Source organism: Micromonospora sp. I033 (assembly GCF_053890995.1).
In genome coordinates this window covers 1-52,955 of sequence record NZ_JBSSLX010000014.1, presented here as the reverse complement: position 1 = coordinate 52,955, position 52,955 = coordinate 1, and the positions used below count along the sequence as shown (strand labels likewise).

The following is a 52,955-nucleotide window of genomic DNA, read 5'->3' as shown; positions in this document are numbered from 1 at the left end:
ACCCTTCGGGGTGGCCCTGACTGCGTTTGTGGCCCGCTTCCGTGAATCGCCCCGGCCGCCCGGCCCGGTCTCGTACCGTCGGTGCGGGACCCGCCCGTGCCTGCCCCGTCGGGCCGGCGGGAAACGTGACGTGGTGTACGCGTCGTCCCACGATCGGGACGGACCGGTCGGGGTACCTGCTGATGGTTCGGCCGGAACTGACCGCCAGGCGCTGGCGGAGGCAGGAGTGGTCATGAAGATCGGAATCATCGGGTCGGGGCACATCGGAGGCAGCCTCACCCGTCGGCTGCGCACGCTGGGCCACGACGTCACGGTGGCCAACTCGCGCGGGCCGCAGAGCCTGACCGACCTCGCCACGGAGACCGGCGCCACGGCCGGCACCCTGGAGGAGGCCGTCCAGGGCGCGGAGCTGGTCGTCATCGCCATCCCGGTCAAGGCGGTGCCGGACCTGCCGGCGCCGCTCTTCGACGGCAAGGTGGTCGTCGACGCGGACAACTACTACCCCCAGCGGGACGGCGACATCGCCGAGCTGCTGGACCGCAGCCTCAGCTCCAGCCGCTGGACGGCCGACCACCTGAAGGGCGCCCGGGTGGTGAAGGTCTTCAACAACATCCAGGCCGCGCACCTCATGGACAACGGCAAGCCTGCGGGCACGCCGGACCGGATCGCGCTTCCGGTGGCCGCGGACGACGCCGACGCCAAGCGTCTGGTCATGGAACTGGTGGACGCGCTGGGCTTCGACCCGGTGGACGCCGGCACGCTCGACGAGAGCTGGCGGCAGCAGCCGGACACCCCGGTGTACGGCACCGACCGCGACGCGGAGGGCGTACGGCGAGGGCTGGCCGAGGCGCGGCCCTGAGGGCGTACGACAGGAGAAAGCCCCGCCGGCGACGTGGCCGGCGGGGCTTTTCCGTGCGTGCGCGCGTCAGGCGGGCGGCTTGGCGCAGATGAAGCGCGGCTCCGGGTCGTAGCGCCAGCTGAACTTCTCCCGCTTCACCACCTTGCCGTCCTTCCTGATGACCCGGTAGGCGTCCTGGGCGAAGCCGACGCTGCCGGCGGCCTCGATGCAGTCCGGGCCGGGATCGAGGTAGACCGTCTTCGGCTGGGTGATGTTCCGGCGCGGGCCGTACTCGGTCTTGACGCTGTCGTAGATCTTGGTGCTCCACATCGACACGGTGATCGTGCTGGAGGTGTAGGAGGTGTCGATCAGAACGCCGTACGGGGTGTTGTTTCGGAACTTGAAGTCGAGCTGGGGCCAGTAGATGGTCGACTCGATGACCGCGGGGTAGCGGCTGAAGTAGAACGAGTGCGGCTTGTGCTCGACGTCCTGCAGCCCCGCGTAGTAGCTGGCGTTGAAGAGCGTCGTGGTGAACTGCGAGACGCCGCCGCCCACGCCCGGCACCAGCTTGCCGTTGACGATCGTCGGCGCGTCCTTGTACCCCTGGTCGTAGCCGCGCTCGCCGGTGTGGCCGTTGAGCGAGAAGGTCTCCCCCGGCTGCACGATGGTGCCGTCCACGTCCTTGGCGGCCTGGACGATGTTCTGGCTGCGCGGTGAGGAGAGACCGCCGGGGAACCGGGTGGTGAAGGTCGAGACCCGCTCCTTGATGCCCAGCTCGGCGAGCTTGGCCTCGGTCAGCTCGGGCTCAGCCGGCTTCAGCGCCACGGTCACCGTGCGACCGTCCGTCTTCGGCAGGACGGCGAGCAGGTCGCGGCCGAGCGCCGTGGCGTCGACCTGCCGTCCGGCCCGGGCCGGGAGCACCTTCGGCTTGCCGCCGCTGATGGTCAGCCCGGCGTCCTTCGGCGCGACCTCGAGCTTCGCCAGCCGGTCGCCCAGCGCGGTCCGCAGCCGCTTGACGTCGACACGGGGGGTCAGCTTGCCCGCGTCGTCGGCCGCGAAGCGCAGCCCGCGGGCGATGGCGGCGGGCGGGATGCTGACCGAGCCGCCGTCGGTGGTGAGCGTGACGGGCGCCGCGACGGCCGGCCGGGCCAGCTCGGCGAGGAAACGGTCGACCTCCTCGCGGGTGCTCGCCGGCCACTTCTCGACCAGCGGCACGGTCACCGGCGCGCCGGCCAGCCAGCCGGCCTTCACCGCGTGGGCCGCGCCGGCCGCGTCGACGGTCAGCGCCGGCTTCGGGTAGACCGGTTTCGGGGTGGTGCCGGTGAAGATGATGGCCGGCATGGTCATCTCGCGGCCCTGGTCGCCCATGGCCCTGCGCAGCGCGGCCTCTAGCCGGGCGGTGTCGACGGTCACCACCGGCTCGACCGTGCGGGAGCCGACGAGGCGGCTCACCGGGTGCGCCTCGGCGGCGGCGGCCGCGGCCACGGTGGCGTCCACGTCGACGGCGAGCCCGACGTCGGCCGGCTTCAGCTCGGCGGTCTTCTCTCCCACGGCCACGGTGAGCGGGGCGTTCAGCGCCGCCGCGCGGCGTGCCAGCTCGGCGTGGAGCGCCTCGGCCGCCTCGGCCCGGCTCCGGCCGCCCAGCTCGGTGCCGAGGACGGTGGTGCCCCGGGGCACGTCGCCGGCGTACGCGTAGGCGCCGAGACCGGTGCCCGCGGCCAGCACGGCGGCGACGATGCCGCCGGCGAGCAGCACCCGCCCGCGACGGGACCGCCCCGGCTTCCCGGCGCCGCCCCGTGTGGATGCGGCGGCCGGATCCGGCTCGACGTCGGGCCAGCTCACCGGCGTCACCTTGACGGTGGGCCGGTCGTCGGCGGAAGGCACCTTTTCGCCGTACAGCGTCACAGCAACCTCGATCGGAAGTACCACGTGGGGACCGCTTCCCCCACGGGAGACACCTACGGTAACCAACGCTCGGGCCGGCCGGGAGTCTCCGTTCCGGCGGGCGTCCGGACCGCGTCGTCCGCCGTCCCCGGGTGTCGCCGTCGTCACCCTCCGGCGGGCTCCCGCGCCGGTCCGGATCGTGGGACGGTGGCCGGGTGCGGACGGACGAGCGGACCCTGGCGTACGGCGGTGGCTGGCTGGACCGGGCGGCGGCGCTGCGCGCCGACCCGGCGTGGATCACCGCGCGGCTGACCGACCCGGAGACCGTGCTGCTGGCGCTGTGGCGGGACCGCTCCCTGGTCTCCGCCGACCGGGTGCCGGTGCGCCGTTCCGCGGCCGGGGCACCCGGGCTGCCCGCCGCCGCCGACGAGACGGTGTTCCTCGGGCTGGACGCCGGCCGGGCGGTGTTCGCCGTCGACCTCTCCGGCCGGGGCGAGGCCGAGGCGTGCGAGCTGGCCGGCGCGGCCGAGGCGGTGGGCGTGCGGGCCCTGGTGGGCGGGCTCGGGCCGGCCGAGGCGGCCGTCCAGGCGTACGCCAAGGGGTTGCTGCACTGGCACCGGGGTCAGCGGTTCTGCGGCGGCTGCGGGGCGGCGACGGTGGCCCGCGACGGCGGCCACACCCGTTCCTGCATGGGCGCCGGCTGCGGTCGGCTGCTCTTCCCCCGGATCGAGCCGGCGGTCATCGTGCTGGTCGAGTCGCCCGGCGAGCCGGATCGGTGCCTGCTGGCCCGGCACCGGGGCGCGGCGGAGGACTCCTGGTCGACCTTGGCGGGCTTCGTGGAGATCGGCGAGAGCCTGGAGGACGCGGTTCGCCGGGAACTGGTCGAGGAGGCCGGGGTGACCGTGGTCGACGTGACGTACCAGGGCTCGCAGGCCTGGCCGTTCCCGGCCGGGCTGATGGTCGGGTTCCGGGCGACGGCGGCCTCGACCGAGGTCCGGGTGGACGGCGACGAACTGGTGGCGGCGCGCTGGTTCACCCGGGCGGAGCTGCGGGAGCGGATGGCGGCGGGGCGGCCGCTGGGCCGGATCGACTCGATCGACCACCACCTGCTGCACAGCTGGCTGGCCGCCGGCGACTGATCGGCCGGTCAGCTCGGAGTGGCCGGTGCGGCCGCGGGCGTGGCAACCGGGGTGGCCGCGGCGCGCCCCCGGCGGCTGGTGACGGCCATCGCCACCAGCGCGGCCACGGCGGTGCCCAGCGCGCTCCACAGCAGGCCCGTGAAGGTGTGCGGCGCGATCGCCCCGGCCACCACCACCAGCCCGACGGTGGCCGCCCAGAGCGGCGCGGCCGGCCAGCGGGCACCGGCGGCGACCTGGGCGTTGAGCAGCACGAAGACCACCGCGTACAGGGCGCCGATCGCGGCGAAGGCGGGCGCGTGCGCACCGAGGTGTACGTAGTCCGCGCCACCGGCGAGCCGGAAGGCCAGTCCGCCGCCGAGCGCCGAGGCCAGCACCAGGACCAGCCCGCACGCCCCGGTCACGGTGAGCGCGACGGCCCGGCTGCGCCGGTCGCCCCGCGCCAGCCGGGGCAGGGCGAGCACGGTGACGACCTGCGGCGCCCACAACGCGCCCTTGGCGAGCACGGTGCCCACCGCGTACGCCCCGGACTCGGACGGCGGCAACAGCTGGCGGGCCAGCAGGAGGTCGGCGTAGGAGACCACGAGCATCGCCAGCGTCGCCCCGCAGCCGGTGACGACCTGGGCGGCGGTGAGCACCGGTGCCGGTGCCGCCGGGTCGGCGACGGACGACTCCGGGGCGGCGGACGCGGGCCGGGTCGGCGCGGCGGCCAGGCGCGCCAGCGCCAGCGGGGTGAGGGTGGCGAGGAGCGCGCCGGCGAGCAGCGACCCGGTGAGGCCGGCGCCGAGCAGCAGGCCGAGGATCACGCCGCCGTACCGTCCGGCGGCCAGCAGGGCCATGCCGAGGGCGAGGCGCAGGAACCGCTGGCCCCCCTGCAGCTCGCCGAGCCGGCGGGAGGAGAGCACCACGGCGACCGTGGTGACCGCCAGCAGGGGCGGGACCTCGGCGGGGATGCGCAGCACCGTGGCGAGCAGCGGGGTCGCGGCGACCAGGACGCCGCCGGAGAGCGCGGCGGTCGTGAGGGTCGCTCGGCGCGCCGGCGTGTGGCCGTGCCGGGCGTGGTGCACCGCCACCGCCAACTGCAGGCCGAGGCCCGGAACGCTGGCGATGGCGACCAGCCCGAGCGCGGTCGCGAGCACCCCGAGCTCTGCCGCGTCGAGCCGCCGGGCGGCCAGCACCGGCACCAGGTAGGCCAGGGCGTTGCCCGCCGTCCCGGCCACCATGACGGCGGCGCCGGCCGTGCCGAGCCGTCCCGCGCCCGCTCTCGTCGCCCGGGTGTGCGTCATGTCCGCCCCGCCCCGGCTCACGTGATCGCGGAGAGGTCGGTGTCGCGCCACGAGCGGGCCGGGCCGTCCGTTCCCCGCGGCGGGTCGGTCGGCGGTGCGTCGGCCGGCGGCGGGGCGACGGGACGTACCGGTCGGCGCCGGACGGTAGTGGTCAACCAGAGGCAGCCCAGGGCGAGCAGCGTCGCGAGCTGCGGGCCCGCGGCCAGGTGCCGCTGCGCGACGGTGAGGTGCAGCCAGCCGGCCAGCAGCAGCAGGGCCGCCGGCAGCCACGTCCAGGCAAGCCGGACGGCAAGCCGGGCCCGGCGGGAATCGTGGGGCCACGGGAGCCGGAGCGGACCCTGTACGGCCAGCACCAGGCCGACCGCGACCAGGACAGCGCCGAAGAGCCCGCCCCACAGGATCACCGCCGCCGCCCCTGCCACCAGCAGCGGCACCGAACCCCGCCCCCGCCGCCGCGCGGGCCGGACGACGGCCGACGGCGTGGCACGGCGGCGCTCCGGAAGCACGGCGAGGACGACCACCCCGACGAGCAGCACACCGCCCAGGAACAGCCCGGCGCGGTACGCCGTGTCGGGCACGAAGCGGAGCACCACCTCGCCGGACGTCCCCGCCGGCAGCAGCCAGCCCTGCTGCCAGCCGTCCACGATCAGCGGGGCCAGGACCTTGCCGTCGATCGTGGCCCGCCACCCGGCGTTGGTGTTCTCCCGTACCGCGAGGACCCGGTCGACGGGCCGGTCGGCGACCCGCACCCGGCGCTCGGTGGCCGACCAGTCCGCCACCTCGACGGACGAGGCCTGCGGGGCGACGCGGGACTGCGCCGGACCCGGTACGAGCGCGACGCGGGTCGCGCGGGCCAGCTCGCCGGGGGTGGCGAGCAGCCGGGACTGGCCGCTGGCCAGGACCAGCCCACCGGTGCCGGCCGCGCCGCACGGTACGGCGGGCACCTCCCGCGCCTCCAGCAGGTCCCGGACGGTGGCGGTCAGCGCGGTGCGGACCTGCGCGCCGGCGATCTCCAGCGTGGGGCCGGAGCCGCAGGCGAGCTTCACCGGGGCGTCCAGGTCGGGCGCCCGGGCGGGACTGGCGGGCAGGACGCTCACCTCGCCGACCGCGATGGGCAGCGGCTCCGGCGCCTTCTCGCCGTACGGGTCCTGGCTGTAGGCGGACGGCTTGTCGAGGAACTGGATGGTGATCTCGTCGGTGCGCATCGGCGGTTGCAGGGTGAGCTGACCGTTCCGGGCCAACAGCCCGCCGCGCACGCCGTCGTCACCCACCACCCGCACACTGCCGACCTTGGAGGCCGCGACCTCGGGGTCGAGGGAGAAGCGCAGCCCGCTGATGACCTGGGGGCGGGGCCATGACAGATGCAGGATCGGGTTCTCGTCACCCGGCGCGGGCGACCAGGCGGTCGCCGGGTCCCCGTCGACGGCCACTCCCGGGCGGGCCGCCGGGTCCGGTACGACCGTCGAGGAGGCCGTCACGGCCGGGGCCAGGCGCAGCGGCTGCGCGGCGGCCACCTGCCGGTCCAGGACCGCGTTCAGGGCGCCGCCGGGTTCCGGACGGGCCCAGACGCGGGCCGTGTACGTCCCGGACGTGGGCAGGTCGAACGTCCGGTCGATCGACCGACCGTCCTCCGAGCCGCGGGCGGCGTCCGCGGCGCACCGGGGCCGGCCGTCGACGAAGAAGCAGGCCGGCGTGGTCGGGGCGGCGGAGACGACGACGGTTGCCGGCCGGTCGGTCGCCGGTGGGGCGGCCATCGCGAGGGTACGTCCGGTGCGCAGGCCGGGGATCTCGATCTCGGAGATACCGACGGTGCCGGAGCCGGGCCGTTGCCCGATGGTGGCCTCGATCGCGATCCGCAGGTCCCGCGTGGCGTGCACCCCCGGCAGGTCGAACGTCATGGTGTCGCCGAACGACTCGACCGCCAGGCTCTCGTAGCCGGCCGTGACGACCACCTTCGTCGGCACCGTGTCGGCCCCGAGGTCGAACTTCACCCGCACCTGCCTGATCCGGGTGGACGCGGCGAGGGTCACCTCCAGCCACTGGTCCGCCCCCGCGGTGTCCGGCGCCGACTGCCACGAGGTGCCCGGATCGCCGTCCAGGGCGGCGAACGGCTGGTGCTCGGGGCGGGCGCCGCCGCGTACCCCGACCTGCGCCCGGGAGCTGGACGCCCGGACGGCGGTGATGCCGTCGTACCGGGCCACGGTGGCCTGGTCCGCACCCCAGTCGGGCAGGTAGTCGTGCGCCGGCGCGGGCACGTCGAAGGAGTCGGACGCGGTGAGCGTCGCCGAGGTGTCCCGCAGCCGGCCGAAGGAGACGTCCCGCCGGCGCAGCCCGTCGGTCAGCGTGACCGCTCCGGCGGCGTCCGTCGCGTCCCCGGCCAGCACCGTCGGCGCCGCGGTGAGCTGCCCGGCGGCGGCCATCTCCAGCAGCGACTCGGGGCCGCCGACGACAGTGGTCACGTCGTCCCGGTCGTAGGCGACGACGGGCTCGACCGGGCGGTCGACGCGGAACACCTCCAGGGCCCGCGTCGGTACGTCGAGGCCGTGGTCCCGGAACACTCCGTCCGTGGCCCCACCGCCGCGGACCGGGCCGAAGCCGGCGACCAGGGTGAGTCCCGGTGTCCGCTCCAGCGCCTGGCGGACCACCGCCGGCCGGGCCGTGGTCGAGCGGCCGTGGTCGAGGTCGGCGCGGAAGAGCACGTGGCTGACCCCGGAGCGGGCGAGCAGGTCGGCCAGGCCGGCCGAGCCGTCGCCGTTGGCCAGCGCCGCCTCGACCGCGTCGAGGAGCCGGATGGTGGTGGGCGGGGTGAACGGGATGGCGTTGCGGACCGCCCAGCGCCCGTCGAGCAGGGGCTGGGCGATCTCGTCCGTGGTGCTGCCCCAGTCGTACGAGGGGAACCGGGCGCCGGGCACCACGAGCACCCGGCCCCGTCCGGTGTGCGCGTCGAGCCAGTCGGCCGCCTCCGACCAGTAGCGGGGCACCTTCGTCACCCCACCCGGCGTGGCCAGCCCGCCGGCCACCGCCGGACCGGCGACGCCGACGACAGCGGTGGCGGCGACACCGGCGGCGAGCCAGGCGACCGCGGTGGCCCGCCGGCGCCGCCGCGCCGGAACGCTCCGGGCCACCCGGATGAGGAGGCCGAGCAGGTGGGCCACGCCCAGGGCGAGCGGGAGCCGCAGCACGACGTCGAACTTGTGCACGTTGCGCAGCGGCGCCCCGGCGCCGTCGAGGAAGTCCCGCTCCGGGCCGGCCAGGACGTTGGGCAGGTCGCTGACGTGCCCGAGCCCGACGAGCGCGACGCCGAGGAGGAGACCGGTGACGAGGAACCGCCGGTGCGGCATGCCCGGTCGGGACAGCCCGACGACGCCGAGCAGCGCGACCGCCAGGGTCGCGGCGACGAGCACCCGGTCGGTGGCCAGCTGCGCCCCGGCGGGCAGGGTCGGGCCGAACGGCCCGCCGAGGTAGGCCACCCAGTAGGAGGCGCCGCGCAGCACGGTCACCGCGTCGGTGACGCTGGTGGTGAACCGGGCGGACTCGATGTAGTCGAGGAACGGCGGGCTGTACCGGCCGAGCACCAGCAGCGGGACCAGCCACCAGGCGGTGGCCAGGGCGACCGCGCCGGACCAGGCGGCGAGCGCGGTGATCCGGCGGCGTACCGGCTGGAGGGTGGCGAGCCAGAGCAGCGCCAGCGGGACGACCGCGAAGACGGCGGTCGCGTTGACGCCGCCGGCGCAGGCGACCGCGACGGCCGAGCCGGCGACCGCGCGCCGGACGGGTCGGCCGTGGGCGAGGCCGACCAGCGGGATCAGCACCCACGGGGCGATCGCGCTGGGCCAGGACTCGACGGAGGACCAGCCGAGCTGGGTGAGGATGCGCGGGGACAGCGCGAAGGCGACCCCGGCGATCATCCGGGCGGCCGGGGTGCCGATGCCGAGCCGGCCGGCGAGCCGGACGGCCCCCAGGTAGGCGACACAGAACAGAAGCGCCCACCAGAGCCGCTGCACCACCCAGGCCGGCAGGCCGAGTTCCGACCCGAACAGGAAGAACGGCCCCATCGGCCAGAGATATCCGTACGCCTGGTTCTGCAGCTGGCCGAAGGTGCCGGTGGGATCCCACAGATGCAGCGAGCGGAGCAGCCAGCCCGCGGGGTTGACGTTGAGGTCGACCTTGGTGTCCGGGACGGTCAGCCCGGGTTCCTGCTGGAACGCGAGCGCGGAGAGGACGATGCAGACGGCGAGGTGGCGGAACCGGCGGGTGATACGTCGGGTGCGGTGATCCGCCGGTCCGCTGTCTCGTGTCGCCTCTGCGCGCATGTGGCTCCCTGTCTCCGGCACCCCGACCGACCCGGCGGACGTTGGGCGCGATCGCGAGAGGTTAGCCGGGCGCCGTGGGAACCGGGCCCGTGGGTACCGGGACCTGGGACGCGATGCCGCCGGTGATCGGGCGAACGGCGGTGCCCACGGCAGGTAAGCGTGTGGCAGGCTGCGCACCATGTCAATGCCGGAAGTTGAGGCGATGGCGCGTCCGGACGGGCCGCCGGCGGTCGGGGACGGGCCCGGGCCGGTGGTGCGGTGGCTGCGGGCCGACCGCGTACGGGCCGTCGCGATCCTCCTGATCGTGGTGGCCGTCGCCTGGCGCGCCGGCATCGCCACCCGTGGCTGGTTCTCCCAGGACGAGTTCGTCATCGCCGCCCAGGCCAGCGCCGCGGATCTCACCGTCGACCACCTCCTGCGCACCTTCAACAACCACCTCATGCCGGGTGGTCTGCTGGTCGCGTGGCTGATGGTCCGGGCTGCCGGCTTCGCCACCTGGCCGTGGGTGCTGCTGCTGGCGGCCGGTCAGGCGGCCCTCGGCGTGGCCTTCTACCGGCTGCTGCGCGACCTGCTCCGGCCCGGGTGGGGGCTGCTGATCCCGCTCTGCATGGTGCTGTTCAGCCCGTTGACCCTGGAGGCGACCTCGCTCTGGCTGGTCGGGCTGTTGATGCTGCCGGTGCTGCTGGCGATGGTGCTGGCCGTCGCGGCGCAGGTCCGGTACGCCCGCACCGGCCGGTTGCGCCACCTGGTGGCGGTCGTCCTGTGGATCGCGTTCGGGCTCGCCTTCGACTCCAAGGCGCTGCTGATCGTGCCCCTGCTGTTCGCCCTGACCGCCTGCTTCTTCGCCGCCGGCGGCCCGACCCGGACCGTGGTGACCACCACCCGCCGGTACTGGCCGGCCTGGCTGGTGCTCACCGCCCTGTCGGCCGTCTACGTCGTGTTCTATCTCAGCCGGCCGGCGGGCGCGCTGAACCGGCCGGGGTCCGCGGGCGAGGTGCTGACCTTCATCGGTGACCTGGTCGGGGTCACGCTGGCCCCGGGCCTGCTCGGCGGCCCGTGGCGGTGGTCGTACGCCGGTGACGGCCCGCCGCTGGCCGACCCCTACGACGTCCCCATGTGGCTGTCCTGGGCGGCGCTGCTCACCCTGGTGGTGGTCACGGTCCGGTGGCGGCCGTCGGCGCTGCGAGCCTGGACGCTGCTGCTCTCGTACGTCGCCATGGTCGCCCTGCTCTTCGCCGCGACCCGGCTCGGCGGCGTGCTCAGCCCGCTGGCCGGCCTGGTCCCCAGGTACGTCGCCGACGTGGTGGTGGTCGCCGCGCTCTGCGTCGGGGTCGCCCTGCTCGGGCGCTCGGACGCCGAAGAGGGCGACGTGGCCTCGTGGCCGTTGCCGACGGTGCTGCGCGAGCCGGGCGCCTTCGCCGTCGGCCTGGTCGCCATGATCATGGTCATCGCGACGGTCGGCGTCGGCACGCTGTGGAGCATCGCCCGGTTCGGCGACAACTGGCGTACCAAGCACGGGCGGGACTACCTCGCCACCGCCCAGACCGACCTTGCCACCGCGCCGCCCGACACCGTCTTCCTGGACGACATCGTTCCGGACCGGGTGGTGGCCGGCTACTTCTGGCCGGACAACCTCCAGTCGCACTTCTTCCGGCCCGCCGAGTTGAAGCCCAGGTTCGTGACGGAGGCCGAGAACCCCTCGACGTTCGACGACACCGGCCGGATCCGGCCGGCGACCGTGCAGGGCCGGCGCATCCTTCCCGGGCCGAACGACGACTGCGGCCACCAGATCGCCGGCGGCGCGACGACGCGCATCCCGCTGGAGGGGCCGGTGCCGGAGTGGCCGTGGGTCGTCTACTTCGGCTACCTCAGCTCAGGTGACGCGACGGTCACCTTCCGGCTCGGCGAGGCCAGCCACGAGTTCGCCGTGCGGCGGGGCCTCAACCAGGTCTACTTCCCGCTGGAGGGGGGCGGCCCGGCCGTGGAGGTGACCGTCGCCGACCCGTCGGTGGTGATCTGCACCAAGGCGATCACCGTCGGCGACCTCGTGCCGGCCCGCTGACCCGCGGTCGCCGCCTCCCGCCATGTCCGTTCCGACCGGCCCGACCCGCCGCGAGCGCTGGCTGCTGTACGCGGTCGCCGGCACCGTCGCCGCGGTGGTGCTCGCCCCGCTCGCGGCACCGGGTTACGCCCTGCTGTTCGACATGGTGTTCGTGCCACGGCAGCCGCTGACCTGGCAGCTCGTCGCGCCGGCGGACAGCCTGCCCCGGGCCGTGCCGATGGACGCCGTCGTCTCGCTGGTCACCCAGGTCGTTCCGGGGTGGCTGGTGCAGCGGCTGGCGCTGGGCGCGGCCGTGGTGTTCGCCGCCGTCGGCGCCGGCTACCTGGTGCCGACGGACCGGCGGGCCACCCGGGTGGTCGCCGCGGTGGGCTACGCCTGGACGCCGTACCTGGCGGAGCGGCTGCTGATCGGCCAGTGGGGGCTGCTGCTGGCGTACGCCGCACTGCCCTGGATCGTGCGGACCGCGCTGCGGGTGCGCGCCGGTCAGGCTGGCGCGCTGCCCCGACTCGTGCTCGCCGCGGCACCCGCCGCGATCACCCCGACCGGCGGCCTGCTGGCGTTCGCGGCGGTGGCGCTGCTGGTCCCGGGGCGTGGCCGGCGTCGGTCGGCGCTCCTCGCGGTGGGCGCGCTGCTGGCACTGAACGCGCCGTGGCTGGTGGCGGCCCTGGCGACCGGCGCCGGGGGCACGTCCGACCCGGCCGGCGTGCAGGCGTTCGCCGCCCGCGCCGAGAACTGGGCCGGACCGCTGGCGGCGCTCGCCGGCACCGGCGGCATCTGGAGCGCCCAGGCCACCCCGGGCAGCCGGGCAGGGGCCCTGGTCCCGCTGACGACGCTGGTCCTGCTGCTGGTGGCCGCGGTCGGTGCCGGCCCGCTGCGCCGGCGGCTGCCCGCGGGGGTGGGGCTCCGGTTGGGCGTGCTCGCCGCGGGTGGCCTCCTGCTGGCCGCCCTCGGCGTGCTGCCGGGCACGGCCGACGCGCTGCGCTGGGCGGTGCTGCACGTGCCGGGCGCCGGCCTGCTCCGCGACGGTCAGAAGTTCCTCGCCGGGTACGCCCTGCCGCTCGTGCTCTGCGCGGCCCTGGGGGTGGAGCGGCTGGTGTCCCGGTGGGACCGGGACCTGGCCCTGCTGATGCTGGCCGGGGCGGCGTTGCTGCCGGTCGCCGTGATGCCGGACCTGGCCTTCGGCGGCGCGGGACGGCTGCGGCCGGTCAGCTATCCCGCCGACTGGCGTCTCGTCGCGGCGGTCACCGCCGAGGAGCCGGGTGTGGTCCTGGCCCTGCCGCTCAGCGCCTACCGGGCCTATCCGTGGAATCCGGACCGGTTGGTGCTGGACCCGCTGCCCCGCTACCTTCCCGCCGAGGTGCTCACCGACGACACGCTCCGGGTCGGCGACATCACGGTGGCCGGGGAGAACCCGAGGATCCGCGAACTGCGGCGGCTGCTCCGGGACGGCCGGCCGGTGGCCGGGACCGGGGTGCGCTGGGTGGTGGTGCAGCGCGGCTCGACGGACGCGGTCGACCCGGCCTGGCTCGCCGGTCTCGAGAAGGTCTACGAAGGACCCGCGCTGACCCTCTACCGCGACCCGACGGCGCCGCCGGTATGGCGCCGGAGCCGGCTGGATCCGGGGCGTTGGGCGGCCGTGGGCGCCCTCGTCGGCGCCCTCCTGGTGGTCGCGTTTGCTGCCCTTTCGGTGCTACGCCGCCGGGCCTACTCCGTGGTAACGTCCCGCTCGCATATTTCGACAGGGGAGGATTGGCATGCGTAAAGCCCTCACGCTGCTGGTGTCGGGCCTGGTTGCAGCACTGCTCGGGGTCTTGGCACTCGGCGGGCTCGCCGCTGCCGCCACCGCCAGCGCCGCCGAGGCGCGGGACAGCGCCAAGAGCGCCCGCGAGGCGGCGCAGAAGGCCGGCAAGCCGGACCCCTTCACGCCCGTGATCTACGGAACCAGGTAACAGGCCTCTGCCGGCCGCTCTCCGGCCCTGGCCACGGCACCCGTCGTGACCAGGGCCGCAAACCGTTCACCAGCCGCCGGCCAGGTGAACGACGCGGCGTGCGCCCGGGCCGCCGCCCCCGTCCGCTGCCGCATCTCGTCGTCGCGCAGCAGGTCCCGCACCTTGGCGATGTAGTCGTCGACGTCCTCGGCGAGCAGCCCGGTGCGTCCGTCGACCACGGCCTCGGCGACACCGCCGGCGTTCCGGAACGCCACCGTCGGAGTGCCCGCGGCACCGGCCTCCACGATGGTGAGTCCCCAGCCCTCCTTCAGGGAGGGGGTCAGGGCCACCCAGGCCGCGGCGAGCAGGTCCGCCTTCTCCTCCTCCGTCACGAAGCCCCGGAACTCGACGCGGTCGGCGATGCCCAGCTCCTCGGCGAGCTGGCGCAGGTGTGCCTCCCACCAGCCCTGACCGGCGACGACCAGCCGCAGTCCGGGCAGCTCGCCGGCGAGGGCCGCGACGGTGCGCAGGGCCACTTCGACCCGCTTGTGCGGAACGAGCCGGCCGAGCGCCACGAGCAGCGGGTACGGTGCCCGACCGGCGTCCGTGGGGGGCAGCTGCGGGGTGCCGTTGTGCACCACCGTGACCCGCTCCGGGGCCACCCCGAGGGTGGCCAGCTCGGCGCGGGTGGCCTCGGAGACGGTGACGTACCGGCAGTGCCGGTAGACGCGGACGGCGAGCCGTGACTCCACCCACCAGCCGAACCGGGCCGCCCGTGGGCCCAGCACCACCGGCCACTGCTGGCGGTGGACGTGGTGGACGAGCATGAGCACCGGCCGGCGGCTCCAGAGCGGGGCGAGGAACGGCAGGCCGTTGCAGACGTCGACCAGCACCTGCGGGCGGCGTCCGCACCGCCGCGCCGAGAGCGGGCCCAGGCCGACGAGCCCGGCGAGGTAGGAGAGCGCCGCCCAGGCGTAGACCGTGTGGCGGCCGCCGCGGCGGACCAGCCGAACGCCCGCCTCGTTGGTCTCCTCGGCGGGAGCCGCCTGGTGTGCCGCGCAGAAGACCGTGACCTGGTGCCCGTGCCTGACCAGCTCGGCGGCGACCCGCTCGATGTAGACCTCGGAGCCACCGCCCTCGGGGTTGCGGGTGTCCCGCCAGTTCAGGAACAGCACATGCCTCGGAGTGCCGGCAGGGTGCACGCGATTCCTACTCTCAAGTAATTTAGCGACGCGCGTCACACTAGGGGCTCGGAGTCGGCGTGGGCAATGGCCGTTGGGCCATCGCTACTCAGCGTGCGGTGCCGACTGCCGGGACCGACCGGTCCTCCGCCGGTGCGGCCGGGCGGCGCGCCCGTCGCTGGCTGCCGAGCAGCTGGAGCGGCCGTTCGATGCCGTAGTAGCTGACGGTGGCGTAGGCGAGCCCGCCGGCCATGGTGAGCGCGAACGTGCTGACCAGGCCGCCGGTGAAGAGCGGGCGCTGGTCCACCACGTAGATGACCTCCAGCACCAGCGGGTGCCAGAGGAAGAGGCCGTACGACACGGCACCGAGCCACCGGGCCGGTGCGGCGCCCAGCGCGACCTGGATCCGGCTGGGCCGCCCGAACGCGACCGGCACCAGGATCAGCACCGCGACCGCCAGGTAGAGGGTGAGCTTCACGGCGAACGCCGCGGGGGACGGCTCGGTGAGGTCCCGGGGCCCGGCCACCGGGGTGGTGGCGATCGCGAGCAGCCCGACCGCCGCGGTCCAGCAGGCCACCGGGGCGGCCGCGAGGTCGTCGAGGATGCGGAAGGCGGCAGGGGCGGTGCCGGTGCGCAACGCCACGTGCGCGGCCGCCAGCGCCATGCCCGCGCCGAACCACCCGCCGTACGCGGGCAGCCACGTCGTGTGCAGCCCCATGTCGAGCCAGCCGAGGGCCATGGCCACCAGCCAGCCCGCCGTGACGAGCAGGCCGCCGCAGGCGGCGAGCACGGTCCGTACGGGCCGCCAGGTCCGGCCGGTGGCCGGCACCGCGATCAGCGGGAGGATGAGGTAGAACGCGACCTCCGTGGCCAGGCTCCAGGTCTGGCTGAGCCCGTTGCGCAGCAGCCCGGGGGCGTAGATCTGGGTGAAGGTCAGATGGTGCAGCCAGTCGGCGGCCGGGGCCGGCCGGTTCTGCGGCAGCACGATCAGGCAGGTCACCACCGTCAGCCAGTACGCCGGCAGGATGCGCAGCGCACGCCGCCACAGGTAGCGGCCGGTGGCCGGCCGGGGCCGACCGGTCGCGACGCTGAGCGCCCAGGGCCGGAACAGCAGGAAGCCCGAGAGCACGAAGAAGATCGCCACCCCGACGTCCAGGCGCGCCAGCCAGCCTCCCCACTCGGCGTTGCCGGTCGCGCCCGTGTGGAAACCGACGTGGTGCGCGACGACGGCGGTCGCGCCGAGGGCGCGGAGCGCGTCCAGGGCGGGCAGCCGGGCGCCAACCGTTGGCTCTGGTGCCGATGACACGGCGGCTGAGGACATCTGGACATCCAGGGGGTCGCGGTGGAGGTAACCGAGCGGTAACCTGCCGGCCATGGTAGGGATCGGACGGCCCGTACGACAGGCGTCGGGGCGGCAGGTTACAGGAGGATGAGTGAAGCTTCGTGTGGGCGCCGCGCTCTTCGGGCTCGGCGTCTTGTTGCTGGTCATCGCAGTCGGGCTGCCGTTGTACCTCGCGCCCTCGGTGACCAAGCTTCCCTATGACCTCGACCGGACGACGTCGAGGGCGGAGGCGGTCGACGCCCGCGCCCTCAAGGTCACGGTCGCGGGGGACACGGTCAGCATCGAGGTTCCGCAGGCGACGCTCGTGTCGACCGTCGAGGTGATCCCCCAGCCGGAGGACACCGCCGATCGGCTGCCCAAGGAGCTCGCCGGCAAGGCGGTCATCTGGGACGTCTACCAGACCGTCAAGAACTCCAACGGAGAGGTGTTCAGCCAGTACAGCACCGAGCTGGCTCTCGACCGGGCCAGCGGCGCCGCCGCCGACTGGGACGAGCAGTGGTTGAACGAGAGCGGCGCGGAGCAGACGCCGGTCGGCAACGTGGCCTACGAGGGTCAGGTCTACAAGTTCCCCTTCGACACCAAGAAGAAGGAGTACGCGGTCTTCGACCGTGACCTGAAGCGGGCCACGCCGGCCAAGTTCACCGGCACCGAGGACGTCAAGGGCATCGAGGCCTACCGGTTCGAGCAGCGGATCGAGAACGAGACGCTGAACACCCCGGAGAGCAACGTCAAGACGCTGATCGGCCGCTTCGCGCCCGGAGCCACGAGCGGGAAGGTGGTCTACAGCAACACCCGTACGCTCTGGGTGGACCCGGTCACCGGCGCCTACCTCAATGTGCGGGAGCAGCAGCACAAGGAGTTCCGGCCGGACAGCGGGCCGACCACCGTGCTGCTCGACGCGGACTTCAAGTACACCGAGGACACCGTCGCCAAGAGCGTGGAGACGGCCAAGGGCAACCGCTTGAAGATCGGCATGGTCCGGACGTACGTGCCCATCGGCGCTGGTGTGCTGGGCGTGCTCGCCCTGCTGGCGGGCATGCTGCTGGTGCTGCGCAGCAACGGCGGCGACGCGACCGCGCGGCACCGGCTCGCCGAGACGCCCGCCGGTGGCCCGTCGAGTGACGAGGCGCCCGCCGGTGGCCCGTTGAGCGACGAGATCCCGCCGGCGTCGACGAACTGGCGCGCCGACGAGGAGTCGACGGTGCCGGCCCAGCGGCCGGGCCTGGAGGACGAAGCCGAGAAGCGCTGACGCGGAGCACGTCGGGGCGGGTCGACCGGTGGTCGACCCGCCCCCGCTCTGTGTCGTCATGATGGGCGGCGTTATCGAATCGTGACGCGTCGATGGTTTGAACGCGCAAGGTGACGGCGGGCGCCGGAGCGCGCCCGATTCGCGGGCTTTCCTCCGCTGTCGATCGACTCGGTCGGCTGCGGACGGTGAGCGCGGAGGTGGCGCGCCGGTCGATGGGTTACCTGTGAGTAATGTTGCCCCTTGTGACGTACGCCTCGGCGGGTGCACCATCAGACGCGCGTTCGTTACCGGCTGGTAACAGTCGCCGCGGCCCGGCCCGGGCGCCCGTCGACCAGCCACCCCGAGGAGCGCCGGCCCACCGAGGAGGAATCTGTGCAGACTGAGAACCCCGGACGTACCAGGTGGCGGCGCTTCGCCGCGATGATGGTGCCCGCGACCGCAGCCGCCGGCGCCATCCTGTTCGGCATGTCGACCGGAGCGATCGCCTCCGACATCACCGTCTCCGGCCAGACCTTCAAGATCAGCGCTGACCGGCTCGAGGGCGACGGCTTCAAGCAGTACGGCGGCATCGTCAAGGAGAAGGACGGCACCGTCCACCCGGTCGCCCTCGCCGAGATCACCGAGGCCGACCTCTACAAGCTCTGCCAGTCGGTCCGCGCCGACCTGCCGGGGATGCCCGTGGTGCTCACCATCAACGCCGGTGAGGGCAAGGAGCCCGCCAAGGCCAAGGACCTGCTGATCGCGATGGACAGCCTGGACGGCAACGCGACCTTCGGCAACATCAAGATCGGCCGGGACGCGTCCGACCTGAACCCCACGGCGCGCACCGGGTCGTTCGGGCAGAACGCCGAGGAGGTCACCATCACCAACCTGGAACAGGTCTCCCGCTACACCACCGCCTCCACCTTCAACCTGGTGGGCCTGCGACTCAAGGTCAACGTCGGGGACGCGGCCAAGAACAAGGAATGTTTCTGAGCTGAACCGCGGGCCTGCGGCGCGCGATGGCCGCAGGCCGTTCCCGTCCCTCGTTTCCGCTCAGCCAGGAGGAGCACGTGACGAACGCTGATCCGCGACCCGTCCGCGCCGGTGGTGCCGGCCGGTTGTGGCGGGGCTTCCGCCGCTGGCGGCGGACCCGGCCGTTCTGGGGCGGGCTCTTCACCGTGCTGGCCGGGGTGGAGATGTTCGCCTCCACCCGGATGACCCTCAACGGCTTGAGCTTCCACAGCGGATCCACCGGGCTCTACTCGCTGCTGATCCCGGTCATCCTGCTCACCTGCGGGCTGCTGCTCTGGTTCAGCCCGGGACAACGGCTGTTCTACTCGATCGTCGCGGTGGTCACGACGGTCTACTCGCTGATGGGGCTCAACCTCGGCGGCTTCTTCCTCGGCCTGCTGCTCGGCATCATCGGCGCCGCCCTCGGTTTCGCCTGGACGCCGACCGAGCGGCCCGCCGGCGACCCCACCGCCGGTCCGGGCGGCGGCCAGCCGATCGCCGAGGTGTCACCGGACGGGCGGAGCGCCGTCGGCGCCGAGGCGCCGGGGGCCGGCCCGGACGGCACGCCGGAACCACCCGCGGCCTCGCGCGATCCCCACAACTTCGCGGTGGCGGCGCTGGTGGTGCTCGGCCTCTCCGCCACGGCGCTGGTGGCCACCGACCCACAGCCGGTACGCGCGGCCGCGGCGGCGCCCGCCGTCACGACCCCGGCCGGCTGCCCGAAGCCGCCGGTGGGAGCCGCCACTCCGTCGCCCTCGCCCAGCGCCGCCACCCCGACGCCGACGGCCAGCCCGAGTCCGTCGGCGGAGCCCAGCTCGGACGGCAACATCCTCACGGACATCCTGGACGGCATCGGCGACCTGTTCACCGGCGGTCGGCGGGCCGCGTCGACCGAGCCGTCGGCGAGCCCGAGCCCGAGCGTCCCCGCGACCGGGCCGTCCCGCACCCCGGCCGCGGCGACCCCGACCGCAACCGGGTCGGGCCGCGCGGCTCCCACTTGCGCCCCGGCGAAGCCGGGCGGGCCCCGCAAGGTGGAGGCGGGCCGGCTGATGCCGAAGATCGCCCCCGAGCCGGGGCAGCCGGAGGTGGCCCGGCAGCCGTCCAAGCTGACCGGCTCGAAGGTCACCATGACCGGGCTGCGGTTCGAGGGGATCGTGGACCTGCCGACCGCCGGCGGTTCCCTGAAGGCGCTGAAGTTCGGCATGAGCAAGGCGGTGACCGAGGACTTCCAGCTCGTGACGGACGGGCCGGCGGGCCGCAGCCAGCGATACGTGACCGACCAGCTCACGGTCGAGGGCGACGTCGCCTTCTACGCCACCCGGTTCGTCGGCAGGCTGCTCGGCATCAAGATCACCCTGACGCCGGACCTGCCGTTCCCGGACGGCATCCCGGTCACCTCGCCGATCCCGATCACCTTCACCGATCCGGTGATCGACCTGGCGTTCGTGGACAGCGACAGGCTCACCGCTCGGCCGGCGCTCAGGCTCGACCTGGCCTGACCCGTACGCGAAACGGCCGGGAGCCGGAGGATCCCCTCCGACTCCCGGCCGTCGTCGTTCGTTCAGAGCCGGGCCAGGGCCCGGCGCAGCGGGTCGAGCCCGAGCGAGCCCAGGTCGAGGGCCTGGCGGTGGAACTCCTTGAGGTCGAAGTCGGCGCCCTTGCGGGCCTTCGCCTCCTCCCGGGCCTGGAGCCAGATCCGCTCGCCCACCTTGTACGAGGGGGCCTGCCCCGGCCAGCCCAGGTAGCGGTTCAGCTCGAAGCGCAGGTTCTCGTCCGGCACCCGGCAGTGCGCCCGCATGAACTCCCAGCCCAGCTCCGGGGTCCAGCGCTCGCCCGGGTGGAAACCGAACGGGTTGTCGGCCGGGATCTCCAGCTCCAGGTGCATGCCGATGTCGACGATCACACGGGCGGCCCGGAACGCCTGCCCGTCGAGCATGCCGAGCTTGTCGCCCGGGTCCTCCAGGTAGCCCAGCTCGTCCATCAGCCGCTCGGAGTAGAGCGCCCAGCCCTCGCCGTGCCCGGAGACCCAGCAGAGCAGCCGCTGCCAGCGGTTGAGCAGGTCGGCGCGGACGGCGGTCTGGGCGACCTGGAGGTGGTGACCCGGCACGCCCTCGTGGTAGACGGTGGTCACCTCGCGCCAGGTGGAGAAGTCGGTGATGCCCTGCGGCACCGCCCACCACATCCGGCCCGGCCGGGAGAAGTCCTCGCTCGGGCCGGTGTAGTAGATGGCGCCGTCGCTGGTCGGCGCGAGGCAGCACTCGATCCGGCGGACCTGCTCCGGGATGTCGAAGTGGGTGCCGTGCAGCTCGCTGATCGCCTTGTCGGCGAGCGCCTGCATCCAGTCCCGGAACGCCTCCTTGCCCTGGATGGTCCGGGCCGGGTCGGCGTCGAGCGCACGCACGGCATCATCGATGCTGGCACCGGGACCCGCGATGCGTCCGGCGACGGTTCGCATCTCACCCTCCAGGCGGGCCAGCTCGGCGAAACCCCAGGCGTACGTCTCGTCGAGGTCGACCCGGGCGCCGAGGAAGTACTGCGAGGCCAGCTCGTAGCGCTCCCGGCCGGCGGCCTGCTTCTGCCGGCCCTGCGGGGCCAGCTCGGTGCGGAGGAACTGCCCGAACTCGGCGGTGGCCGCCGTCGCGGCGGCCGCGCCCTTGCGCAGCTCCGCACCGAGCGCGCCCTCGGCGCCGAGCCGCTCGGCCAGGCCGTGGAAGAAGTTGTCGCCGTTCGGGTCGACCCAGATGTCGCACTGCTTGGCGACCTCGACGAGCTGCACCTGCGAGCTGACCCGGCCGGCCGCCGCCGCCTCGCGCAGGGTGCGCTTGTAGCCCTCCAGCGCCCCGGCGAAGCGGTTGAGCCGGGCCGCCACGTTCGCCTTGGCGTCGTCGCCCTCGGTCGGCATGAGGTCGAAGACCATCCGCAGGTCGTGCAGCCCGCTGGCGATCACGTTGACCTCGCTGCTGGTCTCGCCGGCCTCGTAGCGGGCGAGCTCCAGGCCGAGGCGCTCCTGCATGGCCTCCTTGGCGGTCCGCTCCGACTCCGTGTCCGGCTCGGTCACGTCCAGGTCGGCCAGGGTGCGCCGGGTCAGCTCGGCGCGGGCCGTGTAGCCCTCCGGGGTGAGGTCGTCGAGCTGGTCGTCGTAGCCGGCGATGCCGACGTAGGTGGCGCCGGTCGGGCTCAGCGGAGCCCAGTCGGCCACGTAGCGGTTGGCGAGGTCATCGATTCGTCCCACGAGGCGACCCTACGTGACCGTGCCACCCCGTTGTCGACCATGTTTGCCGTGTCCGGTCTCCACCGCAGGGCGGTCGCTGTGGCGGTCGACACGGCGTCCGAATTTCGCGGGACTTCGTCGTACCCCTGCGGCAGAGTGTCAGGGGTGACAGCGGATATCACTCCTGACCGGGCGCCGTTGCGGAGCTGGCTGCCGGGGTTCCTCGCGCTCGGCGTGATCTGGGGTTCCAGCTTCCTCTTCATCAAGGTGGGGGTGGCCGAGCTGCACCCGCTGCACCTCACTCTCTACCGGGTGGCCACCGGCGCGGTGACGCTGCTGGTGGTGCTGGCCGTGCTGCGCGACCGGCTGCCCCGCGAGCCCCGGGTCTGGGCCCACCTGCTGGTGGTGGCCGCCTTCGGCGTCGCGCTGCCGTTCACCCTGTTCGGCTTCGGCGAGCAGCGGGTCGAGTCGATGCTCGCCGGCATCTGGAACGCCACCACGCCGCTGATCGTGCTGCCGCTGGCGGTGCTGGTGTTCCGCACCGAGCGGCTGACCGTGCGGCGCGCGGTCGGGCTGGGGCTGGGCTTCGCCGGCGTGCTGGTGGTGCTCGGCGTCTGGGAGGGCGTGGGCGGTTCGCACTTCACCGGCCAGCTCATGTGCCTCGGGGCGGCGGCCTGCTACGGGGTGGCCATCCCCTACCAGAAGAAGTTCATCGCGGGCAGTTCCTACTCCGGCCTGTCCCTGTCGGCGGCGCAGCTGCTGGTGGCGACCGCGCAGCTCGCGCTGCTCGCGCCGCTGGTGGCGGGCGCGCCGCCGGTGCCCACCGGGCTCTCCGCGAAGGTGGTGGCCTCCGTGCTGGCGCTCGGCGCGCTCGGCACCGGGCTGGCCTTCGTGATCAACATGCGCAACATCCGGGTCGCCGGGGCCAGCACGGCGTCCACCGTCACCTACCTGATCCCGGTGTTCGCGGTGCTGGTCGGCGCGGTGGTGCTCGGCGAGCGGATGAACTGGCACCAGCCGGTGGGCGCCCTGGTCGTGCTGCTCGGCGTGGCCGTCGCGCAGGGGATGCTCGGCAAGCGCCGGCCGCGTCCCGGGCCGGCCGCCGTTCCCGCGGCGCGCACCGTCGAGCCGGCCGCCCGGGGCTGACCCCTCAGCCGCGGCCGGCGGTCCACTTCACCAGGCGGTCGGCCTTCCAGGTGTTGACCACCCGGTTCGCCGGTACGCCGCAGAGCGCGGCGCGCTCGCAGCCGAAGCGCTGCCAGTCGAGCTGCCCGGGGGCGTGCGCGTCGGTGTTGACGGCGAACGTGCAGCCGGCCTCCAGGGCGCGGCGGATCAGCCGCTTCGGCGGGTCCTGCCGCTCCGGCCGGGAGTTGATCTCGACGGCCACGTCGTGCTCGGCGCAGGCCGCGAAGACCGCGTCGGCGTCGAAGTCGCTCTCCTTGCGCGTACGCGCCCGGTGCCCCCGGTCGCCCGGACCGGTCACCCCGGCCGGCCGCGAGGAGACCATCCGGCCGGTGCAGTGGCCCAGGATGTCCAGGTGCGGGTTGGCGATCGCGGCCAGCATCCGGCGGGTCATCTTCGCCCGGTCGTCGTTGAGACCGCTGTGCACCGAGCCGACCACCACGTCGAGCCGGGCCAGCAGCTCGTCCTCCTGATCCAGCGACCCGTCGGCCAGGATGTCCACCTCGATGCCGGTGAGGATGCGGAAGCCCTTCGGCAGCGCCTCGTTCACGGCGGCCACGTGGTCGAGCTGCTTGCGCAGCCGGTCCGCGGTGAGCCCCCGGGCCACCTTCAGCCGGGGCGAGTGGTCGGTGAGCACCACGTACTCGTGTCCCAGCTCGACCGCCGCCAGCGCCATCTCCTCGATCGGCGAGCCGCCGTCGGACCAGTCCGAGTGGGTGTGGCAGTCGCCGCGCAGCGCGTCCCGCAGCTTCGCCGCGGCCTCACCCAGGTCGGTGCCCTCGGTGGCGACCAGCCGGCGCAGGTAGACCGGCTCCTCGCCGGCCAGCGACTCGACCACGCAGCGGGCCGTGACGTCACCGACCCCGGACAGCTCGGTGAGCTTGCCGCCGCGGGCCCGCTCGGCCACCTCGCCGGCCGGCAGGGCGCCGAGCGCCTTGGCCGCCGACCGGAACGCCCGGACCCGGTAGGTGGCCTCGTTCGCCCGCTCCAGCAGGAACGCGATCCGCCGCAGGTCGGCGATGGGATCCCGGGCAGTCATGCCCTGCAACCTACGCGCCCGCGCCGCCCGCCGCGCGGCGCCGGGCGGGGTGTCGGGAGTGGACGCCGGTCAGCCGGCCGCGGCGGAACCGCTCGGCGCCTTCGGGCAGCCGTGCCGGCGCTGCCAGGCGGCCACCTCGGCGGCCGGCCCGCGGTTGCCCCGCCCGCGCCACGAGTCGAGGTACTTCGCCGGCCAGATCACGCCCCGCCGGATCCACCAGTCGTCGTGCCCGGTGCACTTCGGGGAGAGCCCGAAGTGCAGGTGGCAGACGTTGTTGGCGTTGCCGGTCCGGCCCACCTTGCCGAGCTGCTGACCGGCCCGCACGCGGACGCCGGCGTCGATGCCGGCGCTGATCACGCTCAGGTGCGACCCGTAGTAGCGGACCCCGTCGTCGCCGAGCAGCGAGACCGACAGCCCGCCGTTGTACGGCCCGAGCGGGCCCCGCCGGCTGAACCGGTCCACCCGGCTCACCTCGAGGATCACCCCGTCGGTGACCGCCACCACCGGCTCGCCGCAGTCGGCGAAGATGTCCGTCCCCGGGTAGCCGGAGTGGGTCGGGTGGTAGTCGACGTTGCCGGCGCGGACCGGGAAGACGTGCCGCGGCGCGGCGCGGCTCGCCGTCGGCGACGGTGTGGCCGGGGCGGCCGGTGCCGTCGGGCCCGCCGACGGCGTCGCGCCGGTGGGCTCGGCGGGCTGCGCTCCGGTGGCCGCCGCGCTGGGGCCCTGCCACGAGTTGCCCGGCCCCGCGGTGGGGCGGTCGCCCGGGCCGCAACCGGCGGCCAGCGCCGCCACGAGCAGCAGGACCGGGTACGCCGGGCGCGCACGGCGTCCGATCGATGGCGAGCGCATCCGGTCATCCTGACAGACCACTACCGTAGGGACGAACGCCGAGACAGGCCCGTCGCGAACGGTCGCTCTGCGTGACCTCGGTACGCCTACGGTCCGTGAAGGGAGCAGCGGTGACGAACGGGTGGCACGGCGTACCCGGTGAGCCCGGTGCGGGGCCGGTGCGCCCGCTGCCGCGTACCCCGTCGGGGCTCTTCCCGTCCGGGGCGCCGATGCGGCCGAGCTACCGCGAGCCGCATCCGGTCACCGGCGCCGGCGTCGCGGTCGGCGCGGTGACCGCCTTCGCCTGGCTGCTGCTGTTCGGCCTGCTCGGCCGGGACGTGCCCGGCTACGCCTGGTGGACGCTGTTCGCCGGCGGGCTGGCCTGGCTGGCCGCCGCGGTGCTGGTCCGCCACGGCGACCGGGGGGTGGCCACGGGGGTGGCGATCGTCACCGCGGGTGGCTGGAGCATCGCCGCGGCGATCGTCGCGGCGCGCTGGGCGCAGAGCGGCGACTGGCCGCTCTGGTGACCCTGCGTGCCGGTTTCACTGCGTAGCGAAGACCGTCTTGACGTACGCGCGGTGACGGTCCACGCTCGCGGTATGGCCTGGATCACCCCGCCGCGGCTCGACCCGGAACGGAGCCGCCGCCGCCTGCAACTCCTCGCCGAGTTGGCCGGTGCCCGCACGGTGCGGCAGCGCGTACGGCCGCAGCGGGCCCGCAGCGAGCGCCTGCGCGAGCTCATCGCCACCCGCCGGCGCATCGCCGGCTGACCGACTTTCTCCAGGAACGGCCGGCCCTTCGGGGCGTTGACCGGTCGCCTGCCGACCCGACCGGTTAACGTGCAACGCGTGACGAGTCGGCGTGCTGCCGAGGCCAAATTGGGGGGACCGTGTCGTACTTCGCTGCTGCCGTGGCGCGCGTCGAGGGCGCCTGGACCGCCGAAGAGGTGAACCTGCGCGGGGTCACCGACATCGAGGAGGTGGCCGACCGGCTGCGCGACGTCGAGCCGGACGCCGACCTCTCCCTGCTCTTCGTCGAGGCCGACGACACGTACCTGGTGATCCTGCGCCTCGACGAGGGGGAGGATCTGCGGGTCTTCGGCTCCGACTCGGCGTACGCGGAGGAGTCGCGGCTTGGCGCGCTGCTGGTCGGGGACCTGAAGACCTCGGTCACCGGCCTGGAGGACGCCGACGAGCCGCGGCCGGCCGCCGGTGGCGACGAGGAGACCGAGCAGCCGGCCGTGGACCCGGAGGCCGACCCGGTGGGCGACGCGGACATCCTCGCCGACCTGGGCATCCCGGCGCCGAAGCTGCTCGCCCTCTGCGGTCACGAGGGGATGATGCCGGCCGACGTCACCGCCGAGATCTGTCAGGTGCTCGGCTGCGCCGACGAGGTCGAGGAGCTGCGTGAGGTCTGAGCCGCCCGGACCGGCGTGGACCGGCGGGGCGGAGCCGGCCGACGCCACCGATCCGGCGCTGGAGACCGTACGCCCCGGGCAGCCCACCCCCGGCCGGCCGGCCCGGATCGGTCCGGGCGCGGACGAGGGGTTCGCCGACCTGGACGGCGTGGGCCGCCGGCAACGGCACGAGCTGTGGATGCGCCGGGCCCTGGAGGTCGCGGTGACCGGCCCGGACAGCGTGCCGGCCGACGGCGACGACGCGATCGAGGACGTCCCGGTCGGCGCGGTCGTCTACGGCCCGGACGGCGCCGAGCTGGCGATCGGCCGCAACGAGCGGGAGCTGACCGGCGACCCGACCGCGCACGCCGAGGTGCTGGCGCTGCGCCGGGCCGCCGAGCGGCTGGGCCGCTGGCGGCTGGAGGGCTGCACCCTGGTGGTGACCCTGGAGCCGTGCACCATGTGCGCGGGGGCGATCGCGCTGGCCCGGATCTCGACGGTGGTCTTCGGCGCGTGGGAGCCGAAGACCGGCGCCGTCGGCTCGCTCTGGGACGTGCTGCGCGACCGCCGCCTCACCCACCGCCCCGAGGTGTACAGCGGGGTGCGCGAGGCGGAGAGCGTCGCGCTGCTGCGCGCCTTCTTCCGCTGACCCCTGGCCCGCTCAGGCGGGTTGCGGGGCGGGACGCAGCAGGGTGGCGGCGACCGCGCGGGCGGCCTCGGTCCAGGCGGTGGGGCGCAGGGTGGCCGGGTCCAGCCGGACGATCGAGCGGGTGCCCTCGGCGTAGACCGTGGCGCCGTCCACCGAGCGGAACTCGAAGGCGTAGCGGGCGCTGCTGGTGCCGAAGTGCTCCAGCCAGAAGTGCACCGCGACCGGGCCGACCCCGGTGACCGGGGCCCGGTAGGTGATGGTGAACTCGCGGACCGCGTGGAACACGTCGGGGGCGCCGCGCAGGTCCCCGCGGAAGGCGACGCCGCGCTCGGCCCAGTACGGCGTGAGGGCGCGTTCCAGCAGCACCGCGTAGCGGGCGTTGTGCAGGATGCCCATGGCGTCCAGGTCGTCGAAGTGCACCGGGACGTGCTCGACGTGACCGAACTCGGCGGTGATCTGGCTCATGACGGGCCTTCCGGTAGCAGGGTCGGGTCCGGGCAGAGTGCCCGCAGCCGGTTCAGCAGGCCCTGGCGGGCGTGCCGGTAGGTGGCGTCCGGGTCGAGCAGCCGGGACCGCATGGCCGCGCTGATCCCCAGCGCGTCGACCTCGTACGCCAGCAGCGGCACGTCCAGGTCGGCGGGGAGTTCGCCGAGGTCGACGGCCTCCTGGACGAGGCGTTCGAGGAAGGTGGTCCACCGGCCGAACGCCTCGGCGAGCCGGTCCCGGACCGGGCCGGGGCGGGCGTTGTACTCGAACTCGGTGTTGGCGAAGAAGCAGCCACCGGGGAGCACCCGGGCGGCGTAGAACTCGATCCGGGCCTCGTGCAGCGCGCGCAGCCGGCGGACACCCCGGGGTGCGCGCAGGGCCGGGGCGGCGATTCGCTCCTCCCACTGCGCCACGGCGCGGTCGACGGTGGCGAGTTGGAGCGCCTCCTTCGAGCGCCAGTGCGCGAAGAGGCCGGACTTGCTGACCCCGAGCCGGTCGGCGAGCTGGGCGAGGGAGAGCCCGTCCAGGCCGACCTCGGTGGCCAGCGCCACGGCGGTGTCCAGCACCGCGGTGCGAGTGCGGTCGCCGCGGGCGACGCGGCCGTCGGAGGTCATGCGGGCAGCGTAACGGAAATAAGAACGACCGGTCGTATTCTTTTGTGTGACCCCGGTAACGCGACCGCCCCGCCACCAATCGGTGGCGGGGCGGTCGAGGGTCGGGTCGGGTCAGGCGATGACGGTGTCGAGGGCGATCTCGACCATCTGGCCGAAGGTCTGCTCGCGCTCCTGCGACGTGGTCTTCTCGCCGGTCTTGATGTGGTCGCTGACGGTCAGCACGGTCAGCGCGCGGGCCTTGAACCGGGCCGCGATGGTGTAGAGCGCCGCCGACTCCATCTCCACCGCGAGCACGCCGTAGTCGGCGAGGGTGTCGTAGAGGTCCGGCCGGTCGGTGTAGAAGGCGTCCGCGGCCAGGATCGGGCCGACCCGCATGGTGATGCCGCGGCGCTCGGCCACCTCGACCGAGGTGCGCAGCAGCCCGAAGTCGGCCACCGGGGCGTAGTCGATCAGCCCGTCGAACCGCATCCGGTTCATGTTCGAGTCGGTGGACGAGCCGATCGCCGCCACCACGTCGCGCAGCTGGAGGTCCTCGGACAGGGCGCCGCAGGAGCCGACCCGGATCAGCGTCTTCACGCCGTACTCGTTGATCAGCTCGTGGGCGTAGATGGAGGCGGACGGCATGCCCATGCCGGAACCCTGGACGGAGACCTCGACGCCGTTCCAGCGGCCGGTGAAGCCCAGCATGCCGCGAACCGTCGTGTAGCAGCGGGCGTCCTCGAGGTAGGTCTCCGCGATCCACTTGGCCCGCAGCGGGTCGCCCGGCATCAGGACCCGCTCGGCGATCTCTCCCGGCTCAGCGCCGATGTGCGTACTCATGGCAAAGATCCTGCCAGGCCGGACCGGGGGATACCGGTTCGGCGTCCAGACCCGGGGTCCTGTACCCTACTCGGCGGTGGCGTGTCCGAGTGGCCTAAGGAGCACGCCTCGAAAGCGTGTGAGGGTTTACGCCCTCCGCGGGTTCAAATCCCGCCGCCACCGCTCGTGAAATGCGAGAACGCCCGGTCGATCCCCAGGGATCGGTCGGGCGTTCCGCTTCTGGTCTCAGTTCCGGTCTCAGTTGGGTTCAAGGCGCCGTTTCATGGCCCTCTGCCGGTTTCTCCCACAGCAGCCCGCCGACGCGCTGGGCGATGTCCCGACGCACCTGAGTCGTGACGTGCTGGTACCTGACCGCCATTGCCGAGTTCGACCAGCCCATGATGCCCATCACCGCTCGCTCCGCCACGCCGAGGATCAGCAGCACCGTGGCGGCCGTGTGACGGGCGTCGTGCAACCGACCATCCCGTAGACCAGCGAGCTTGAGTAGGCGCTTCCACTCGTCGTAGTCAGTCGGGGGGTTGACCGGTCCACCGGTAGGTGTGGCGAACAGCCAGTCACCGTCCTCCCAGAGCTGGGCGGCGGTGACGCGCTCCTGGTCCTGCTCTTCGCGATGCTTTCGTGGCAGCGCGACCAGATCGTCGGGGAGCCCACGTTCCCATCGCCGATAGTCCTCCCGCCGGCGCCGACGAGGTGTCGGATCGATCAGGCCGTGACGGAGCAGCACCCGGTAGATGGTGCTCAGCGACGGGACGGGACCAGGGCAACCGCGGCGGCCAACTCATAGTGCAACCGCCGCTGACCCCAGCGGGGATGATTGCGGCGCTGTTCGCAGATCACCGCCTCCACCTCAGCAGCGGTCTGGGCGGGATGCACATGAGGTCGATGCGATCGATCGACCAGGCCGTCAAGCCGTGATCGCGATACCAACCCAACCAGCGATGCACGGCCTGACGCGAGACGCCGAACCGTTCGGCCACCTCGGTCACGGACAGGCCAGCTTCGACTTCCAGCACTGCGCGGTAACGCTGCTCAGTCACGCTCAACTCCACCAGCACTCGGCGGAGTGGCACCCATCAAGTGAAGCCACCGTGTAACGCATCATCCGGAGTCGGACACCGGCTGCCGGGCGGGCTGTTCAAAGTTTCTGTACGTCTTCAAGGCGGCCCTGAACGGGCCGCACGCGCCGCCGCCTGGGAGCGCGCCCGTCGCTCCGCTGGCGCTCCGACTCCGGCCACGCAACACGCCCGGCGGCTGGCGCGGAAGCGTGAAGCCCAAGGGGCCGCCGCAGAACGACAGGCCGTTGACTGGGTGGGGGGTGGGCCGGCAGCCAGCCGGGCCGCGCGGCCACGAGTCCGCGCGGCGTAGGGGAGGCACGCCGGCCGCGTGGCAAGCCCCAAGCATGGGGGCGGTGTCCGCGCGGGCGGCGTGCCGGTCGTCCAGGAGCCGGCTCACAGCCGCTCAAGGTCAGGTCAACTGCTCACCTGGGAGGGGAGGGGTGGCCGCCGGTGGCGAGATTCGACCCCGGGAGCCGGGTCCGCGGCGGGCGAGGTTAGGTCAACTGCGCCACGGTGGCGGCGTCCGTCGGGGGCGCGGTCCGCGACACGAGAGCCGACTCAGTCTGTTCCCGCAACGTCCGTCCGTGTGTCAAGCTCCGCTTGACACAGCGGTCTGAATGGCGGCCAGATTTTCCACGCAGTGCGGGCCGCTGCCCGACGCAAGATCCCATTCTCAACGCCCAGGCGGTGCTTTTCTCACCGCAGGGTCGCCGCCGACTCTTCGCGTTCTTCGCTGGTCAGATCTCCCCGTTTACTGGTGTCGGTGCCGACCTGCGTTTACACGCTGATGAGCAGCGTCAGGGCCGCCGTCCTTGTAAGGCTCGTCCCAGTCGATCTCTTCCGGGCCGTCCCAGGGCTTGCCTTTGGCGTGTGTCAGTACGAGCACTGAGTCAGTTGCCGTGGCCTGTCCCTTAGTGTCCTTCCAGATCCGGCTGACCTTCCTGTCAATATCGATGAAGTCGTCGATGGTCTCGACCAACCTCAGCGTCGTCTCACTGCTGACGTCTGCCCAAATCTTGCTTGCCAGCTGGATGGTCTCCTTGCCGGGATTGGCTACATCACCAATCACGATCGCAGCCACGCCGTTGGGCTTAAGGACTCGTTCTACGCCTTGGATGGTCCGCGTCATGAACTCGCGGTATGAGTCGTAGGTGTGGCGGTGATCGAGCGTCTTGTCGAGGTTGCGGCGTCCGGCGCCCCGTTCTCGGCCCACTTCCTCAATTCCCAAAAGCCACAGCCGAATCCAGTTCGCCGTACCGTAGTTGACGACCTGGAGATATGGCGGCGACGTCACCACAAGATCCACACTCTTGGCTCGGATGCTGTCACTCGACATGAGTTGGGCAGCGTCCTCATGGAAAACCTGGCCTTCAGGTCCGTCTACCGCGTCCAGGTAGATGCGGGCAAGCTTCTCGCGCAGACGTTCGAACACATCCTGTGGTGGCTTAACCAGCCCCTTCTCGCGAATGAATTTCTCCACATAGGAGGGCGACATGCTGAACGTGTTGGGCATGCTAATGCTCAGATACTGCGACGTACCGTCACGACGGAATGAGCCATGCATGATTCCTGCCAGGGAGCCCGCGATCACTGTCTCCGCAGCCGTCCACTCGGTGAAAGGCTTTCTATGCAGCTCCTCGCGAAGGAAAACCAGCTGCCGCAAGGTTGTGGGGTGGTAAAGCATCTCGATGTCTGCTGAAACCGCCACCGGCCGGCTCTTGGACTGCCGGTAGCGCTTCTCCATTTGCCCGAGGTACTCCAGCACCGTCTCGTAGTCTGGGGCCTTCGCCTTGGCATGCGTCAGAATGTAGGCGAGCGGGCTAAGGTCATTGCTGATCGACCGCCGGCCCTCAGCTCGGGCCTGCAGTGCCACGGTGCCGCGGCCGCTGAAAGGGTCGAGTACAACGTCCCCGGGCCGGGTATACCGCTGGATAAAGTAGTGCGCGAGCTTGGCCGGGAACATGCCGTGATACGAGCACATGGTGTGCATCGAGTGGCCCCACCGTTGGGGCGCGATGTGCCACAGGTGCCCCCGCGAGGTGGTACCACCATCGAGTGGCTTGGCCTCAGGTGCTTCGAAGAATGCATCTTCAGACCAGTCCAAGGATGCAGTGGTCATGTCAGGTACTCCGCTAGGGAACGGGCCGCCGCTTGCAGAACCAGTTCGGACGACTCACGGGCTACCCGGGACAGGTGTCGTCGTGCCACCACCGTGCTGCGCCGAGGCTGCGCCTTGGCTGGCGCACCGGACCCGTATTGCGGAGGCTCGGCAATCTCCGGCTCAGGAGCCTTCGGCTCCGGCATCTCCGGCAGCGTCAGGTTCATGTGCCGCCGCAGCCCCAGATCTTTCTTGACGAGCCGCAGGTCTTCGACTTCCCGGTAGTGCTCAGGATTTAGATCGCCGGTCGCGGACTCCACCACGGCCGTCGGTACCCGCTGAACGCTGCCGTGCCGGGCCGCCACAATCGTGCGGTCGATCCATTCGTCCGGAGTCTCGCCGTTTTCGCAAAAGCTCTGCGTCAACACGTGCTGCAGGCCGCCGGCCGTCAGCCGCAGCCAAGCGTACGGGTTGGAGGCCGGGAAGACCTGCGCGTCCATGAGCTCGACGATCCTGGCAAACAGGCCGCCGCGCTGTACGAGACGCCACAAGCCGGTGTAGTTACGGAGCGTTGCCGGCGACACTCCAAGGTACCGTGCAATGTCGGCCTTTTTCACCCGAGCGGACTGGTGCAGGTGCTCAACAAGTGACGCCAGTTGGCTGGGTAGCAGGTCCTGGTAGATGTCCGTCTGGTACCGGATCTCGAACCGACGTTCGTAGTCGGTGAGGTAGGCCGGCACGGTTTCGAACCGCTCCGGGTAGTCCTGCCGAATTGCCTGGATGGCCCGCAGCCGCATGGTGCCGTCAACCACCAGGTAATTGCCGGTAGGGAGGTGCGCCACCTTAAGCGGCTCGGCCAGGCCGATCTCCTCGATGGACGCCCTTAGCCGATCTTCAAACTGCTTAGAACTCCCCGATCGCCGCAGCTCGTCACTGAGCATCAGCTCATCCGGTGGCAGGGCAACAAGCTTCAACTCGCCACCGCCCGTCGCGGGGTCGGGCCGCCGAATTCAATCGGCAGCTCCGCGCCCAGCTGACCCAGCCGCGCTTCGATGGATCCGGCCGGCAGCCGGTGCAGCGTGGCGCAAGCCCAAGCCAACAACTTCAATCGAGCCAAGCGGTGCTCCGGCCCCAGATGAACCAAGTCCTTCCAGCCGAGCGCCTCGAACAGCACTTCGAGCTCCCTCGTCTTCAGCTTGAACCCAGCGATGGCGCTGACGGCGTCCGACCGCTCGTCGGGACCCATGTACCTCGCGATCACCGCGTGCAGTGCCAAGTTGACGTTGCCATCCTGCAGGGCGGCCACCTCACGATTGCTGGCGCCCTCAAGCTGGCTCTCTAGCCGCCGCACCGTCGCTGGGGTGACGCCGAAGCGCCTAGCCACGCTCGCCGTTTCCTCGCCATCTTGGCGGGCTCGGGCGATAAGCACCGCCCGGTCGATGGGGCGCATCCGCAGCCGAGCCACGTTCTCAACGAGGAACTGCTGGACCTTCTCGTACTCCCCGAACTCGGCATCCACCACTATCGCGGGGATCTTCTCGATGCCCAGGAGACGGCAAGCCAGCGTGCGGCCCTGGCCCTTGATGAGGAGATAGTCGCCGGAGTCGTCCGGCGCGACCCGGACGGTCACCGGGGTGAGCACGCCGAACTGCTCGATGGACTGGCGCAACTCGCGGTGACCTTCTCGGTCGCGTTTACGTCCCAGACCGTCCTCCGGGCGGATCTTGGCCACTGGGATCGCCTGGATGCGCGGCTGCTTCACCCCGCGTCGTGTGCGCGGCTCCCGGGCCTCCACCGAGGGCCGGAACTCAAGATCGCCGCGCCCCGAGGGGGCGTTTTCCACCACGTCCGTCACCTCTCCAACTTACACAACTGTGATTTCACCACTGGGGTACGACAGACCCTCCCAGGGCGGCGGCCCGGTGGGCAAGACGAGAGTCGGCCGATCTCTGGCCTGCGCCAATGGCTGTCGATGTACCGCTGCCGATTGAAGATTCGCTGGCTCCGACATCATCCATCATGAGTGGGGCTGAGCCTGAAGTGCGACCTGGGCGACGGCACCGCGATGCGGCTCACGGTGTCGAGACCATGACCAGTTCGCGGTTTTCGCACGCTCTGCCCTCTTTCAGGTGCTCCGTGTGCGTTCGCGACCCAGATTGCCGCCCGCCCGCTATCGCAGCTGCTTTTTGCGGAGCCGCCTGGCACTCTGTAGGCGGAGACACTGGAGGTCCTCTCACAACGTGGTCGCAAAGGCTGCGAAGAGTTGGCGGACTCAGATGGCCCGTACTTCGTCTCGGCGAAGCCGACCTCCCTCCCGCGCCCCCGGGCGCTTACGCAGGAGGTCGTCATGGCCAATGGGCTCAAGTCCGTCATCCCCCCCTCCCTCCACCGCAACACCAGTCTGCCGGTGCTCGGCGCGAACACGCTGACGCCGGAGGACGAGACGCTTATCCGCCGGGCTGCCTTGGCCGCGAAGCCCAAGGCCCAGGACCTCGAGGACGTGGAGCAGGCCGTCCGTGAGGAGTTCTGCCGCCGGGCCGGCTCGTACTCGGCCGCCGCCGGTGTGCCGTTCCACGGATACATGTGGCCCTACCTTGTGGGGGCCGCGCGGCACGTCGTCCGCACCGACCGCGACGTGCGTAAGAACAAGGGCCTCGGCTTCGACATCCCGGTCGAGGACCTGACCCCCTACGACGCCCCGGCGGCGCCCGAGCCCGAGATCGACCCCTTGACGGCACAGTCCGTCCGGCGGTTCGTCCAGGGCCTCGACCCCACGACCCGGTACATCATCTTCCGCCGGTACTGGCAGGACATCCCCGTCACGCAGATCGCCCGTGAGATCGGGATGCGGCCCCAGTCGGCCCAGCGGCGCCACGACAGAGCGCTGGCCGAGGGCCGCCTCACCGGCACTGCCACCGCCACCTCCGCCACGCACCCCGCGGCGGTAGCAGCGTGAGCGCCGACCGTTACCAACAGACCCCGTTCGACATCGACTTCCTGGAGCCCGTCATGACATCGAGCAGCCTCTCCGCCGACCCCGATCTCCTCGCGCAGCGCAACTTCGTCGAGAGCCTCAAGCGGGACGGTCACGACTTCGGCATTGCCCACACGGTGGCCTTCATCCGGGGTATCCGGGACCTGGGATACAAGCACACGGGTACCGCCCTGGACGAGCAGATCGACAACGCCGACCAGGCGGGAGCCCGCAACATCCACGTTCTGTGGGACACGGCAGGGAAGAAGCCAACCTGGATTGCAGTCGCCGATGACGGCCACGGCATGGAGTCGGACATGATCCGCCTGGCCATGGCATGGGGTGGCACGCACCGCGAGAACGACCGTAACGGCTTCGGCCGCTACGGCTACGGGTTGCCTAGCTCGGCCGTCAGCCAGGGGCGCCGCTTCACCGTCTTCTCCAAGACTGGAACGGCATCCGAGTATTCGAGCGTCACGCTCGACCTCGACGACATGAGCGAGGGCAAGTACAACGACGGCCACCGTATCGTCATCCCGGAGGGCAAGGTCACGCCGCTCCCCCCGGCGCTCGCGGCCCGGCTCAAGGATCTCAACTTCGAGCCGTCCAGCGGCACGGTCGTGCTCATCGAGAAGCTCGACCGGCTCACCTGGACGACAGCGCTCGGCCTGAAGCAGAATCTCGTGCCCCACTTCGCCGTCACGTACCGCGACTACCTGCGCAACCTCGACATCTTCGTCGACGGCACCCAGATCAAGCCCATCGACCCGCTGTTCCTCACGCCCGGTGCGCTCTATTACGACGAGGACTCCCAGCGCGCTGAGGCGCTGCCGGAGGCCCGCTTCACGGTCAAGAATTCCGAGGGCGTTGAGTGCCCCGTCGTCCTGCGCTATTCATACATGCCGCCCAGATTCGGTCAGGTGGACAAGACAAAGGAGCGCGGCAAGAACAACCAGCGCTTCCGGATCCGTGCGGACAACAACGGCATCATCGTGATGCGCAACCACCGTCAAATCGATGTGGTGGGGTCCAAGCGTGGCGTCCTGTACTTCAACAACGACGACCGCTACGTGGGCGTCGAACTGGACTTCCCGCCGTCCCTCGACGAAGAGTTCTCGATCACCACCAGCAAGCAGTCCGTGGTCATCTCGGACCGCATGTGGGACAAGCTCAAGGAGCACGGGCTCATCGAGGCCGTGCAGCAGATGCGTAATCGTTACGACAAAGAGAAGGCGAAGCTGCGCGGCAGCGGCCCCTCCAAGGCACCGACGCCGTCCGAGAAGACCATGGTGGAGGCGGAGAAGTTTTCTAAGACTTCGCCCTCCGACCGGGAGCGTCTGCAGCAGCGCGGCAACGAGAACCTTGAGCGCCAGGCCGAGAAGGTGGCCGAAGAGACCGGCCGCCCAAAGATCGAGGTCGTGAAGGAGCTTCAAGCTGAGACGACCGAGCGGCCGTACGTTGTCAAGGAGGAGTCCAGCCCGGGTGCCCCCTTCTACCGAGTCGAGCAGCTGGGTGGAGCGCGTGTGGTGTGGCTCAACACCACACACCGCTTCTACACCCGCGTTTACAAGGGCCAGGACGCCACGCCTCGACTGCGGGCCGCTATCGAGGTACTGCTGTTCGTCATCGGGTCGTGCGAGGTGGAGAGCGTCGAGGACCGTGCGCGGTTCTACGTCTCGGAGCGCTCCGAGTGGTCCACTCGGTTGGAGACCGCACTCGACATCCTCGACACCTATCTTTCCGAGGAGGGCGCCGGGGACTCGACCATCCGCGAGGAGGAGCAGCCGGACGAAAACGTCGATGCAACCGCCGCTGCCGCTTGAGACGTCCCTAGGAGCGCTGCGCCACTCGCCGCGGCGCTCCTAGGGACGGGTGGTCTCAACCTTCAGGAGGGTCCAGTCGCGGCAAGACAGATCGATCTTGCCGAAGGCAACTGGAATGTAGACCGTACGTCTGACAAGACCTAGGGCTGATGGACATGGCTCACGTTGCGCCCGGCGTAGAAGGCTGTGATCATTTTTGGATTCGCCAGCCCGAGGCATCGGTGACATAGCCTACGTGCGACGCCTCGGAGGGGAGGGGCAGCGTTGACGCTGCGGGACCTGGGCCTCGGCCCTGCGTACCGATCGGGCCGCGACATGTTGCTCGATGACTTCTACGTGCCGTGCCTCCAGGAGGCTCTGCTCTACGACCGGGCGGTGGGGTACTTCAGCAGCACGCTGTACCACGTGGTTGCCCTGGCCTTCTCCGACTTCGTTCGGCGAGGTGGCCGCATGCGGCTGATCTGTTCGCCTGCCCTCACGCCCGAGGACTTCGCCGCAATGAAAGAGGCCGACGAGATCGGCCGCCGCGCCCAGTCAACCGTCCGCGCCGACCTGCAGATGCTGCTGACGCGTCCAGAGGCGGTACCGGCCACCCGACTGCTGGCAACCCTGATCGCCAATGACATCGTAGACGTGCGCATCGCCTTCACTGACAACCCGAGCGGCATCTTCCATGACAAGCTGGGCATCTTCGAGGACGCGGAGGGCAAGCGCGTCAGCTTCGTCGGCAGCGCCAACGAGACGTGGCGGGCGTGGGGCCTCAACCATGAGTCCTTCGAGGTGTTCTGCAGCTGGAAGAACGAGCCGGAACTGCTCCGCACCCGCGATCACGCCGACAGCTTCCGGCGGCTGTGGCGGGGCCAAGAGCCGGGTGTACGCATCGCGCACCTGGACCAAGTCACCCGCGAGCAACTCGTCGCGATCGCCGATGACGACCTGGACCACGCCATCAACGCCGTCCGGTCGCGTCGGTTGGGCCGCCAGGCTCAGCCGACCGGGCGACCGCTCATGGACCACCAGCGATTGGTGCTCGAGGACTGGGAGGCGAAGGACCACCATGGCATCGTCAACTTCGCCACCGGTGCCGGTAAGACGCTAACCGCCATCGAGGGCGTCAAACGCTGGACCAGCCGTGGCGGCGCCGCGGTAATTTTGACGCCGGGCCGCGACCTGCACGCCCAGTGGATACGTGAAATCGAGCTTGAGCTTCCAGACGCGCAGATCCTGCCCGCAGGAGCAGGCAGCGACAAGGCCGCCTGGCAGCAGTTGCTGCCTGTCTTCAGCTCGCCAGGCAATTCGGCTCACCATCGCCGGATCGTGGTGGCGACTAATCAAACCTTCGCCAGTAACGATTTCCACCGTCGGCTCAAGAGCGGCGATCACTTGCTGATCGTTGCTGATGAAATGCACCGGGCAGGCAGCCAACGCGTGCTGAATGCGCTAGAGCAGACAAAGTGCGGCGCCACCCTCGGCCTGAGCGCCACCTTCCGCAGGCAGTTCGATGAGGACGGCACGAACCGGCTGATGGACTTCTTCGGACCTGTGTTGATGCCAGTGATCGGCCTGGCCGAAGCGCTGATGCTCGGCCTGCTCGTCCCGTACGACTACCGCCTCCACGAACTGCGGCTAGACGACGACGAGATTGAGCAGTACGAGCACCTCACTAAGCGGATCGGACAGATGGTCAGCCAAGGCGTCTCGGTCAACGACGCCAACAGCCCGCTCCAGATGCTTCTGATCCGACGCGCGCGCGTCCTAAAGCAGGCTCGCGGCAAGGTGCCAATGGCAGCCGACATCCTACAGCGGGAGTACCAGGCCGGCGATCGCTGGCTTGTCTACTGCGATGACGTGAAGCAGCTAAAGGCGCTCACCAAGGAGTGTCTCGCCGCCGGGCTTCCTGCCCTTGAGTTCTACTCCGAGATGACAAGCGACCGCGACGCAGTCATCCGCAGCCTTGGCGAGTACGGCGGCATCGTCATTGCAATCCGCTGCCTCGATGAAGGCATCGACATCCCGGTTACCGACCACGCGCTCATCCTCGCTAGCTCGACCGTGGAACGCGAGTACATCCAGCGACGCGGGCGCGTCCTCCGTCAGGCCCCTGGTACGAATAAGGTCAGCGCAGAGGTTCACGACCTCATGCTTGTCGATCAGATCGGCGGAGCACTCACCAAGAGTGAAGCCATGCGGGCCCTGGAGTTCGTGCGGTTGGCACGAAATACCGCAGCCAGAGAGCGGCTCAAGGTGGTCGTTTCCCTCAGCCGAGACCCGGTCACGTTGCCTGACTGGATCGACTACGAAGAAGAAAGCGACTGAAGATGTCCCAACCCGAGAACGACGAGGCCGGCCATGGCCGGGAAGGCGCCTTGGCGGCCCTTAACGAGGTGGCCGCCGATCCCGACGTAGTCAAGCAGTTCGGCACGGCGGCTGGCGCGTTCGAGCCGGAGGACTACCAGCAGCTGATTGCTCTTGCCTGGCGCCACCAGTTCGACGATGACCGGACCAAGTTCAAGCGCGACCTCAGAGCGCTCCAGGAGCACGTCAGCCAGCGAATCCTCGACCGGGTGGAGTTGTCCGAATGAGCCTGCGATTCGAGAGCGTCAGCCTCAAGAATTTCGGTCCATACCGTGAGATTGACACGCTTAACCTAGAGACTGATTCCAGCGCCCCCATCGTCGTGATCCACGGCGAGAACACACTTGGCAAGACCAGCCTGTTCCGGGCGCTGCGGTGGTGTTTGTACGGGAGCCCTGAATCGGGGAGTACGCCCGCCCAAGCCGCTCGGCATCTGTCCGAGTACATGAACCGCCCGGCGTCGAGAGACGGCGAGACTGACATGCAGGTGTGCATGCAGTTCACAGCAAATGGGCACAAGTACCGGCTCGTGCGCACTGCGAGGTTCGAAGGCGGACCGCCGAAGCTATCCGCCGATCTTCGTGTGGACTCAACGGTGATTCAGCAGGCTTCAATCGACGCGGAGATCGGCCGTCTGCTGCACCCGCAAATCTCCGAGTTCTTTCTGTTCGATGGTGAGCTGCTCAAGGACTTCTACGACCGACTGAACACGGACCGTGAGCGAGACCTCCTCCGAGACAGCATCGATAACGTACTCGGGATCCCGGCGTTGCAACTGGCCGAGCGGGACGTTGCGACTTTGACCGAGCACGCACTTCAGAGGCAGGCTAAGGCGCTTAAGAACAAGAAAGACGTCGAGAATGCGCGCAAGCAAATCCGCGAGTTGAAGTCTAAGCAGGAGAGCTTGGACAAAGACCGAAAAGAGATCGAGGACGCGCTCAGCAAAGCCAAGTCAGCTCTGGAAGACGTCAAGGAGCGCATTGCGGGAGTCGAAGAGCTGAAGGCCGATGCTCGTGAGATGGAGGGGTTGGAAGTCCTGATCGCGGGCGGAAAGCAGGAGGAGGAGCAGCTCCGGGAGGACATGCGACGGTTGCTCACAACCGGCTGGCTCGCACCTGCCGCCGGCAAGCTCAACGGGGCCTTGCAGCGAGTTGTGGCGAAGAACGACGCGGCCCAGCAGCAGCAGAAGGCAATCCAGGTCGCCCGTGATCGCGTCGACGTGCTGCGAAAGCAGATCCAGGGTGGAATCTGTCCGGCCTGTCAGCAGGAACTGCCGCCGCCGGACGAGTCGACCCAAATGGATTTGGCGGAGGCCGAAGCCGAGCTGAAGCGGTTGAAGGAATCGGCAGGCGACGGGCCAGATCTCCGCCTTGAGCGGCGGATCCGGGAGCTGATCGATACGACGAGTGCCAAGGCGTACCAGCAGAAGCAGGAGCAGCTCAACAAGGTTGTCGCTACCCAGTTCGAACGCAACCGCAGGCTCAACGGTTTGAAGGATCGCCTGAAGGACAACGATGCGGCCACGGTCCGTCAACTTGGTGAAGAGCAGGATCGGCTCGAAGCAGCGATCGAGCGATATGGGCAGATCCTCAGGAACCAAAAGCCAAAACAGGACGAGATCAACAAGCAGCAGGACAAGCTCGCCGGCATTCTGCGGCGCCTTGGGGGCGGCGCCCAGCCAGAGGTTGCAGCCGAGGCGTTCTTCTTCGAGTACGTGCGCACGCTGCTGACGCGGACGATTGAGCGCTACCAGGAGCGGACGCGGGCTGAGGTGGAAAAGGCTGCCAGCGACATGTTCGTAACCCTGGTCCGCGATCCACAGGCCTACCAGGGGCTCCGCATCAGCCGCGACTACAGGGTTGACCTTGTCGGTCAGTGGGGTGAGGCCATGAAGACCAGTGAGGGCGGTAAGCAGCTCGTCGCCCTCTCGTTGATTGGTGCGCTCAAGCGAGCCGCCGTACGGGGCGGCCCCGTGGTCCTGGACAGCCCGCTGGCGCGTCTTGACCTAGAGCACCGTGCCAACGTCCTAAAGACCTGGGTGCCAGAGCTGGGCAACCAGGCGATCTTGCTCGTGCAGTCAGGCGAGCTCACAGAGGAGCAGGCTCGGGACATTATGGGCAACCGAATCGGGCACGAGTACAGGATCTACCGGCCGAGCGATGATCCCGAAATGGCCACGATCGAGAGGACTCAGTAGCCGTGGGAAAGGATCAGGAAGATAAGCAGCAGATCGGTCTGACCGCCAAGGGCGACGAGGCCATCCAGGTACTGGTCGCAGACCGGCGGTTCGCGAATCAGACGGACGCGTACCGATTCGCAATCTCGTACGCTGTGGCGGCTGGCCTTGATCCGGCAGATGCCCCGCCAGGCGGCTACAACACAAAGTTCAACGCGCTCGGCACATTGGAGAGTGGAAGCAGCATCCGCGACCTCATCGACATCCTTGGCATCGGCGAAACGCACCGCCCATTCGCCACGGCGGAGAAACTAGCCGAGCTCGGCGTGAGGGAGATCGCCCGCCGGCTCGAAGGCAACGAGAGCCTCGCGGACATTATGGCCAGCGTGTCTGAGTAGCCGACTGGCCATCGCGCCCATGACCCGAGCTTCTGGATGTCTAGCCAGATGAGCGCGGTCCTGCTCTGCCGACGGCCGTCCGTCAGTGCTGTTGACTGTCCAGACTCGGGACGGCGGGACGATTCATCAGGGCTGCCGCTAGCAGCAGGACTCGTAACAGGATGATCCAGCCGGACCATGGGCCGGCCGGCGAGGGGCTGAGAACCCTCACTTGCCCCGCTACGCTCACGAGCAAGCAGATGGGGAGGGGCGCCAGATGGAAGTCAAGCTCAAGTTGGACGATGTGTCGATCACGCTCGGCAACAAGGGGATCGTGCTGAAGATCGCCGACAACCAGGGCAAGCACGTGGGGGATCTCCGGATTGGCAAAGCCACAGTGGAATGGATGAAGGGCCGCACACGGGATGGCAACGGGATCAAGATCCGGCTGGAGGAGCTAATCCGCGCGATTGAAGACGCCGAGTAGCTGCGAGGATGTGTGGGACCCGCGGCGAAAGCAACAGCCCGCACCCGGCTAGATCGCGCCGAAGGGCCGGACGACGAGGCCATGCTCGCAACTTCCGCGACTCTGGGACGAGCCTGAGGAGTCCAGGTCAGCGCGGCGGGTTGATCCCTGCTTGGCGGAGCCGCCAGCGGGCAGCCTCGCGATGCTGGTCGTTGAAGAGTGGGTCCCACCGAGGGTTGAGGAGGGCCCATTCGATAGTCAGTTCTGGGCGTCCCGCCTGAACAAGCCGCTCAAACCCCGTCTGAATGTCACCACTGACCACAAGCCGACGCGCTGCTTCCGCAGCGCGGAGCTTGGTTACCATGCCCAACCAGGCGTGGGGGTAGTACGGGGGTGTAAGCCTCTTGCACTCCTCAACTGCAGCAGCGCACGCGGAATCAAACTCATCTTCGAGCGAGGCGAGAGACGGGTGCCCATCCTGAGAGTCGACCGACATCATGATCCCTTCTGAGCCACCAAGTGGAGCACGAAGTCCGCGAGCATCTGGGGACGGACGCCTGATGTTGACACCGCCATCAACGTCTTCCCGGGCCGTGTCTATCTTAGGACAGCCAACAGCCCGTTCCAATCGCTGATATCTGGCGCAGTGAGAAGCCACCCGCTGGTTGCCGCCTATCCGAAAGCGGCACCATCGGCAGGGCTGATGGCAGGCGAGTCACCGCGACGCCGCCGCTAACCCACGACCAGTTCGAGCAGGGCAGACCTGTGACCGTAGGCGGGCCGGGCCGGCCAAGGCAGCAAGAAGGCAGCAGATGCCTTGGCCAAGGCGCTCTCTGATCAGGCGGTTGCGTGGCTCCAACCGGGCACAGTGTGTGTCGTGTTGCAAACGCCTTGTAAGCGAATAGTCCTGCGCCGGCAGTCCGCGCAGGCCAGCCTCTGTCCAAGCTCGACTGACTGTGGCAAGTTAATGGGGTATTGCCGCCGCCCGGTGCGCACGGCGTGCCCATCGCTGCTCCTGATGCCTTCGGTATTCCAGTGCTCGTGCGTCGGTCGACACCCCTGCACCCAGAGCGCCGCCCTTCGGCACGCCGCATTGATGCGGCCAAACTGGTCCCCGAATTCGTGGGCACCCAGATGGAGATTGCGGAAGGGCGCCTGACCGATGGCCAGGTGCCCTTCGCGTTGGTAGCGCGGTGTGTCATGCGGTTGCGAACTCGACCGGGCGACCAAGTGGCACCACCCGTCGCCAGCACCTCGCCGACCAGCCCAGGGCTCGGCACGCCAGGTCGACTTCGAACAGATCTGAGTTCGGTCGCTAGGCAGCGCGATTTCGTCGGCACCCCGTCCATGCCGACCGGGCCGGCTCACAGCACGATCACCGCAACAGCCGCCGCCCCGGCGACCGCCGAGGACCAGCGGAGTACCTCCTTGGCGACTCGCTGCTCGGTCCGGTCGGTGTCCGACGGGGCCATGTCGTCGTAGAGCTGGCGAACTCCCGCGGCGGCATTCCCGACGACCGGCAGCGAGTAGATCCCGCCCGTCGGCTTGGCGCGTTCAGCGGGCACGGCGTCGTCGTTCCCGCAGTGGCACATGTCAGTCCCCATCTCCAACCCTTTCCAACAAAGGTGGCTGGCCGTGTTGCCAGTAGTTGGAGCGTAGGGCAGGGAGCGGGCGTCTCGCAACTACTCCCAACAAAAAATCTAGTTGTTGGTGTACGGTGAAGGCGTGGACGATGGCGACAGGCAGTTGGACGCCCACCGGCAGGCTTTCTGGCCTGGCTACGACCTAACCGTCGGGCCAGGGCGGGAATCAGACAACCGCCTATTCGGGGAGCTGCTAGAACGTCTGCGATGGAAGGCTGGCATGTCCCGCGCGGATGCGGCGGCCAAACTCGGGTTCTCCTCCGAGTACCTGCGCCTGATCGAAGTTGGCAAGCGCACCCCTGCCCTCGGGCAAGTGCCGAAGTTCCTGGATGCGTACGGTGCGGACGGTGAAGTCGAACCTGTCCAGCCTGGTGGTTACCGGCCGCACCTGATCGTCATCGACCCGATGAATGATGATCCGGTCCTCGTCCAGTTCATAAGCCGGATCCGCGAGGCGCGGCGCATCGCACTCGGCGGTCTGGACGAGGTGGATTGGCAGGTAGTCCGGGACCACCGGATCCGCGAGGCGCGGCGCATCGCAGTCGGCGGCCCTCCGGACGAGGTGGATAGGCAGGTAGACCCGGACCAACCGAAGCGGCGGGCCCATGACCGGCCATCCGCTAGTCGCGCGGTCGAGCTCGGTGTGGTGGTTTCTCTGCTTGCACAAGCTGACGACAGCACGCTCCGCAGGATCCGCGAGACACTTGAGGACGAACTCGGCTACCCGGGTCGAGCAAGCAGCGGATCGTGAGCGTTGTGTTCCCGCCGGCGCCGTCGCATCAAACCGCATGACCGGCACCAGGAGAGCAGCCAAGCAAGCAGCCAAAGCGTTCGAGTCCCAGGGCTCACCTCGCTACTGGATGATCTACTGTCGGGGTGGGCAGCTCGAACATGGATTACCGCGGAACGGGTTTCTGGGTCCGCGATTATCAGGCAGAAGTGTGGCTGTACCTCCTGGCGCAGGAAACCAAGGGGATCTCCGAGGCTCCCGCGTGGCTCGCCGGCGCCCAGACTGACTGGGAGACACAGGCCACGGCAGAGCTTATGGGATGCGTACCGTCATGCCCGGATAACCATCTCGGAGCGGAGCCCGATCGCGTTGCGCTTGCGCTTGACCTTTCGGAGCAGGTCCTGGGGCGACTGGGCGCCTGGTCTCCCGCCATCCCGAAGGATCTCGCAAACTCCTTCGACGCCGGCGGCGAGCAGGAGTCCTTCAATGCGGACCTGCCAACCGGCCGACTGCTGGCATGCAGCCGTACCTTCATCAGCCTGCTCCGCGGCCAGTTCCCACCCGGATACGACAGGTGGGCGTATTGAGATCCCCTTGGGGGCGCGTCGGTCTCAACTGCGGTCTCATTCGCTGCCGTACGCGGTCGTCCATGGCAGTCCAACGGACAGCGGAACCGCTGTTCATGTGCCATGCCGGACCAGTCTGAACGCGTGGTCGCAGACCTCGAAAGCGTGTGAGGGTTTACGCCCGCCGCGGGTTCAAATCCCGCCGCCACCGCCTCGGAAAAGGCGCAGCGCCCGGCAGTCCGTGAGGACCGTCCGGGCGCTGCGTGGTTCGGGAGCGTCCCGCACTCACATGATCTTGATCGGTGTGGAGAGCAGCTCGTTGTCCGCCGGGATCGCATCCCGGTTCGGGCTCAGGTCCGCGACCGCCCGGAAGGTGAGCTTCCCGAGGGCCAGGTCGTCGGCGGTCACGGTGTAGGTGAACGCGAAGCGGGTGGTCCTCCCCGTCTCCCTGACCGCGACCAGCTGTTTCACCGCCCCGAGATGGGCGTAGTCCCCCGGGATGCTCTTGTAGAGGTCCACCTGGACGTTCTCCTCGTACCGGGTGTTCTGGACGTGGACCTCGACCGGGACGGTCTGCCCCACCCGGGCACTCGTCGGCACCTTCACCCGCACGATCGCCACGTCATGGGTACGCACCTCGACGACCCGGCTGATCGAGTCGCGGCGCCCGTCCGGCGTTTCCACCGTCAACCGGACCGGGTAGTCACCGTCCGCGGGGTAACGGTGGACCGGGTTCGCCTCCGTCGAGGTCGTGCCGTCGCCGAGGTCCCAGGTGTAGAACTCGATGCCCGCGTCGGCCGGATCGTAGGCGGTCTGGGAGAACGCGACGATGTCGAACGAGTTGGGATCGCTCCGGTGGTAGGAGAAGTTGGCGACGGGATCGGGGGCCTCCACCAGCTGGAAGGCGTGCGAGGCGTTGCCGTCCCCGCTCACCTGGAACAGGTACGTCCGGCCGGCTTCCGCCACGAAGGTCAGCGAGCGGTAGTCGTAGAGGCCGGTGCAGCGGATGTAGGACAGGCCGCCGAGCGAGGAGCCGACGTACACGTTGATGCCGGCGTACATCGGGTTCGTCCGGGCGACGACCGACACGGTGGCCGTCGGGGTGTACGAGTACCAGGTGGTGTGCTGCGAGGAGGCGCAGACCGACCGCTCGCCCGCCTCCCGGGTGGCGGCCTCGTAGGGCTGGGTGTTCGAGTAGGGCAGCCCGGTGACGGCGATCGCGTCGGCGAAGTTGTCGTTCGGCGGCGGCGGGACGTAGCTGACCGAGAACCGGAGCGACCCGCCGCCCACCCCGTCGTTGCCGCAGCAGACACCGACCATGAAGTGGTAGGTGGTCCCGGCGGTGACCGGGAAGGCGACCCTCGACTGCTGGCCCTGGTAGTCGTCGTTGCAGGCCCGCTGGGTGAACGCCCCCGGCTCGCCGGTCCATGCGGAGAGCACGGTGTCGTAGTCGCTGCCGATCGTGTCGGCCTGCAGGAGGCCGTCCCGTTCCGGCGTGACGGTGAACCAGACCGACCCCTTGTTGGAGCAGACGGGCGGGTCGGTCGGTCCCGTCGTGGCGCCGCTGGTGTCGATGGTGGTGGTGAAGGGGATGGTCTCCACCGCGATGGCGGCGGAGTAGTCGTCGTTCGTCGGCGCGGCGAAGGCCGCGGTCTGCCCGGCGGCGAGCAGAGCGATCACTCCTGCGAGAGCGACGACGAGTCGTGCGGCATGGCGTCTGACCACTGGATTCCTCCCGGGCCCCGTGTCCCTTGTGGATGTGACCGGCCGACGGTATGGCGACGGATCCAGCGGCGTCGCTAAGAGAACCATGAGTTCCGGTTAAGGAGGCAGGGGGCCGGCGTGGTCAGCAGGGGCCGTAGCCCTCGTCGAAGAGGCGGCGGGCCCAGTCCGCGTACCCGGCGATGATCTTCCGGACCGTGGTGCCGTCGTGCAGGAAGAGGTACGCCCGGTCGCCGTTGCGGGCGAGCAGCCCGTCGAACCGCTGCATCTCCTGCGGAGCGTCGAGGTCGAGCACCGACGGGTACGCGGCGTGCACCGCGTCGACCGGCGTGCCGACGGTGATCCCCTCGGGGGTGCTCATCGGGTCGTCGAGCCAGAGCAGGACGAGCCGGTCGTCGACGAAGATCGGGCTGACCGAGCCGTGGCCGGCCAGCGTGGGCCCGCACGCGTCCTCGTCGGTGCGCAGCACGCCACGCCGGGTCAGGTCCTCCTCGGTGGCACCGAACTCGACGTCGCCCAATCCGTCGAGGCCGACCACCTCGGCGGCCCCGACCGGCCGGGCCGGCACGTCCGGCCCCTGTGGACGGACGCCGCTGCCGGCGATCGAGGCGGCTGTCATCAGTGCGGCGATGAATCCGAATTGTCGCAGTTTCATGCAATCCCCCAGTCCCCAACGGGACCGGGGCGATGAGGTTGCTGGTGCTGGTCGGATTGCCGCAGTTCCCACTCCTCGGCCAGCTCGTCCCAGTAGTCCGCGGAGAGCCCGCGCCGCCCGTGCGCCAGCCAGCCGGCCGTGTCCCGCTCCAGGTGCAGGCCCAGCTCGGCGAACGGGTCGATCCACGGCCCCGGCTCGGCGCCCAGCCGGGCCAGCGCCGCGTTGATCGGCCACTCGGCGCGCGGCCGGTCCAGCCGGTCGTCGAAGCAGGGCCCCCAGCTCAGCTCGCCGCCCAGCCAGACAGCCGCGGCCTGGTGGCCCAGCCCGCCGGCGAACTCCGCCTCCAGGTACGCCACCGGTCCCCGCCGGGACCAGCGGGCCAGCAGCTGCGACAACGCCGGCTCGGCGGGCCTGTCGTTGCCGTCGACCGGGGCGGGCGAGAGGACGAGCTGGAACGGCTGGTCCGCCGAGGGCTCCCCGTTGGCGAAGTCCGGCAGCCGGCCGGTCAACTCCTCGACGAGCTGCGGGGTGACCGGCAGCAGCGCGAAGTCCTGCCGGAGGGCGGCGAGCACCGCGTGATCCAGGTCGGCGGTCTGCTCGCGGAGCAGCTCGACGTCGGCCACGACCGCGCTGAGCTGGTAACTCATCCGATCCTCTCGGCGTCCACAGGCTGTGGATGGAACATGTGTACGACGGCGGTCAGCCCTGGGCTGCCGGCGGCGGGTCGGTCATCTCGAAGGCCATGAGGGTGGCGCCAACCCGGACCGTACCGGGCGCGTGCGGCGGTTGGGCGGCGTCGTGCAGCTCGGTCATGATCGCGTGCAGCCGCCGGCGCGCCGCCGCCCAGGCGTCGGGGGAGACCCACAGCTCCGCGTCGGTGCTGACCCCGGACGTTCCCGGGGCGCGGTGGGCCACCCGGTCGAGCAGGTTGCGGGCGAGCGCCTCGGCGAGCAGCGGCTGCCCCTCCTGCTGCTCGGTGAGCCAGGGCCCGCGTACCGCCCGGTAGCGGCGTTCCCGGCCGCCGCGCCGCGCCCGCACGTCGGCCAGCTCCACCAGGCCGGCGGCGTCCAGCTTGCGCAGGTGCTGGCTGGCGAGGGCGTGCGAGATGGCCAGCTCCCGGGCGAGCGCGGCGGCGGAGAGCGGCGCGCTCCACAGCAGCGAGAGCATGCGCAGTCGTACCGGGTGGGCCAGCGCGCGCAGGCGCGGGTCGGTGGTGCTCACGGCCGCCATTGAACCGCACCCTCTCGTCGCGCTTACCCCCAAGCATTGACTTGGGGGTCGGGTGTGGACAGAATCGCACCGCACGGGGGAGGTGCCATGAGCTGGGGTACGACCAGGGTGCTGGGCAACCGCGACGCCGGCCGCTACCTGGCCGCCGTGCTGGTGTCCGGCTTCGGCACGGCGGCCATGCTCCTGGTGGCCGGGATCTGGGTGAAGGACCTCACCGGGTCGAGCAGCCTGGCCGGGCTGGTCACCCTCGGCACCTGGGGGCCCACGCTGGTCGCCCCGCTGATCGGGGTGCTGGCCGACCGGTTCCGCCGCCGGCCGCTGCTGACCGCCCTGCACCTGGCCATGGCCGCCTTGCTGCCGGTGCTGCTGCTGGTCGACTCGGCCACCCGGGTCGGGCTGATCTTCGCCGTGATGATCGCGTACGGGGTCAGCTTCGTGCTGATCGACTCGGCCGAGGCGGCGCTGGTGCCGGCCGTGGTCCCCGGGGAGCTGCTCGGCGACTTCAACGGGCTGCGGATGACGGTCAACGAGGGCATGAAGCTGGTCGCCCCGCTGGCCGGCGCCGGCCTGTTCGCCGCGTACGGCGGGCACCCGGTGGTGCTGCTCGACGCCGCCACCTTCGCCCTCGCCGCCCTGCTGCTCGCCCTGATCCGGGTACGCGAGGCGCCGCCACCCCCGCCCGAGCCGTGGGCCCGCCAGCTCGCCGAGGGGCTGGGCCACCTGCGCCGGCACGCGGCCCTGCGGCACCTTGTCGCCGGCACCGGGGCCGCCATGCTGCTGATCGGGATCAACGGCGCCCTCGCGTACGCCGTGGTGGACGCCGGCCTGCACCGGCCGCCGGAGTTCAACGGCGTGCTCGGCACGGTGCAGGGTGTCGGATCACTGGTCGGCGGCCTGGCTGCGGGGACCCTGCTGCGCCGGCTCGGCGACCGGCGGGTGACCGCGGTGGCGGTCGCGCTCCTGGCCGCCGGCCTGGCGTTGCGGGCCGCGCCCGGCCTCGTTCCGGTCGTCGCCGGCACCCTGACGGTCGGCGTCGGGGCGCCCCTGGTGCTGATCACCGTGTGGACGGCGGTGCAGCGGGAGACGCCGAACGCGCTGGTCGGGCGGGTCTCCGCGACCGTGAACACGCTGACCTTCGGTCCCGGCACGCTTGCCGTCCTGGCCGGCGCCGGTCTGCTGGAGCTGGTCGACCACCGGGTCGTCCTGTGGGCCGCGGCGGCCGGCGCGCTGCTGCTCGCCGGCTGGGTGCTGCGCGGCGGCCCGCGTCCCGGCGCACCGGCCGCGCCGTCGACCGACCACCAGGCCGCGCCGACCCCGGCCACGCCGCCGCTCACCGGGGAGGAGGCCGCACCGGCACCGGCCACCCCGCGGACCGCCGCCCCGGCCGCCGGGACGGCGGAGCGGGGTTGACGGCGTACCCGGGAAGGGGCCGGCCCGGGGTGGAGCCGGCCCCCTGCCACGGCGCCGGTCAGCTGGTGAAGCCGCCGTCCGCGTTGATCGTCGCGCCGGTCACGTACCCGCCGTCCGGGCCGGCCAGGAAGGCGACGACGGCGGCGATCTCGGCCGGCGCGGCGTAGCGGCCCAGCGCGGTGAAGCCCCGGATCGCCTCCGCGTTCGGCCCGTCCGCCGGGTTCGCGTCGGTGTCGGTCGGCCCGGGGTTGACCAGGTTCACGGTGATCCCCCGGCCGCCCAGCTCCCGGGCCAGGCCCCGGGTCAGGCCGAGCAGGGCCGTCTTGCTCATCGAGTAGAGGGCGAGGCCGGGGAAGACGGCGCGCTCGCCCACGTTGCTGCCGATGTTCACGATCCGGCCGCCCTCGGTGAGGTGCCGGACCGCCGCCTGGGCGAACACGAACGGCGCCCGGACGTTGACCGCGATGGTCCGCTCGACCTCGTCCCGACCCAGCTCCGTCACCGGGCCCATGGGGAACACCGCGGCGTTGTTCACCAGCACGTCCAGCCGGCCCAGCTCCCCGGCGACCCGGTCGACCGCCGCGCGCGCCGCCGCCGGGTCCGCGCTGTCCGCCGGCACCGCCAGGGCGCGCCGTCCGACCGCCTTGATCTGCTCCACCAGCTCGGCCGCCCGGTCGGCGCGCCGCTCGTAGGTCAGCGCCACGTCGGCGCCCTCCCGGGCCAGCCGCAGGGCCACTGCCGCCCCGATACCCCGGCTGCCGCCCGTCACCAATGCCACTTTTCCGTCCAGAACTCCGTTCATGCCACAAGCCTGGTCGGCGTCGGGCGGGGAGTCTGGCGGCGATCAGACGCCGCGTCCGCGGGCCCTGAGCTTGCCGCGGACCGGTGGGCCACGACCCCTGCCTTTGCGGCGTCCGGAGCCGAACCGTGTCGACCGCTCATCGGCTAGGAGGGACGTCTGCCCCGTCTGGGCGCTCACAGGGCAGGAGGTGACCTACGACTTCACCGCTGAGCCTCCGCCGGGTCGATGGTCGACCGGATGAGTGCGGACGGCAGCGCTACTCGCTCTTGGTCCAGACGGGGCCCTGGTCGGTCCAGGTGACACCCTTGTTGCGGCAGAGGCAGAACGCGTGGCCGACGGGGTCGGTGTAGACGCGCCAGCCGTAGCCGTCGGGGCCGATGGAGTCCTGCTGCAGGGTCGCGCCGAGGGCCAGGACACGGCTCTGTTCGGCCTCGATGTCGTCGACTTCGAAGTCGAGATGGAACTGCTTGGGGTGCTCGCTGTCGGGCCACTGCGGGGCGCGGTAGTCCTCCACCCGGATGAAGGCCAGCTCGATCTCGCCGAACCGGATACCGGCCCAGTTCTCGTGGCTGCCCTCCTTGACCGGGCGACCCGTCACCTCTGAATAGAAGGCTGCCAGCGCCATCGTGTCCGGGCAGTCGATGATGAAATCGGTGAGTCGCAGCATCCGGCGATCTTGCCACAAGATCAAATAAGCCGGAGTCTCTCCAGTTCGCCGGCGTGCATGTCCTCGTGGTTGCCGGTACCGAAAGGAACAGGACCCCCCGCGTAGGGCGGGAGAGGCCGGTCACGAGCAGCCAGATGAGCCGGAACACGGCAAGTGAGACGACAACTGAGACGAGAGCGATCGTAGAGACGACTCAGGGCCGGTCCTCGTGGGGGCCGGCCCTGTCGTTTCCTGCTCGGAAGAGCGGAGGATACGAGATTCGAACTCGTGAGGGTGTTAACCCAACACGCTTTCCAAGCGTGCGCCCTAGGCCTCTAGGCGAATCCTCCGCGAGCCAGAATACAGGTCTCCGACGGGCGGGCCACCCCACCACCCCCTGAAGATCCACCCCGGGTCGGGTAGGCTTGGCGGCACCCCCCGTGCGGCGTGCATCTCGTGAACCTCCCCAGGGCCGGAAGGCAGCAAGGATAAGCGGGCTCTGACGGGTGCACGGGGGGCCTTTCTGTCTCCGGGTGCCGGTAACGTCCCTGCGGGTCAGGTCACGGGGTGGTGGGTGGTCACCCGGGGCCGACCGGCGCAGAATGGCTCGGTCGAGAGGAGGCGGGACGGGTGGCACTGGCCCTATACCGCAAGTACCGGCCCCGTACGTTCGCCGAGTTCATCGGTCAGGAGCACGTTACCGAGCCGTTGTCGCAGGCGTTGCGCACCGGCCGGCTGAACCACGCGTACCTCTTCTCCGGCCCTCGGGGCTGCGGCAAGACCTCGAGCGCCCGGATCCTGGCCCGCTCCCTCAACTGCGAGCAGGGCCCCACCCCGGAGCCGTGCGGGCAGTGCGAGTCCTGCCGTTCGCTGGCGACCGACGGAGCCGGCTCGATCGACGTGATCGAGATCGACGCGGCCAGCCACGGTGGCGTCGACGACGCCCGTGAGCTGCGGGAGAAGGCGTTCTTCGCGCCGGCCCGCAGCCGCTTCAAGATCTATATCATCGACGAGGCGCACATGGTCTCGTCGGCCGGCTTCAACGCCCTGCTCAAGCTGGTCGAGGAGCCCCCGGAGTACGTCAAGTTCATCTTCGCCACCACCGAGCCCGAGAAGGTGCTCGGCACGATCAAGTCGCGGACCCACCACTACCCGTTCCGGCTGTTCCCGCCGAAGGTTGTCCGTCCCTATCTGGAGCAGCTCTGCGAGGCGGAGGGGGTCACCGTCGAGCCGGCGGTCTTCCCGCTGGTGGTCCGCGCCGGCGGCGGCAGCATGCGGGACAGCCTCTCCGTGCTCGACCAGCTCATCGCCGGCGCCGGGCCGGAGGGGGTCAGCTACGCCCGGGCCGCCGCGCTGCTCGGCGTCACCGACTCCGCGCTGATCGACGAGATGTGCGACGCGCTGGCCGCCGGGGACGGCGCCGCCGCGTACGCCACCGTCGACCGGGTCGCCGAGGCCGGCCACGACCTGCGCCGGTTCGCGTCCGACCTGTTGGAGCGGCTGCGCGACCTGATCGTCATGCAGCAGGTGCCGGACGCCGCCGCCAGGGGCCTGATCGACGGCCCGGACGACCAGATCGAGCGGATGGCCGCCCAGGCCCAGCGGCTCGGCCCGGGCACCCTGTCCCGCTGCGCCGACATCGTGCACAACGGCCTGGTGGAGATGCGTGGCACCACGGCGCCCCGGCTGCTGCTGGAGCTGATCTGCGCGCGGATGCTGCTGCCCGGCGTGGACGACTCGGCCGGTGGCCTGCTCCAGCGCCTGGAGCGGATGGAGCGCCGGCTCACCCTG

44 protein-coding genes, 3 tRNA genes, 1 other RNA gene and 3 pseudogenes are annotated in these 52,955 nt (G+C 70.9%); 27 read left to right on the top strand and 24 right to left on the bottom strand.

The genetic code is table 11. The annotated features are described in order from the left end of the window. The first annotated feature begins 232 nt into the window (after positions 1 to 232). Positions 233 to 859 (top strand): NADPH-dependent F420 reductase, encoded by a 627-nt coding sequence (locus ACW0Q9_RS04600; RefSeq protein ID WP_456178623.1) that lies wholly within the window; start codon positions 233 to 235, stop codon positions 857 to 859. Between the two features lie 66 nt (positions 860 to 925). Here ACW0Q9_RS04600 and ACW0Q9_RS04595 read toward each other — a convergent pair whose 3' ends face one another. Continuing rightward, entirely contained in the window at positions 926 to 2,743 is a 1,818-nt protein-coding gene (locus ACW0Q9_RS04595; RefSeq protein ID WP_456178621.1) for a VanW family protein, read from the bottom strand. A gap of 194 nt (positions 2,744 to 2,937) precedes the next feature. Between ACW0Q9_RS04595 and nudC the strand changes: the two genes are divergently transcribed. Then, the gene (gene nudC, locus ACW0Q9_RS04590) at positions 2,938 to 3,861 is read left to right on the top strand and encodes an NAD(+) diphosphatase (RefSeq protein ID WP_456178620.1); all 924 of its coding nucleotides are present in this window, start codon (positions 2,938 to 2,940) and stop codon (positions 3,859 to 3,861) included. Positions 3,862 to 3,869: 8 nt separating this feature from the next. On the opposite strand, the gene ACW0Q9_RS04585 is transcribed toward nudC, so the two are convergent. Both ACW0Q9_RS04585 and ACW0Q9_RS04580 read right to left on the bottom strand, forming a co-directional pair. Further along, entirely contained in the window at positions 3,870 to 5,144 is a 1,275-nt protein-coding gene (locus ACW0Q9_RS04585) for a polysaccharide biosynthesis protein (protein ID WP_456178618.1), read from the bottom strand. Positions 5,145 to 5,161: 17 nt separating this feature from the next. Further along, positions 5,162 to 9,457: an alpha-(1->3)-arabinofuranosyltransferase domain-containing protein gene (locus ACW0Q9_RS04580; RefSeq protein WP_456178616.1), complete on the bottom strand. Its 4,296-nt coding sequence runs from the start codon at positions 9,455 to 9,457 to the stop codon at positions 5,162 to 5,164. Positions 9,458 to 9,641: 184 nt separating this feature from the next. On the opposite strand from ACW0Q9_RS04580, the gene ACW0Q9_RS04575 reads away from it, so the two are divergent. Genes ACW0Q9_RS04575 through ACW0Q9_RS04565 form a run of 3 tightly spaced genes read left to right on the top strand, consistent with a single transcriptional unit; the run spans position 9,642 to position 13,468 of the window. Further along, complete coding sequence (locus ACW0Q9_RS04575) at positions 9,642 to 11,519, top strand: hypothetical protein (RefSeq protein ID WP_456178631.1); 1,878 nt, start codon at positions 9,642 to 9,644, stop codon at positions 11,517 to 11,519. 22 nt (positions 11,520 to 11,541) lie between these two features. After that, positions 11,542 to 13,281, top strand: coding sequence for a hypothetical protein (locus ACW0Q9_RS04570; RefSeq protein WP_456178614.1), 1,740 nt, complete (start codon positions 11,542 to 11,544; stop codon positions 13,279 to 13,281). Then, positions 13,274 to 13,468 (top strand): hypothetical protein, encoded by a 195-nt coding sequence (locus ACW0Q9_RS04565; RefSeq protein ID WP_456178612.1) that lies wholly within the window; start codon positions 13,274 to 13,276, stop codon positions 13,466 to 13,468. The genes ACW0Q9_RS04570 and ACW0Q9_RS04565 overlap by 8 nt, the downstream gene beginning before the upstream one ends. On the opposite strand, the gene ACW0Q9_RS04560 is transcribed toward ACW0Q9_RS04565, so the two are convergent. Together ACW0Q9_RS04560 and ACW0Q9_RS04555 are read right to left on the bottom strand one after the other, a co-directional pair. Next, a complete protein-coding gene (locus ACW0Q9_RS04560; RefSeq protein ID WP_456178610.1) occupies positions 13,453 to 14,649 on the bottom strand; it encodes a glycosyltransferase family 4 protein in 1,197 nt (398 codons plus the stop codon). The genes ACW0Q9_RS04565 and ACW0Q9_RS04560 overlap by 16 nt on opposite strands. 88 nt (positions 14,650 to 14,737) lie before the next feature. Next, a complete protein-coding gene (locus tag ACW0Q9_RS04555; RefSeq protein ID WP_456178608.1) occupies positions 14,738 to 15,949 on the bottom strand; it encodes an acyltransferase family protein in 1,212 nt (403 codons plus the stop codon). 112 nt (positions 15,950 to 16,061) lie between these two features. Here ACW0Q9_RS04555 and ACW0Q9_RS04550 point away from each other — a divergent pair, with 112 nt between their 5' ends. The 3 genes from ACW0Q9_RS04550 (at position 16,062) to ACW0Q9_RS04540 (ending at position 19,711) form a co-directional block, all read left to right on the top strand. After that, positions 16,062 to 17,219 carry a DUF3068 domain-containing protein gene (locus tag ACW0Q9_RS04550; protein ID WP_456178607.1) on the top strand — a complete coding sequence of 386 codons (1,158 nt, stop codon included), beginning with the start codon at positions 16,062 to 16,064 and terminating at the stop codon, positions 17,217 to 17,219. A 420-nt stretch (positions 17,220 to 17,639) separates the two neighbouring features. Continuing rightward, positions 17,640 to 18,194, top strand: coding sequence for a DUF6230 family protein (locus ACW0Q9_RS04545; protein WP_456178629.1), 555 nt, complete (start codon positions 17,640 to 17,642; stop codon positions 18,192 to 18,194). A 77-nt stretch (positions 18,195 to 18,271) separates the two neighbouring features. Next, entirely contained in the window at positions 18,272 to 19,711 is a 1,440-nt protein-coding gene (locus ACW0Q9_RS04540) for a DUF6114 domain-containing protein (RefSeq protein WP_456178606.1), read from the top strand. 62 nt (positions 19,712 to 19,773) lie between these two features. Here the strand turns inward: ACW0Q9_RS04540 and ACW0Q9_RS04535 are convergent, their stop codons facing one another. Beyond that, positions 19,774 to 21,444 (bottom strand): DUF885 domain-containing protein, encoded by a 1,671-nt coding sequence (locus tag ACW0Q9_RS04535; protein ID WP_456178605.1) that lies wholly within the window; start codon positions 21,442 to 21,444, stop codon positions 19,774 to 19,776. 144 nt (positions 21,445 to 21,588) lie between these two features. Here ACW0Q9_RS04535 and ACW0Q9_RS04530 point away from each other — a divergent pair. Beyond that, positions 21,589 to 22,691: pseudogene (locus ACW0Q9_RS04530) on the top strand (DMT family transporter); the annotation flags it as partial. Here ACW0Q9_RS04530 and ACW0Q9_RS04525 read toward each other — a convergent pair. Together ACW0Q9_RS04525 and ACW0Q9_RS04520 are read right to left on the bottom strand one after the other, a co-directional pair. Continuing rightward, positions 22,574 to 23,644: a PHP domain-containing protein gene (locus ACW0Q9_RS04525; protein ID WP_456178603.1), complete on the bottom strand. Its 1,071-nt coding sequence runs from the start codon at positions 23,642 to 23,644 to the stop codon at positions 22,574 to 22,576. The pseudogene ACW0Q9_RS04530 and the gene ACW0Q9_RS04525 overlap by 118 nt on opposite strands. Before the next feature lie 69 nt (positions 23,645 to 23,713). Beyond that, positions 23,714 to 24,493, bottom strand: a complete 780-nt coding sequence (locus tag ACW0Q9_RS04520; RefSeq protein ID WP_456178602.1) for a M23 family metallopeptidase — start codon at positions 24,491 to 24,493, stop codon at positions 23,714 to 23,716. Positions 24,494 to 24,702: 209 nt separating this feature from the next. Between ACW0Q9_RS04520 and ACW0Q9_RS04515 the strand changes: the two genes are divergently transcribed. From ACW0Q9_RS04515 to ACW0Q9_RS04500, 4 genes are all read left to right on the top strand, one after another. Then, positions 24,703 to 24,999 carry a hypothetical protein gene (locus ACW0Q9_RS04515; protein WP_456178627.1) on the top strand — a complete coding sequence of 99 codons (297 nt, stop codon included), beginning with the start codon at positions 24,703 to 24,705 and terminating at the stop codon, positions 24,997 to 24,999. A 72-nt stretch (positions 25,000 to 25,071) separates the two neighbouring features. Next, positions 25,072 to 25,242, top strand: a complete 171-nt coding sequence (locus ACW0Q9_RS04510; protein ID WP_456178601.1) for a hypothetical protein — start codon at positions 25,072 to 25,074, stop codon at positions 25,240 to 25,242. Between the two features lie 119 nt (positions 25,243 to 25,361). Then, positions 25,362 to 25,889 (top strand): tRNA adenosine deaminase-associated protein, encoded by a 528-nt coding sequence (locus ACW0Q9_RS04505; RefSeq protein ID WP_456178600.1) that lies wholly within the window; start codon positions 25,362 to 25,364, stop codon positions 25,887 to 25,889. A gap of 178 nt (positions 25,890 to 26,067) precedes the next feature. Next, on the top strand, positions 26,068 to 26,517 hold the full coding sequence (locus ACW0Q9_RS04500) for a nucleoside deaminase (protein WP_456178626.1): 450 nt from the start codon (positions 26,068 to 26,070) through the stop codon (positions 26,515 to 26,517). Positions 26,518 to 26,529: 12 nt separating this feature from the next. Here ACW0Q9_RS04500 and ACW0Q9_RS04495 read toward each other — a convergent pair whose 3' ends face one another. The 3 genes from ACW0Q9_RS04495 to deoD form a co-directional block, all read right to left on the bottom strand. Then, a complete protein-coding gene (locus ACW0Q9_RS04495; RefSeq protein ID WP_456178598.1) occupies positions 26,530 to 26,982 on the bottom strand; it encodes an acyl-CoA thioesterase in 453 nt (150 codons plus the stop codon). Further along, positions 26,979 to 27,617 carry a TetR/AcrR family transcriptional regulator gene (locus tag ACW0Q9_RS04490; protein WP_456178596.1) on the bottom strand — a complete coding sequence of 213 codons (639 nt, stop codon included), beginning with the start codon at positions 27,615 to 27,617 and terminating at the stop codon, positions 26,979 to 26,981. Before ACW0Q9_RS04490 ends, ACW0Q9_RS04495 begins: the two co-directional genes overlap by 4 nt. A 111-nt stretch (positions 27,618 to 27,728) precedes the next feature. Next, positions 27,729 to 28,436, bottom strand: a complete 708-nt coding sequence (gene deoD, locus ACW0Q9_RS04485; protein ID WP_355642772.1) for a purine-nucleoside phosphorylase — start codon at positions 28,434 to 28,436, stop codon at positions 27,729 to 27,731. Between the two features lie 75 nt (positions 28,437 to 28,511). Here deoD and ACW0Q9_RS04480 point away from each other — a divergent pair. Beyond that, a tRNA-Ser gene (locus ACW0Q9_RS04480) sits at positions 28,512 to 28,598 on the top strand. Between the two features lie 85 nt (positions 28,599 to 28,683). On the opposite strand, the pseudogene ACW0Q9_RS04475 reads toward ACW0Q9_RS04480, so the two are convergent. The 5 genes and pseudogenes from ACW0Q9_RS04475 to ACW0Q9_RS04455 form a co-directional block, all read right to left on the bottom strand. Further along, positions 28,684 to 29,085 (bottom strand): annotated as a pseudogene (locus tag ACW0Q9_RS04475) (tyrosine-type recombinase/integrase); the annotation flags it as partial. Next, a pseudogene (locus ACW0Q9_RS04470) lies at positions 29,068 to 29,479 on the bottom strand (helix-turn-helix domain-containing protein); the annotation flags it as partial. The pseudogenes ACW0Q9_RS04470 and ACW0Q9_RS04475, both read right to left, overlap by 18 nt. 763 nt (positions 29,480 to 30,242) lie before the next feature. Next, entirely contained in the window at positions 30,243 to 31,610 is a 1,368-nt protein-coding gene (locus tag ACW0Q9_RS04465; protein WP_456178595.1) for a DNA methyltransferase, read from the bottom strand. Further along, positions 31,607 to 32,530: a ParB/RepB/Spo0J family partition protein gene (locus ACW0Q9_RS04460; RefSeq protein WP_456178593.1), complete on the bottom strand. Its 924-nt coding sequence runs from the start codon at positions 32,528 to 32,530 to the stop codon at positions 31,607 to 31,609. Before ACW0Q9_RS04460 ends, ACW0Q9_RS04465 begins: the two co-directional genes overlap by 4 nt. Positions 32,531 to 32,559: 29 nt before the next feature. Further along, on the bottom strand, positions 32,560 to 33,444 hold the full coding sequence (locus ACW0Q9_RS04455; protein ID WP_456178592.1) for a ParB/RepB/Spo0J family partition protein: 885 nt from the start codon (positions 33,442 to 33,444) through the stop codon (positions 32,560 to 32,562). Positions 33,445 to 33,936: 492 nt separating this feature from the next. Here ACW0Q9_RS04455 and ACW0Q9_RS04450 point away from each other — a divergent pair, with 492 nt between their 5' ends. From ACW0Q9_RS04450 to ACW0Q9_RS04420, 7 genes are all read left to right on the top strand, one after another. After that, the gene (locus ACW0Q9_RS04450) at positions 33,937 to 34,545 is read left to right on the top strand and encodes a sigma-70 family RNA polymerase sigma factor (RefSeq protein ID WP_456178591.1); all 609 of its coding nucleotides are present in this window, start codon (positions 33,937 to 33,939) and stop codon (positions 34,543 to 34,545) included. Then, complete coding sequence (locus ACW0Q9_RS04445) at positions 34,542 to 36,386, top strand: ATP-binding protein (RefSeq protein WP_456178589.1); 1,845 nt, start codon at positions 34,542 to 34,544, stop codon at positions 36,384 to 36,386. Before ACW0Q9_RS04450 ends, ACW0Q9_RS04445 begins: the two co-directional genes overlap by 4 nt. Positions 36,387 to 36,650: 264 nt before the next feature. Then, the gene (locus ACW0Q9_RS04440) at positions 36,651 to 38,702 is read left to right on the top strand and encodes a DEAD/DEAH box helicase family protein (RefSeq protein ID WP_456178587.1); all 2,052 of its coding nucleotides are present in this window, start codon (positions 36,651 to 36,653) and stop codon (positions 38,700 to 38,702) included. A gap of 2 nt (positions 38,703 to 38,704) precedes the next feature. Then, the gene (locus ACW0Q9_RS04435) at positions 38,705 to 38,968 is read left to right on the top strand and encodes a hypothetical protein (protein ID WP_456178585.1); all 264 of its coding nucleotides are present in this window, start codon (positions 38,705 to 38,707) and stop codon (positions 38,966 to 38,968) included. Next, positions 38,965 to 40,938: an AAA family ATPase gene (locus ACW0Q9_RS04430; protein WP_456178584.1), complete on the top strand. Its 1,974-nt coding sequence runs from the start codon at positions 38,965 to 38,967 to the stop codon at positions 40,936 to 40,938. The genes ACW0Q9_RS04435 and ACW0Q9_RS04430 overlap by 4 nt, the downstream gene beginning before the upstream one ends. Before the next feature lie 2 nt (positions 40,939 to 40,940). Next, positions 40,941 to 41,315 carry a hypothetical protein gene (locus ACW0Q9_RS04425; RefSeq protein WP_456178583.1) on the top strand — a complete coding sequence of 125 codons (375 nt, stop codon included), beginning with the start codon at positions 40,941 to 40,943 and terminating at the stop codon, positions 41,313 to 41,315. A 256-nt stretch (positions 41,316 to 41,571) separates the two neighbouring features. Then, positions 41,572 to 41,781, top strand: coding sequence for a hypothetical protein (locus ACW0Q9_RS04420; protein WP_456178582.1), 210 nt, complete (start codon positions 41,572 to 41,574; stop codon positions 41,779 to 41,781). A 1,343-nt stretch (positions 41,782 to 43,124) separates the two neighbouring features. Here the strand turns inward: ACW0Q9_RS04420 and ACW0Q9_RS04415 are convergent. Next, positions 43,125 to 43,364, bottom strand: coding sequence for a hypothetical protein (locus tag ACW0Q9_RS04415; protein WP_456178581.1), 240 nt, complete (start codon positions 43,362 to 43,364; stop codon positions 43,125 to 43,127). 121 nt (positions 43,365 to 43,485) lie between these two features. Between ACW0Q9_RS04415 and ACW0Q9_RS04410 the strand changes: the two genes are divergently transcribed. The 3 genes from ACW0Q9_RS04410 to ACW0Q9_RS04400 all read left to right on the top strand — a co-directional run bounded on the left by ACW0Q9_RS04410 (position 43,486) and on the right by ACW0Q9_RS04400 (position 44,907). Next, a complete protein-coding gene (locus tag ACW0Q9_RS04410; protein WP_456178580.1) occupies positions 43,486 to 44,154 on the top strand; it encodes a helix-turn-helix domain-containing protein in 669 nt (222 codons plus the stop codon). A gap of 125 nt (positions 44,155 to 44,279) precedes the next feature. Next, positions 44,280 to 44,720, top strand: coding sequence for a hypothetical protein (locus tag ACW0Q9_RS04405; protein ID WP_456178578.1), 441 nt, complete (start codon positions 44,280 to 44,282; stop codon positions 44,718 to 44,720). Between the two features lie 64 nt (positions 44,721 to 44,784). Continuing rightward, positions 44,785 to 44,907, top strand: a tRNA-OTHER gene (locus tag ACW0Q9_RS04400). Between the two features lie 77 nt (positions 44,908 to 44,984). Here the strand turns inward: ACW0Q9_RS04400 and ACW0Q9_RS04395 are convergent. From ACW0Q9_RS04395 to ACW0Q9_RS04380, 4 genes are all read right to left on the bottom strand, one after another. Further along, positions 44,985 to 46,379, bottom strand: a complete 1,395-nt coding sequence (locus ACW0Q9_RS04395) for a PKD domain-containing protein (protein WP_456178577.1) — start codon at positions 46,377 to 46,379, stop codon at positions 44,985 to 44,987. A 166-nt stretch (positions 46,380 to 46,545) separates the two neighbouring features. Continuing rightward, positions 46,546 to 47,040, bottom strand: coding sequence for a hypothetical protein (locus ACW0Q9_RS04390; protein ID WP_456178625.1), 495 nt, complete (start codon positions 47,038 to 47,040; stop codon positions 46,546 to 46,548). A 32-nt stretch (positions 47,041 to 47,072) separates the two neighbouring features. Next, positions 47,073 to 47,723, bottom strand: a complete 651-nt coding sequence (locus ACW0Q9_RS04385; RefSeq protein ID WP_456178575.1) for a hypothetical protein — start codon at positions 47,721 to 47,723, stop codon at positions 47,073 to 47,075. Positions 47,724 to 47,775: 52 nt separating this feature from the next. Then, positions 47,776 to 48,297 carry a helix-turn-helix domain-containing protein gene (locus tag ACW0Q9_RS04380; protein ID WP_456178574.1) on the bottom strand — a complete coding sequence of 174 codons (522 nt, stop codon included), beginning with the start codon at positions 48,295 to 48,297 and terminating at the stop codon, positions 47,776 to 47,778. A 96-nt stretch (positions 48,298 to 48,393) separates the two neighbouring features. Between ACW0Q9_RS04380 and ACW0Q9_RS04375 the strand changes: the two genes are divergently transcribed. Then, positions 48,394 to 49,716: an MFS transporter gene (locus tag ACW0Q9_RS04375; protein ID WP_456178572.1), complete on the top strand. Its 1,323-nt coding sequence runs from the start codon at positions 48,394 to 48,396 to the stop codon at positions 49,714 to 49,716. A 58-nt stretch (positions 49,717 to 49,774) separates the two neighbouring features. Here ACW0Q9_RS04375 and ACW0Q9_RS04370 read toward each other — a convergent pair whose 3' ends face one another. The 3 genes from ACW0Q9_RS04370 to ACW0Q9_RS04360 all read right to left on the bottom strand — a co-directional run bounded on the left by ACW0Q9_RS04370 (position 49,775) and on the right by ACW0Q9_RS04360 (position 51,514). After that, positions 49,775 to 50,518 carry an SDR family NAD(P)-dependent oxidoreductase gene (locus ACW0Q9_RS04370; RefSeq protein ID WP_456178571.1) on the bottom strand — a complete coding sequence of 248 codons (744 nt, stop codon included), beginning with the start codon at positions 50,516 to 50,518 and terminating at the stop codon, positions 49,775 to 49,777. A gap of 256 nt (positions 50,519 to 50,774) precedes the next feature. Next, positions 50,775 to 51,185 carry a VOC family protein gene (locus tag ACW0Q9_RS04365; RefSeq protein ID WP_456178570.1) on the bottom strand — a complete coding sequence of 137 codons (411 nt, stop codon included), beginning with the start codon at positions 51,183 to 51,185 and terminating at the stop codon, positions 50,775 to 50,777. 244 nt (positions 51,186 to 51,429) lie between these two features. Beyond that, positions 51,430 to 51,514, bottom strand: a tRNA-Ser gene (locus tag ACW0Q9_RS04360). Positions 51,515 to 51,596: 82 nt separating this feature from the next. On the opposite strand from ACW0Q9_RS04360, the gene ffs reads away from it, so the two are divergent. Then, positions 51,597 to 51,687: signal recognition particle sRNA small type (ffs, locus tag ACW0Q9_RS04355), an RNA gene on the top strand. A gap of 107 nt (positions 51,688 to 51,794) precedes the next feature. Further along, on the top strand, positions 51,795 to 52,955 hold a 1,161-nt coding region (locus tag ACW0Q9_RS04350; RefSeq protein WP_456178569.1), incomplete at its 3' end, for a DNA polymerase III subunit gamma and tau.

Coding starts and splice junctions, on each gene's coding strand:
- ACW0Q9_RS04460 (WP_456178593.1), bottom strand. CDS start 32,530: ATGCTCAGTGACGAGCTGCGGCGATCGGGGAGTTCTAAGCAGTTTGAA.
- ACW0Q9_RS04435 (WP_456178585.1), top strand. CDS start 38,705: ATGTCCCAACCCGAGAACGACGAGGCCGGCCATGGCCGGGAAGGCGCC.
- deoD (WP_355642772.1), bottom strand. CDS start 28,436: ATGAGTACGCACATCGGCGCTGAGCCGGGAGAGATCGCCGAGCGGGTC.
- ACW0Q9_RS04585 (WP_456178618.1), bottom strand. CDS start 5,144: ATGACGCACACCCGGGCGACGAGAGCGGGCGCGGGACGGCTCGGCACG.
- ACW0Q9_RS04500 (WP_456178626.1), top strand. CDS start 26,068: ATGCGCCGGGCCCTGGAGGTCGCGGTGACCGGCCCGGACAGCGTGCCG.
- ACW0Q9_RS04370 (WP_456178571.1), bottom strand. CDS start 50,518: ATGAACGGAGTTCTGGACGGAAAAGTGGCATTGGTGACGGGCGGCAGC.
- ACW0Q9_RS04495 (WP_456178598.1), bottom strand. CDS start 26,982: ATGAGCCAGATCACCGCCGAGTTCGGTCACGTCGAGCACGTCCCGGTG.
- ACW0Q9_RS04490 (WP_456178596.1), bottom strand. CDS start 27,617: ATGACCTCCGACGGCCGCGTCGCCCGCGGCGACCGCACTCGCACCGCG.
- ACW0Q9_RS04390 (WP_456178625.1), bottom strand. CDS start 47,040: ATGACAGCCGCCTCGATCGCCGGCAGCGGCGTCCGTCCACAGGGGCCG.
- ACW0Q9_RS04385 (WP_456178575.1), bottom strand. CDS start 47,723: ATGAGTTACCAGCTCAGCGCGGTCGTGGCCGACGTCGAGCTGCTCCGC.
- ACW0Q9_RS04415 (WP_456178581.1), bottom strand. CDS start 43,364: ATGGGGACTGACATGTGCCACTGCGGGAACGACGACGCCGTGCCCGCT.
- ACW0Q9_RS04365 (WP_456178570.1), bottom strand. CDS start 51,185: ATGCTGCGACTCACCGATTTCATCATCGACTGCCCGGACACGATGGCG.
- ACW0Q9_RS04570 (WP_456178614.1), top strand. CDS start 11,542: ATGTCCGTTCCGACCGGCCCGACCCGCCGCGAGCGCTGGCTGCTGTAC.
- ACW0Q9_RS04465 (WP_456178595.1), bottom strand. CDS start 31,610: ATGACCACTGCATCCTTGGACTGGTCTGAAGATGCATTCTTCGAAGCA.
- ACW0Q9_RS04420 (WP_456178582.1), top strand. CDS start 41,572: ATGGAAGTCAAGCTCAAGTTGGACGATGTGTCGATCACGCTCGGCAAC.
- ACW0Q9_RS04555 (WP_456178608.1), bottom strand. CDS start 15,949: ATGTCCTCAGCCGCCGTGTCATCGGCACCAGAGCCAACGGTTGGCGCC.
- ACW0Q9_RS04515 (WP_456178627.1), top strand. CDS start 24,703: ATGCGGCCGAGCTACCGCGAGCCGCATCCGGTCACCGGCGCCGGCGTC.
- ACW0Q9_RS04375 (WP_456178572.1), top strand. CDS start 48,394: ATGAGCTGGGGTACGACCAGGGTGCTGGGCAACCGCGACGCCGGCCGC.
- ACW0Q9_RS04525 (WP_456178603.1), bottom strand. CDS start 23,644: ATGACTGCCCGGGATCCCATCGCCGACCTGCGGCGGATCGCGTTCCTG.
- ACW0Q9_RS04450 (WP_456178591.1), top strand. CDS start 33,937: ATGGCCAATGGGCTCAAGTCCGTCATCCCCCCCTCCCTCCACCGCAAC.
- ACW0Q9_RS04600 (WP_456178623.1), top strand. CDS start 233: ATGAAGATCGGAATCATCGGGTCGGGGCACATCGGAGGCAGCCTCACC.
- ACW0Q9_RS04430 (WP_456178584.1), top strand. CDS start 38,965: ATGAGCCTGCGATTCGAGAGCGTCAGCCTCAAGAATTTCGGTCCATAC.
- ACW0Q9_RS04575 (WP_456178631.1), top strand. CDS start 9,642: ATGCCGGAAGTTGAGGCGATGGCGCGTCCGGACGGGCCGCCGGCGGTC.
- ACW0Q9_RS04510 (WP_456178601.1), top strand. CDS start 25,072: ATGGCCTGGATCACCCCGCCGCGGCTCGACCCGGAACGGAGCCGCCGC.
- ACW0Q9_RS04520 (WP_456178602.1), bottom strand. CDS start 24,493: ATGCGCTCGCCATCGATCGGACGCCGTGCGCGCCCGGCGTACCCGGTC.
- ACW0Q9_RS04565 (WP_456178612.1), top strand. CDS start 13,274: ATGCGTAAAGCCCTCACGCTGCTGGTGTCGGGCCTGGTTGCAGCACTG.
- ACW0Q9_RS04580 (WP_456178616.1), bottom strand. CDS start 9,457: ATGCGCGCAGAGGCGACACGAGACAGCGGACCGGCGGATCACCGCACC.
- ACW0Q9_RS04545 (WP_456178629.1), top strand. CDS start 17,640: ATGATGGTGCCCGCGACCGCAGCCGCCGGCGCCATCCTGTTCGGCATG.